This window comes from Streptomyces sp. CA-106110 (assembly GCF_050936285.1).
GTDB lineage: Bacteria > Actinomycetota > Actinomycetes > Streptomycetales > Streptomycetaceae > Streptomyces.
Genome location: NZ_JBNJNB010000001.1, coordinates 10,159,235 through 10,215,313, shown reverse-complemented (window position 1 = coordinate 10,215,313; position 56,079 = coordinate 10,159,235). Strand labels below are relative to the sequence as shown.

The following is a 56,079-nucleotide window of genomic DNA, read 5'->3' as shown; positions in this document are numbered from 1 at the left end:
CCCAACTGCGCCTACAAATGGATGAACTGGATCATCTCGCCGAAGGTCAACGCCGAAGTCGCCGAGTACTACGGCGAGGCGCCCGCCAACATCAAGTCCTGCGACGTGACCAGCGACCCCGCGTTCTGCGACACCTTCCACGCCACCGACGAGAACTACTGGAAGGACATCGCGTTCTGGACGACGCCCATCGAGCAGTGCCTCGACGGCCGTAAGGACGTCAAGTGCGTGCCCTATGCCAAGTGGGTGCAGGCCTGGACCGAGATCAAGGGCTGACCGCGGCGTCCCGCGCCCTCACCCGGTCGGGGCGTCCGCGGTGGCGCGCTGATGGCGGGCGAGGGCGTGGGCGATGTCGCGGGTCGCCGGGTACAGCCTCAGATACAGGTCGTACAGGTCGTCGTAGCGGGGCTGCCTGCCGGTGTCGGGCGTGACGCGCTCGCGCACCGGGTTCCAGCTGTCGATGTCCGTGTCGCCGAGGGCGCTCGCGGCCAGGAACGCGGCGCCGTAGCTCGCGCCGAGGGTCACGGTTCTGATCTCCTGTTCCAGCCCGCTGACATCGGAGACGATACGAATCCACAGCCCGCCCCGTGTGCCTCCGCCGACGGCGACGACCCGGCGGATGTCGGCGCCGGCCGCGCGCATCGCGTCGACGTTGTGTCGTACGCCGTAGGCGGTGGTCTCCAGGGCCGCGCGGTAGAGGTCGCCGCGGGTGTGCTCCACGGTCAGTCCGGCGATCACTCCGCGGGCGTCGGGGTCCGCCACCGGAGTCCGCTCTCCCGCGAAGTAGGGCAGCATCAGCAGACCCTTCGCACCGGGGCCGGACGCCTCGGCCTCCGCGAGGAGCGCGTCGTGGCCGGGGGCACCGAGCAGGTCCCGCAGCCAGTCGGTGATCACCCCGGAGGTCGCCATGCCGCCCGCGAGACTGCGCGTCCCCGGCAACGCGCCGACCGTGCTCCACAGTTGGGGCACCAGAAGGCGTTCCGCCACCGTATTGATCAGGAACATGGTGCTGCCGTACATGAGCATCAGGTCGCCGGTGCGCTGGGCGCCCACGCTGAGTGCCTCCGCCCAGGCGTCGATGGTGCCCGTGACGACCGGGACGCCGGCGGGCAGCCCGGTGCGGGCGGCCGCCTCGGCGGTGACGTGGCCGGCGACCTCCCCGGGCCAGCGCAGCGGCGGCAGTTCGATGTCCGGTGCGATCCGCCGGGCCCAGGGGCGGTACCACTCCAGGGCGAGGGAGTCGTACAGCGGCACGGACTGGCTGGCCGAGTGGTGGTCGAGCACGTACACGCCGGTGAGCCGCCGCACCAGATAGGAGCTCGGCATATAGAGCCGCCGGGCGCGGGCGACGACGTCGGGGCGGTGCTCGGCCAGCCAGAGGATCTTGGGTCCGACCGCCTGGGTGGACAGGAGTGAGCCGCACCGCCCGAGGACGGCGTCGCGGCCCAGCTCCGCGTCGAGCCGGGCGATCTGGGCGGTGGCACGGGTGTCCACGCCGTAGAGGACGGCCGGATGCAGCGGTGTGTCGGCCTCGTCGGCCAGGGCGACGCACGGGCCCATACCGCTGACGCCGACCGCGTCGACGGTGGTGCCGGGGGTGATCAGCTCTCGGGCCAGCGAGACGAATTCGTCCCACCAGACCCGCGCGTCCATCTCGACATGGCCGGGCCTCGGGCGGCCGACCGCGTGCGGGCGCACCGCGGTGCCGAGCACCGCCCCGTCCGCATCGACCAGCACTCCCTTGCTGCTGGAGGTACCGATGTCGACACCGAGCACCGTCATGCGTTCCCGTCCTCCGCCTAGAGACTCCCGGGACATCGTTCCCCTCTTCGGGGTGGAACACCGGTCCGGACACCACCCGGAGTCCCAGAGCCTCCTCCGGCGCCGCCGTGGCGGCCGGCCGCCGGGTGAGGAAGGGCCGGCATCGGGCGCGGAGGTCGCCGTGGGCGGCGGCGAGGTGTCGGACGGCGCCCGGGCCGGGTCGAGTTGTTGCTGTACCGGGACATCGGTGATCTTGGCGGAGGGAGATCCTCCGGGCCAGGATGCGCCCATGAAGGGTGATCTCTTTTCCAGTGACCACATGGTGCAGCCGGCCGTCACGCCCGGCATGTCCGTGCAGAACGCCAAGGCCATCCGGTACGTCGTGAGCGGCGAGATGCTCGCCCGGCAGGGGGCGATGGTCGCCTACCGCGGGAGCCTGCAGTTCGAACGCAAGGGCCAGGGCGTGGGCGGCATGCTGAAGCGGGCGGTCACCGGCGAGGGACTGCCGCTGATGTCGGTGCGCGGCGAGGGCGAGGCATGGTTCGCGCACGAGGCGCAGAACTGCTTCATCGTGGACATCGAGGCGGGCGACGAGTTCACCGTCAACGGACGCAATGTGCTGTGCTTCGACGCGACCCTGTCGTACCGCATCCAGACGGTGAAGGGCGCGGGCATCACCGGCGGCGGTCTGTTCAACAGTGTGTTCACCGGACACGGCAGGCTGGGACTGATCTGCGACGGCAATCCGCTCGTCATACCCGTCACGCCGCAGCAGCCGGTGTACGTCGACACCGACGCGGTCGTGGGCTGGACGGCGCGGCTGCACACGTCGCTGCACCGGTCGCAGTCCATCGGGTCGATGCTGCGCGGCGGTTCGGGCGAGGCGGTCCAGCTGAAGCTGGAGGGCGAGGGTTTCGTGGTCGTCCGGCCCAGCGAGGTGACCCCGCAGAAGGACCACTGACGGCCGGGGCCCCGCCGGGTTCGACGGGGCCCCTGCGCCGGCGGGCCGTCAGCGGCCGGAGGCCGGGGTGTCGGCGGGCGTCACATTGACGGCCGCCCACGCCTTGTCGACCGTCCGGTACTCGACGCTGCCCGTGCCGTACATGTCGGCGGCGGCCTTCAGCGTCGCGTCCCGCGCGTCGTGGAAGTCCGTCGTGGACACCATGTACCGGGTGAGCGCCCGGTAGAAGACGGCCAGGGCCTTGGCCCGTCCGATACCGGTCACCTGTGAGCCGTCGTAGGTAGGCGAGTCGTATGTGACGCCGCCGATCGTCTTCCTGCCGCTGCCCTCGGCCAGCAGGTAGAAGGCGTGCGAGGAGACACCGGAGCCGGCGTGCACCTCGGTGTCGTACGCCTCGGACGACCAGTAGTCGATCGTGCCCTCGAGCTTGTCCAGGGACGGGTGGTCGAGGCGGCGCAGGAACTTCTGGCGCAGTCCGAGCTTCTCGCCCATCAGGTAGTTCGGCGGGTTCTTCGGGTTGGCGGCGGCGAACTCCACGCCCGATCCGAAGATGTCCGCGAGCGACTCGTTGAGGGCGCCCGGTTCGCCGTACTGGTAGCCGTGGTCGTCCACTCGGGTGGGTTCGAGGTCGGCGGTGGCGTCCACGACGCCGTGGGTCAGTTCATGGCCGGTGACGTCCAGGACGACGAGGGGCTTCTTGAACAGCTTGCCGTCACCGTCGCCGTACAGCATGCAGCCGCAGACCGAGTCCCAGAAGGCGTTGCCGACCTTCTTGCCGAAGTGGACCATCGCGCGGGCGCCCGTGCTGTTGTTCTTGATCCCCTTGCGGCCGAACGCCTTCTTGTAGAAGTCCAGCGTCTTGGTGATGCTGTACTGGGCGTCGGCCGCGACGGTGGCCCGGTTCGCGACGGCGCCGTTGCCCCATGTGTCGTTGGTGCTGGTGAACTTCGTTCCGTGCCCGAACGATTCCAGCTCCCGGCCCTTGGCGTCACGGGTCTCGGTGTCCCAGCGGGTGGGGTCCCTGAGGAGATAACTCGTGCGCGCGGTCCGGGTGGTGGTCAGCGCCACCTTGCCCACGTAGAGGGACACGCCCGTGCCGTGCGCGGTCGACGGGTAGCGGGCGGCCGCGGAACCCGCCGCGGCCGTGAGGCCGGAGAAGTCCGCCGCACCGTCCGCCCGCGGATCGGCTGACTCGCCCCGCCTGCGCAGGGCCTCCTTGAGTGCGGGCGAGACGAACTCGTCGCTGTCGGGCGTGTTGCTGCGGATCCGGCCGGTCAGGGCGTCGACGACGACCGTGCGGGAGCCACCGGCCTCGGTGGTGCGGCTGTCGGTGACGCGTACCTGATACGCCAGTGCGGCGCGGCCGTCGCGGGCGTCCACGACGAGTTCGGCGGTACCCGCGTCTCCCTGCGCTGCGACGGCCGCCTTCTGCTCGGCCTGGCCAGCCGTCAGCTCGGCCTCGGTCGTGGCCGGCTGGACGGCGTGGTCCGCTGCGCGGGTCACGCCCAGGTAGCCGCCCCGCTTGTCCAGGTGGACGACCAGATCGCCGCCGAGGACGGGCAGGCCCTGGTGGCTGCGGACGAAGCGGACGTGCTGCTTGCCGTCCGGGTCGGTCAGCACGTCCTTCGTCGTCAGGGTGTCCCCCCGCGTGACACCGGTGGCGGAGGAGTGGGCGAAGGCGGCGGCCCTGGCCGCGGCGGCCGGAGAGAAGCCGGCTGCCGCCGTGCCGGCGGGTGTGCCGGCGAGCGCCGGCACGGCCGGCAGTGTGGCCGCCGTCGTCACGGTGACGGCGACGGCCAGGCTGCGTATGTGGGGTCTACGCACGGATTTCCTTCGAACAGGGCCGGCCGGTGGTCCAACCGCCCGCAGGGGCGGCGCCGTTGGGCGCCGCGGGGCTGGTCGGGCCCCGGTCCGCAACCTTTACCTATCTGTTATGCTCATGTAAAGCGAAATGATCCGTTTCACGGCTTTTCAGGTGATCTCTTTACGCGCGTTCCCGTCCGGGTGACGACGCGGTGCCCCACCGCCCGTCGGCTGAAGAGATGGGCGGGGCGAGGGGGCGGTTGCTCACGCCTCCGCCCCGGGCCCGGATGTGACCGAACTCGCAGCCCTTCCGGCGAGTGTGCCTGCCAGCCGGAGGTGAGAGAGCATCAGAGAGTGCGCCCGGTCAGGGCCGAGAGCAGGGCCGGCAGCTCGGCCCTGGGCCGCGTGGGGCGACGGGACGGACTGCAGGAGGGCGTCGGCGGCGGGATGGCGGCGGGCCTCGCGCAGGGTTGCTTCGCAGCAAAGCCACCGAGCCGAGGGCGGTACCCGGCGCCGCCTCTCGATGACCGTGCCCATGGCCCTGGCATGTGCAGCTTCTCCGGGCACGTCCGTAACGGTCTCATCCTCAAACTGCTCGACCAGGTCGCTTTCACCTGTGCCGGCCGCTGTGCCCAAGCCTACGTCGTCACCGTGTCCGCACCTGCAGTAGCCGGGTCGGCGCGATCACCCGCGGCGGGACCATCTCACCGCCGGCTTGCGCCAGTTCTTTGAAGCCGGGGATTGCGTGTATCGCGGGCGTATCGAAAATCGCATACGCCACCGCAACGGCGCTTCGCCTGCGATGGGGGCATGAACCACAACGCATCCCTGTCAGCGCCGCCCCGCCGCTCGCGCAGGATCGTGCTCCTCAGCCTGGCGATCCTCGCTATGGCGGGCGCCGTGTTTGTCGTGCGGCGGCCGCTCATGATGTCCGCTCCGAGGTGCATGGCCGGGCGGTGGCACGGCTGCTTCGACACGTTCAACGGTGTGGTGCTCATGACGTTGGTCGCGCTGCCGTTGGCCGCGCTGGTGGTGTGGGCTCTGGCGCGCGTTCGACGTGCCGCCGGCGTCACATCGGTGTGGGCGTGGCGCAAGTCGCTGGCCGAGGTCGGCATGGTCCACGGGACGGTGCCGTTCGTGTGGTTGACCATGATGCCGGGCGGCGGGGCCGGCGTCGTCCCCGAGCGGGTGAGCCTGGTACCGCTGAGGGACCTGGTCACGATGGGGCCGCTCGGGATCGTCGGCAACCTGCTGGTCTTCGCGTCGCTCGGGTTCTTCGCCCCGATGCGGTTCGCGGCGGTGGCGTCCCTGCCGCGGATCCTGGCGCTCGGAGCGGGCTGCTCGGTCCTGGTCGAAACCGCACAGTACGTCCTGCGGCTGGACCGGGTGTCCTCCGTGGACGATGTACTGGTGAACGCCACCGGCGCCGTGCTGGCCGCGCTGGCGGCGCGCCGCTGGTGGCGCACTGCGGCGGAAGCGCCGTCGGACCAGCCTCGGCCCGCGCCCGCACCGGCAGGCTGAGTCGCGTGTCCGGGTGTGCACACGTCCTTGCATACGTCGGCGATATGTTGCGCTGCTTAGGCTTCGGATATGCGCGTACTGATCGTGGAGGACGAGCCCTACCTGGCCGAAGCCGTCCGCGACGGTCTGCGTCTGGAGGCGATCGCCGCCGACATCGCCGGCGACGGCGACTCCGCCCTGGAACTGCTCAGCGTCAACTCCTACGACCTCGTGGTCCTCGACCGCGACATCCCCGGCCCCTCCGGTGACGAGGTCGCCCGGCGCATCGTCGCCTCCGGCAGCGGCATCCCGATCCTCATGCTCACCGCCGCCGACCGGATCGACGACAAGGCTTCCGGGTTCGCGCTCGGCGCCGACGACTACCTCACCAAACCGTTCGAGCTGCGGGAACTCGTCCTGCGGCTGAGGGCGCTCGACCGCAGACGCGCGTACGCCCGGCCCCCGGTCCGCGAGATCGCGGGCCTGCGGCTCGACCCCTTCGGCCGGGAGGTCTTCCGCGACGGACGCCACGTCGCGCTCACCCGCAAACAGTTCGCCGTGCTCGAAGTCCTCGTCGCCGCCGAAGGCGGGGTCATCAGCGCCGAAGAGCTGCTGAGGCGAGCCTGGGACGAGAACGCCGACCCCTTCACCAACGCCGTCCGCATCACCGTCTCTGCGCTGCGCAAACGACTCGGCGAACCATGGATCATCGCCACGGTGCCGGGAGTCGGCTACCGCATCGACACCGGCCCCGACACCACCCGCCCGGGCCGTACGCATGCATAGACGCCCAGGGCTCAGCGCCCGACTGAAACTCACCCTCAGCTACGCCGGGTTCCTCGCCGTCGCCGGCGCCCTCCTGCTGGCCGTGGTGTGGATGTTCCTGCTGCGCTACGTACCCGACAACAGCCGGGGCCTGCTCGGGATCTCACCCAACCGCTACCTCCTTGTGCACACCTTCGCCCCCGCCGCGGCCGTGGCGATGCTCTTCCTGCTCGTGTTCGGCCTCGTCGGCGGATGGATCCTCGCCGGCCGGATGCTCGCACCGCTCACACACATCACTGCCGCGGCACGGATGGCCGGGAACGGATCGCTGTCCCACCGGATCCACATGAAGGGCCGCCAGGACGAATTCCGCGAACTCTCCGACGCGTTCGACTCGATGCTCGAACAACTCGAGTCCCACGTCGCCGAGCAGCAGAGGTTCGCCGCGAACGCCTCCCACGAACTGCGCACCCCGCTGGCCATCTCGCATGCGCTCCTCGATGTCGCCCGCAAGGACCCTACGCGGGACCGGGGCGAACTCATCGAACGCCTGCGGGCTGTCAATACGCGCGCGATCGACCTCACCGAGGCACTCCTGCTGCTGAGCCGCAGCGACCGCGGGAACTTCGTGCGCGAGAGCGTCGACCTCTCCCTCTTCGCCGAAGAGGCTGCCGAAACCCTGTTCCGCCTCGCCGAACAGCGCGGGATCACGCTCGACGTCACCGGCGGGGCGACACGGACCAGCGGCTCCGCGGAGCTCCTGCTGCGGATGGTGACGAACCTCGTCCAGAACGCCGTCGTCCACAACCTTCCCGGCGGCGGCACCGTGACGGTCCACACCGAGGCGTACGGCGACACGAGCCTGCTGCGGGTCGAGAACACGGGGCGTCGGCTCCCACCGGAACTGGTACCGACTCTCATCGAACCCTTCCAGCGCGGAACGGAACGCGTACGCACCGACGAACACGCAGGCGTCGGCCTCGGTCTGTCCATCGTGCACAGCATCGTCCGCGCCCACGACGGAACCCTCGACCTCGTCCCCCGCCCCGCCGGCGGTCTCCTCGTCACGGTCCGGCTTCCCGGCACGACCTAGGCACCGTCCCCGAGCGGGGCCCACTGGATCGATGACTGGAAGTCCGGTGCGGGCGAAGGTGACCCGTGGCAGCGATCGGTGGGCGTCAGATCCGAATGAGGTACTGATCGAGGGTGGCCAGGATGTCGTCGACGGAGCCGAAGCTGATCACGGCGGTTGTTCCACCCGCGACCTCGCCGCGCACGGGGAAGAGGGCGTCGTGCGCTTGTGTGGCGAGTGATTCGTCGCGGAGCTGGATCGCTGTATGTGCGGTGAAACCGAACACGCCGGCCAACGTGCGCCGCTTCCTCAACGAACCAGTTATTGGTGCAGCTGGCGGTCCGGGAGAAGACCGGCCTGGCCCGCGACCCGCTCCGGTCTCTCCTGCTTTCTCCCGACACCTTCAGGGACGATGCACTCCCCGACGTTCGTACCGCGTACTTCGCTGTTCTTTGAAGCTTAGAGCGGCTCTACGCGGGGCGGCGCGCCATCGAGGATGGCGGCACAGCCGGGGGTTGGGGTGCCCGACGGCTTTCAGTTGCCGACCGCCGCCACTGCACCCGTCGTGGAGCGACGGGAACCGGTGGCCTTCCACGCCGATGCTGTACTCGTAGGCGAAAAAGACCAGGTCAAGCTCCCGGAGTACTGTGGGATACGCGGCGTTCTCCGCCGGCTGCAAGGAGCGAGGCATGATCCATTCAGCCGATATCCGTGAGTGGCGCAGCCGCGACGTGATCGATCCCCAGACCCACAAGATCGGCGCCGTTGAAGCGGTCTACCTGTAGGAAGGAAGTGGCTATCCATGTTGGCGCTCTTCCTGTTGCTGATTCTCGCGGCGGTCGCCCTGGGATTCATCGGCGTGCTGATGAAGGGACTGTTCTACCTCCTGATCATCGGCGTGGTGGTGTTCGTGGCCAACCTCCTGCTGATGGGCACGCACTGGTCCCGGCGATGGCACCACCACCACATCCGGTGATCGCCACGGCGGGGCCGTCGGTCTGCGTCGACCAGGTTGCCGGCCAGTGACCGCTTCAAGTGATCTTCTCGCCAACCAGCGTGAGCATCCGCCAACCAGCGTCCAGCGGTCACATCTACAACGCCCGGATCTCAGGGCGGCCCCTCACTGCAAACAGAACAGATTTTCGAATCAGGGAGTACGCTGCCGTCTATGGCCACGCATCTCCAGGGCTCCCTGTTCGACCAGACCGATGACATCCGGCTCGGGCCGCTGGACGGGGTGCGGCGGACCACGCTCGGAGCCGGCGCGTGGATCGATCTGCTTCCGGGCTGGCTCGGCGGTGCGGACGCGCTGTTCGAGGAACTGGTCTCCACCGTGCCCTGGCACGCCGAGCGGCGGCAGATGTACGAGCAGATGGTGGACGTGCCGCGGCTGCTCTCGTACTACCGCGCGGGTGAGCCACTGCCCCATCCCGTCCTCGAGGAGGCGCGCACCGCACTGTCCGCGCACTACGCGGCCGAGCTCGGGGAATCCTTCGTCACGGCCGGGCTCTGCTACTACCGCGACGGACGCGACAGCGTGGCCTGGCACGGTGACCGGATCGGGCGCGGCGCGCGCGAGGACACCATGGTCGCCATCCTGTCCGTGGGCGCGCCCCGCGATCTGGCGCTGAGGCCGCGCGGCGGCGGCGAGACGATCAGGCGACCGCTCGGGCACGGCGATCTGATCGTGATGGGTGGCTCCTGCCAGCGGACATGGGAGCATGCGATCCCGAAGAGCACCCGGGCCACGGGCCCCCGGATCAGCATCCAGTTCCGCCCGCAGGGCGTGAGCTGAACCGGGTCAGGGGGTCAGCTGCACCTGTACGGCCGGCGCCCAGCGCTCGACGATGTCGTCGACGTCGGTGGCGCGCAGGTGGGTGCCGCGCGCGATGCCGAACATCACGCCGAGGCCCAGCAGTGCGCCCAGCGCCAGTTCCGCGCGCAGACCCGCGTCGGGGCCGTCCAGACGCGCGGCGAGGCGATCTCCGACCTGTGTGCGGAAGTTGCCGCGCAGGATGTCACCCTGCTCGCCGTGCAGCGGGGCGAACACGATACGCAGGAGCGGGTCGGCACCCTGCTCGGTCTGGCTCATCAGGACCTGGCGGACCATGTGCCGGCCGAGGTCCGCGAGCGGTGCGTCGAGCAGCGCCGGGGCGTCCGTCTCGAACGACATGACCTGCGAGAAGAGCGTGTCCTTGTTGCCGAAGTACTTCAGGATCAGGGGCGCGCTGACACCGGCGCGGTCGGCGACCGCCTTGAGCGTGATGTCCGCATGAGCGTGCCGGGCGAGCAGGTACCGGGCGGCGCGGAGGATGGCGGCCCTCGTCGCCTCGGCATCACGGCGAGCCGGAGACCTGGGCGCCTCGGCCTCCCTGGGTGCGGCAGGCACGGCCCCCGCCTCCGGACCTTCGCGGACCGACGCCGCCTCCCGGGCCGGCCCCGTGGGACGGCCCGACCGAGTGGTGGCGCGTGCGGGGCTCACGGCGCTCACGCTCCTTCAAGTGCCTCGTCATGGGCCGGCGCGGCCTGCCGCCGGGGCCGGCGGATACCGCGGGCGGAACTCCCGCCGGGAATGGTGAGGGCGGCGGCGCAGGCCACCAGGGCGACCGTACCCGCCATCGCGAACGCCAGCAGATAGCCGTGCAGCGTGGGCACCGGGGTCCCCGCGACGGGTTCTGTGTGGTGGACCAGTACCGCGGCCACGGCGGCACTGCAGGTGGCCTGGCCGATGGTGCGCATCAGGACGTTGACCCCGTTGGCGGAGGCCGTCTGATCCGCGGGCACGGCGCGCAGGATCAGCGTGGGCAGCGCCGAATAGGCGAGCGTCGTGCCGGTCGCCACGATCGACGCGCCCACGATGATCATCCACAGGTCCCGGCTGTCCGCGATCCGTACGGCATAGCCGCACGCGAGCACGGCCGCGCCCAGGGCGAGCGTGATCCGCGGACCACGGGCCGTGGAGATCCGGGCCGAGAGCGGCGAGAGGAGCAGCATGATCACACCGCCGGGGAGCAGACACAGGCCGCTGCCGACGATGGACAGCCCGAGGCCGTAGCCGGTGGCCTTCGGGGCCTGCACGAGTTGTGCCGTCACCAGGGAGTTGGCGTAGAAGCCGAACCCGACCAGAAGAGCCGTGAGGTGGGGCAGCGCGACCCGCGGGCGGGACGCCAGCCGCAGATCGACAAGAGGCCGCTCGGCGCGCAACTGCTGCAGGGACCATGTCGCCAGGATCAGGACGCTGGCCGCGAACAGAGCCACGATCCGGGGACTGTCCCAGCCCCACTGGCCGCCCTCCGACACCGCCAGCAGCAGACAGCAGAGCCCGGCGGCGAGACCCAGTGCGCCGACCACGTCGAACCGCCCGGGGGCGCGCACCGGTGACTCGGGCACCGCCCACCAGGCGAGGACGAGGCCGACAGCCCCCAGACCGCTGGTCACCCAGAACATCGCGTGCCAGTTCACGTACTGGATGACGAGCGCGGCCAGCGGCAGTCCGAGCGCCGCGCCGATACCGACCGTGGAACTCATGAGCGCCACCGCGGATCCGGTACGGGCGGGCGGCAGTTCGTCGCGCAGGATGCTGATGGAGAGCGGGACGACCGCGGCCGCCGCGCCCTGCAGCGCTCGCGCCGTGATGAGCACCCCGATGTCGGAGGAGAGCGCGCACAGCACGGAGCCCACCGTCATCAGCCCGAGGGCGGTCACCAGTACGCGCCGCTTGCCGTACATGTCGCCCGCGCGCCCGAGGACCGGGGTGAGCACGGCACCGGACAGCAGGGTGGCGGTCACCATCCAGGAGACGGTGCCCGCCGATGCGCCGGTGAGCCGGGGCAGGTCGGGCAGCAGGGGGACGACGACCGTCTGCATGACGGCCATGAGAATGCCGCCGAAGGCCAGCACCGGAACGGTCAACCGACCGCGCACTCCCGTCGCTCCGCCCGGTTCGCGGAGGGCGGGAGATCGGTCGGAGGGGGCGGGTATCGGGGGCATGGCTCTCCGCGCTGTGCTGGAAAATCGAGGTGAATGGCTATTCACCTTATCCGGTGAATAGCCATTCACCCAGCGGCTCCCACCGGGCCCCGACCCGGACCGCACCGGCCGCCGTCGACTTCGCCTGGCTCGCACCGCCCCCGCCCTGTCCCCCCGGCCACCAACCGTCACCCCGCACCCGGACCACCCGGTCGCCGCCGTCCTACTCCGGGGCCCCATGCGGCAGTTCACGTCACGTCGCGGACGTGAGCGCCGTCACCCGTGCGCCGCTCGCTGCGAAAGAACCGCCTCGGCACCCCCGTGACAGAGGTGGAATTTCCCCTTCCGAGCGATCCGCGGCGCGCCTCAACGGCAAGATCATCTTGGTTCAACCTTGCACAGCATGTGGGCAATTGTCCTGATCGCAGCCAACCGGTTTCTCGCGATTTCCCGGCCCGTCCGGTCGGCGGATAGGCAGGACACATCGTCAACCCCCCGCTCCTCAGGAGGACTTCGTATGCCCGAACTGACGCGCCGCCGCGCCCTCACCGCCGGTGCCGCCGTCGCCGCGACCGGCGGCCTCACGGCTCAGGCCGCCTCGGCCTCCGCCCCCGCGCACCCGTTCCCCGCAGCCGTCGCCGGCCACGACCACGGCGGTCCCGAGGCCTTCGACGAGGTGTACCTGGGGCGCCGGATACAGGGCCGCCCGGCGATGGGCAGCCACCACCACGGCTCCGGGTACGGCGTGTTCATCGACGGGGTCGAGCTGCATGTGATGCGCAACGCGGACGGAAGCTGGATCAGCGTCGTCAGCCATTACGCCCCCGTGCCAAGCCCCCGCGCTGCCGCTCGCGCCGCCGTCGTTGAGCTGCAGGGCGCCCCGCTCGTTCCGTTCAACTGACCGTCCACGCACAGGATTTCCGGAGTCTCCCGCACATGACCGTACGCAAGAATCAGGCGAACCTCACGGCCGACGAGAAGCGGCGGCTGGTCGCCGCGTTCGTGGAGCTCAAGCGCACCGGCCGCTATGACGCCTTCGTCACGACCCACAACGCCTTCATCATGGGCGACACCGACAGCGGTGAGCGGACGGGGCACCGCTCGCCCTCGTTCCTTCCGTGGCATCGCAGATTCCTGCTCGAGTTCGAGCAGGCACTGCAGTCGGTGGACGCTTCGGTCGCGCTGCCCTACTGGGACTGGACGAGCGACAGATCGCCGCGTTCCTCGCTGTGGGCACCGGACTTCCTCGGCGGCACCGGACGCAGCCTCGACGGCCGGGTGATGGACGGACCCTTCGCCGCGGGTACCGGCAGCTGGCCGGTCAATGTGCGCGTGGACGGCCGCACCTATCTCCGGCGCGCGCTCGGCAGCGGTACCCGCGACCTGCCGACCCGGGCCGAGGTCGACTCGGTGCTCGCCATGGCCACCTACGACATGGCCCCCTGGAACAGCGCCTCGGACGGCTTCCGCAACCATCTGGAGGGGTGGCGCGGCGTCAACCTGCACAACCGCGTCCATGTGTGGGTGGGCGGGCAGATGGCCACCGGGGTCTCCCCCAACGACCCGGTCTTCTGGCTGCACCACGCCTTCGTCGACAAACTGTGGGCCGAGTGGCAGCGCCGCCACCCCGGCTCCGGGTATCTGCCGCTGAGCGGAACCCCGGACGTGGTCGACCTCAGGGAGACCATGAAGCCGTGGAACGACGTACGCCCGGTGGACCTGCTGGACCACACGGCGCACTACACGTTCGACACGGACTGACTCTGTGGTGCGGGCCGGCACTCAGTGCGGGGCCGGTGCCCAGGGTCCGACGCCGCCGATGCGCTCGACGGAGTAGCGCACGATGTAGCCGGGGCCCTTCGGCGCCGGGAACTCCGAGTCCGGGGAGACATACACCTTGGCCAAGCGGTCGAGCAGGTCCCAGGTGGCGTCGCTCGGCTCCACGGCGGCCCGTGCCCGCAGCACGGCGTAGTCGTTCAGGAAGGCGCCGGGCACCCGCGGCCCGTCGAAGGACAGCACCACCCGCGGGTCCCGCTCGATGTTGCGCAGCTTCACGTGCCGCGCCATATGACCGCTGACGACGTCGTCGCCGTCCAGCCCGATCCAGATCACGGTCACCTGCGGGCTTCCGTCCGGGTTGATGGTGCTCAGATGGGCCATGGGGCCCGACTCGATGAGCTCTCGCAGTTCCCGGGGCAGCCGGCTGTTCTGGTTCGTCATGCTCGTTCAACGGCGGCGCGGCCGGGCGGACACGCGTGCGGACGGCCGGCCGAGGCGACGTCCCCCGAAAAGCAGACACCTGGTGCGGCGACGAGGTCGCACGCGTGCCCTGACGGAGCGGCGGCGGGTGGGCGGCGACGGCCGTGACCGAACCCCGTCGGGCGGCTCCGGTCGTCAGTCCTCGCCTGCCGCGCGGCACTCCGGGTGGCCCCAGCCCTGTGCGTTCTTGGCGATGGGCTCGCCCGCCGCGTAGGGGCGGCCGCAGAGGCAGCGGCCGGGGAACTTCGCCTTGATGGTGCGGCTGGAGGAGCGCTTCTTCGCGGGTGCGGAGCGTCGGGCCGGCCCGGCGCTCGCGCCCGGTTCCGATGACGGCGGGGGCTCCACGGAGCCGTACTCGCTGCCCGCCGGTTCCTGGACACTGGCCGCCTGGCTGGCGGCGCGGTCCGCGAAGTCGTTGAGGGGGTCCCCGCCCACCTGGTGCGCGGGGACGTAGCGGAACTCGACCTCACGGCCGTCGAGCAGCGCGTCGATGCGCATGACCAGGTCCTGGTTGGCCACGGGCTTACCGGCGGCGGTCTTCCAGCCGTTGCGCTTCCAGCCCGGCAGCCAGGTCGTGACGGCCTTCATCGCGTACTGGGAGTCCATGCGGATCTCCAGCGCGACCTGCGGGTCGACCGCCGTCAACAGCCGCTCAAGCGCGGTGAGTTCCGCGACGTTGTTGGTCGCCCTGCCCAGCGGGCCGGCCTCCCAGCGGCTCGGGATCTCGTCCTTCTCGGCGACGACCCAGGCCCATCCGGCAGGTCCGGGGTTCCCTTTCGAAGCCCCGTCGCAGGCGGCCACAACACGTTCAGGCATGTCCCCGATCATGCCACGCTCCGAGGACCGCTCCGGTCCGGGGCCGAAAGCCGCCCGGCCGAGGAGGAGCGGTCCTCAGGAGATCTCGCTCATGTCCGGCATCCTGCCCTGCGTCGTGGTGACGTCGATGACCGAGAAGTTGGCGCCCTGGGGGTCGGTCAGCGCGGCGAAGCGGCCGAAGGGGCTGTCCATCGGGCCGAACCGCAGGACCGCTCCGTTCTTCGTGGCCCGCTCGACGGCCGCATCGCAGTTCTCGACAGTGAAGTACACATTGACGTACGACGGAACCTCCGGCGGGAAGTCCTCCGTCATCTTCATCCGGCCGAGCACCGGACTGCCGTCGAGTTCGAAGACGATGAAGTCGATCGCCTCGTCCTCGATCCGCTTGGCGCGATAGGGAAAGACGGCCGGGAAGAACGCGTCCGACTTCTCCGGCTCGCGGGTGAACACCTCGGCCCAGCAGTAGGCACCGGGCACGGCGGTCGCCTCGAAGCCCTCGTGGGTGCCGGCCTGCCAGACACCGAAGACGGCACCGCTCGGGTCGCGGGCCAGGGCCATGGTGCCGAAGTCCCCGACCTGCATCGGCTCCATCAGCACCTCGCCACCGTTGTCGCGGATGTTCCGTGCGGTCGCGGCGGCGTCGGGCGAGGCGAGGTACAGGCACCAGGCGAACTGGCCCTCCTGCCCGGGCATGGGCGGCACCACGGCGGCGACCGCCTTGCCGTCGGCGTAGGCCTGCGTGTAATTGCCGTACTCGGACGTGGCCTCGCCGAACGTCCAGCCGAGGACGTCACCGTAGAAGTTCTTGGCTCCTTGGAAATCGCTGAACATGGCGTCGGCCCAGCAGGGCGTGCCCTCGGGTTGTACCGCCATGACGCTGGCCTTCCCGCTCGACGGCTGGTTTCCGCTCCTCACGCTAGCCACGCCCGGGCCGTGCCGCGCGCCGGACGGCGGTCCCGCCCGACACTGGAACGAGGACGGTCTTGGACGGGATGGGGCACAAGCGATGCGCGCATGGGTGGTGGACCGGCCGGGTCCCGTCGAACGGGAGCCGCTGCGGTTCGTGGAGCGGCCGGTTCCGGTGCCGGCCGCCGACGAGCTGCTCGTGCACGTGCGTGCCTGCGGCGTGTGCCGTACGGATCTGCACGTGACCGAGGGCGACCTGCCGGTACGGCGACCCGGGGTGACTCCCGGGCACGAGGTGGTGGGCGAGGTGGCCGCGGTCGGGGCGGAGGCCGGCGGCTGGGCCGTCGGCGACCGGGTGGGGGCGGCGTGGCTCCGCCGTACAGACGGCACCTGCAAGTACTGCCGAAGGGGGTCGGAGAACCTGTGCCCGGACTCCGAGCACACCGGCTGGACCGCCGACGGCGGATACGCCGAGTACACGACCGTGCCGGCCGCCTTCGCCTACCGGTTGCCCGCGGGCGTGGACGACGTCGCCCTCGCTCCGCTCCTGTGCGCGGGCATCATCGGTTACCGGGCGCTGCTGCGGACGTCGCTGCCGGAGGGCGGGCGCCTCGGACTGTACGGGTTCGGCGGCAGCGCGCACCTGTGCGCCCAGGTCGCCCTGGCGCAGGGTGCGACCGTGCACGTCCTGACCCGGGACGAGGCCTCCCGGCGGCTCGCCCTCGGCCTCGGGTGCGCGTCGGCGGCCGGTGCCCAGGACGCGCCCCCGGAGCCGCTCGACGGGGCGATCCTGTTTGCGCCGGTCGGTGATCTCGTACCGGTGGCGCTGCGGGCGCTCGACCGCGGCGGAGTGCTGGCGGTCGCGGGCATCCATCTGACCGACGTCCCGGTGCTGCACTACGAGAGCGAGCTGTTCTACGAGAAGGAGCTGCGCAGCGTCACATCGAACACCCGCCAGGACGGCCGGGAGTTCCTGGAACTCGCGGCCCGGTACGGTGTGCGGGCGACGACGCACCCGTATCCGCTGTCCGAGGCCCAGCGCGCCCTGCAGGACCTGAAGGCAGGGCGATTCGACGGGGCGGCCGTGCTGGTGAATGATCTCTGAGCGGCCGGTGCCGCGCAGGGTGCGGGCCGGTCCGCCACGTGCGTGGATGGACTCGGAGAGGTGTTGTCGCGGAGGTGCGCTGTGGGCGGTGAGCACACTGCAGACCCCCCGTACGGCGTCGACGACGCCCTCGAGTCGATCGGCACGACGCTCGACGAACGGGTCACCTGCGAGGAGCTCGCCGGCTATGTGTGCGGCCGGGTGTGCGACGCGGCCGCGGTGGACCTGCTGCCCGAGAACGCCCCCTGCTCGCCGCCCCCCGACGACCCGGGTCTGGAGCGGATGGCGACGGCCGGCCGGACCGAGCTGCTGGAGGCGTGGGGCGTAGAAGGCGCTCGCCCGCTGTCGATGAGGGCGCTGGACGAAAGGCGTCCGGTCACCGACTCGATGGACCTCTCGGGATGTGGGGCACGCCCGGCCGTGGCTGTTCCACTGGTGGGGCAGGGGCAGCAGTACGGGGCGCTGCTGGCCGTGCGCAACGGCCCGCCGTTCTCGGACCGGGACATCGCCGTCGCAGGCTTCGCGGCCCGGCTGGCGGCCGTGCACCTGGGGCACGCGCGCCGGTACACGTCCATGCGCGGCACGGTGTTCCGGCTGCAGCGGGCTCTGCTGTCCGAGCCCGGGCGGCCCCATCCCAACCTGGATCTGGCCACGCGGTATCTGCCCGCAGGCGGCGGCACGCTGGTGGGCGGGGACTGGTTCGAGACGGTACGGCTGCACTTCGGGCGGACCCTGCTGGTGCTGGGCGACGTCATGGGGCACGGGCTGGACGCGGCGGTGGACATGAACGCCTACCGGTCGATGCTGCGCTACATCGCCTCCACCGACCTGCCCCCGCATCGCGTACTGCGGCGACTGGACGCTGCGGTCGCCGAGGACGGCAGCCGCCGTCCGGCCACCTGTCTGCTCGTCCAGGTGGACCCGGCGCGCGGGACGGCGTCACTGACCAGTGCCGGGCATCTGCCGCCGGCCCTCTTCAGCGCGGACGGCACCGGGGAACTGCTGGACGTACCCGTCGGGCCACCGCTCGGAACGGGGATCGGCGGGTACGAGCTCACCACCCGGACGCTCGCGCCCGGGGACATGCTGCTGCTGTTCACCGACGGTCTCGTCGAGCGGCGTGAGGAGGACATCGACGTCTCCTTGGCCCGGCTCGCCGGGCTGCGGCTGCGGCCGGGCGCGAGCGTGGAGGAGTCCCTCGCCGACGTCCTGGAGCACCTCGACGCCGGCCACGCGGAGGACGACGTGGCCGTCCTGGCCGCCCGCATCCGCCGCCGCCCGGAGGTATGAGGCGCCGCGGGCCGGCCTGACTCAGCTCGTGGGCAGGTGCAGCAGACGGGCGATGGTGCGCAGGACACCGAGCTCGGTGTTGGACGGCGCCACGTAGCGGGCCCGCCGCAGTACGTCCGGGTGGGCGTTGGTCATGGCGAAGGACCAGTCGGCCGCGTCGAGCATCTCGAGGTCGTTCAGATAGTCCCCGAACACCACTGTCTGGGCGGGTGTGATGCCCAGTTCCCGCTGGAGCATGCGCAGGGCGGCACCCTTGTTCGCGGTGGGGTTCATGACGTCGACCCAGTGCTCGCCCGAGACGACGACCTGGTGGGTCGACGTGAACGGCGCCAGCGCGGGAGCGGTGGTCCTCTCCACGGGCCCGAAGTCGTAGAGGGCCACCTTGAGGAACTGGTCGTCCACGGTGGTGAGGTCCTCCACCGTGCGCAGCAGGGTGTAGTACTTCCTCGCCTCGGCCACGAAGGCCTCGTCGCTCCGCTCGACGTAGGCGGACTTCTTGCCGCACAGGACCGCCCCGACGTCCACTCCGTCGGCCGCGAGCCGCCTCGTGGTCCCGACGATGCGGGCGGCCACGGCGGCGTCCAGGGGATCGGAGCTGAGTTCCACGCCGTCGCGCACCACATAGGTGCCGTTCTCGGCGACGAAGACCATGCCGTCGGCCGCCTCGGCGAACTGCCGGGCCAGCGTGGCGTACTGGCGGCCGCTGGCGGGGCTGAACAGCACTCCGCGGCGACGCAGTTCCGTAAGGAGCGGCCAGAGTCCCCCGGGTATCCCTCCGGTGCTGTCGAGCAGGGTGCCGTCCATGTCGGTGACGACGAGCCGGATGTCCACCGGTCCGCTCGGGAGCTCGGGGGCGGTCGGGAGGCACGAGGGCGTGGCGGACATGTCCTGCTTTCTGTTCTCGGGCAGCGGTGAGGGAGTCTCTGCGGCGGGTCGGCGCGGTCCGGGTCCGGTCAGTCGTCCTGGGCGCGGGTGCGCGGATCGCCGTGGGCGCGGCGCAGTTCACGGACCGCGGCCAGGCTCGGCAGGGCGGTGCCGGCGAACGCTCGGCGGATGTCCATCTCACCTCTTGCCATCGGGTCTCCCGGAGTCGGCGCCGAGGCCTCGTCGCCGGCCCCATCGTAAGGGCCCCTCCCCTGCCCGACCTGTGGCCGGGTACTCGCTGACCTCGGCCGAGGCCCGGTCTCCGGCAGGGACGTACACGGCGGCGCCCGGACATGACAGTGCCCCGGCTCTTCGGCCGGGGCGACGGATCCGCCGTATACGACTCGGGTTGCCGCGCGGTGGGGCGCGGGTCCGGATACCTCATTCGGGAGCCGGCCGGACGGCCCCACTCCGTCCGGCCGGTCCCGCTGCGAGATCGTGTGGTTCACCGCGTCAGGGCTTGCACTCCCCAGTCACAAGCTCTGTTCAGACGCTCGCGGCAACCCCGCGATCCGCGTCCTCAGAACGCGAAGAGGGCAGTCCCGTAGGACCTCTTCACGCACTCGTTGGCGAAGGTGCGTTCGTAGTCGACGCGCTTGCCCTGCCAGACGCCCTGCACGGTGACCACCACTGGGTCGTACTGCTTGGTACACAAGGCGCCGTCCCTGATCGACAACGCATCGAAGTCCCCGCCGGCCGCGCTGAGTTCGGCGCAGGCGTCGACGCTGTCCGGGTGGCTGCCGGAGGGGCTCGGGGCACAACTCAGCGTGACGGCACGCTGGGGTGTGGCGAGAGTGGCGCTCTCGCCGTGACCCGTGGTCAGGACGAGCGCCGAGGGGGCGTACAGGGAGGCGGGGGCGTTCGGGGCGGCGACGGCGGACCCGGTGAGGGGGGCGCAGACGGCGGTGGCCGTCAGGGTGAGGGTCGCTGCCCAGCGCGCGGTGTTCGGCATTGTGTGCATCCTTCCGCTCGTGTGGAGTCACGGCACACTCCGGTCGCACGGGGCTCCGGAGCCGGCCGGGACGGGTGCCGGTTCGGCGTGCCGGAGTCTGCCGAGTCCTCACGGGAATCTCACATCGACCCCCCTCGTTTCAGTAACTTTTAGTGTTGAAGCAGTGGCGTGAAGTCACGGAATTCGAACGAACGGGCCCCGCAACCATGGGGCCGCGGGCCATCGGCGGCAGCCCGCTGGCCGGATTGCCACGGCTCTGCAATCGGCCTGAAACATTCCGCTTCCCCGCCGCAGCAAGCGCTGTCTTCAGCTCCTGGCAAACGCACCCCGCCCGCTCTTGCTTTTGTGCGAGACCGGAGTAATCGTCATTACATGATTACGACGGAGCAACGAGAACAACTGCGCGGCTGGTTCGCCGGCCGTCTGCCCGACGACCTGTTCGAGAAGCTGGTCGAGGTCACCGTCGACCGCGAGGAGATCACCGTCGTCGGCCGCATCCCGGAGCCGCGGCTCGCTGACCAGGGATCCCCCGCCGAGCGGGACGCGGCCCTCCGGGCCCGGATCCAGGAGTTCCGCGAGCGCACCCGCGAGGACCGCGTCGAGGTGGCGCGCGAGGCGGAGCACCGGTTCCGCAAGAAGGTCTCCTGGGGTGTGGAGTGCGGCGGCGAGCGGGCGCTGTTCACCCATGTCGCGGCGCCCGTGATGACGCGGCTGCGCCAGCCCGAGCGTCAGGTTCTGGACACGCTCATCGCCGGCGGCGTGGCGCGCAGCCGCAGCGACGCCCTCGCGTGGTGTGTACGCCTCGTGCAGAAGCACACCGACGACTGGCTCACGGAGCTGCGGGAGTCGCTGGAGCATGTGCAGCGGGTCCGGGCCCAGGGACCGGACAGCGGGGAGGGCCGGGGAACGGACATCGGCGAGAACCGGCAACCCGACGGCACCGAGGCCGAGGACAGCACGGCCGAGGGGCAGTGAGCCCGTCACGGCCCCGACGACTGCTGCCGGTCACCGTGAGGCGTGACCGCCCCGGCCTCCCGCCATCTCATGCGCGGTCCCGGCCGTGCGGGACGGGGGCGGGCCGGTGACGGCCACGCGGGCGGCGCGCAGCAGCCGGCCGCCCACCCGGTAGCCGGAGGCCAGGATCTCGGTGCAGGTGAGGCCTTCGGCTTCCGGGGAGACGACATGCGTCACGGCCTCGTGCCACTCGGGATCGAAGGCCTCGCCCTCCTCCCCGAACGCCTCCAGCCCCAGAGAGCCCAACTGGGCCTGAAGGACGTCGGCGACGGCCTTCAGACCCGGCGTCAGGGCTTCCTGCCGCCGGGCGCCCTCGACGGCGTCCAGCACGGGCAGCAGCGCCCGCAACACGTTCTCCGTGGCGATCTCACGCACCGCCATGCGGTCGCGTCGCACCTGCTTGCGGTAGTTGTCGTACTCGGCCTTCACCCGTTGCAGGTCGGCAGTGCGCTCGTCCAGCAGACGCCGCAACTCCGCGCTCTGCGGCCCGCTCGGGTTCATGGTCAGCCCGCCTGCGAGGTGTTGTCGTCGTCCACGATCTCGGCGTCCACGACATCGTCGTCGGCCCGGCCGCCGCCCGCCGTGCCCTGTTCGGCCGCTGTGCCGCCCTCGGGTCGCGCCTGCTCGTACAGGGCGCTGCCGATCTTCTGTGCAGCGGCGGCGGCCTTGTCCATGGTCCGCCGGATCTCCGCGGCGTCCTCGCCCTTGAGGGCCTCCTTCAGTTCGGCGATGGCGCTTTCCGTCTCGCTCCGAGCGTCGGCGGGAATCCTGTCCCCGTTCTCCCTGATGAGCTTCTCGGTCTGGTACACGAGTTGTTCGGCCTGGTTGCGGCTCTCGGCGGCCTCGCGCCGCTTGCGGTCCTCCTCCGCGTGCTGCTCGGCCTCCCGCACCATGCGGTCGATGTCGTTCTTCGGCAGCGCGGAACCGCCGGTGACCGTCATCTTCTGCTCCTTGCCGGTGCCGAGGTCCTTCGCCGCGACGTGCATGATGCCGTTGGCGTCGATGTCGAAGGACACCTCGATCTGCGGGATGCCACGGGGCGCCGGGGGCAGGCCGGTCAGCTCGAACATGCCGAGCTTCTTGTTGTACGCCGCGATCTCACGCTCGCCCTGGAAGACCTGGATCTGCACGGACGGCTGGTTGTCCTCGGCCGTGGTGAAGATCTCGGACCGCTTGGTCGGGATCGTGGTGTTGCGCTCGATGAGCTTGGTCATGATGCCGCCCTTGGTCTCGATACCGAGGGACAGCGGGGTCACGTCGAGCAGCAGGACGTCCTTGACCTCGCCCTTGAGGACACCGGCCTGGAGCGAGGCGCCGACGGCCACCACCTCGTCCGGGTTGACGCCCTTGTGGGGCTCCTTGCCGGTCAGCTCCCGGACCAGGTCCGTCACCGCAGGCATCCGGGTCGAACCACCGACGAGGATGACGTGGTCGATGCTGGACACCTTGATGCCGGCGTCCTTGATCGCCTGGTGGAACGGCTCCTTCGTACGCTCGAGCAGGTCGGCCGTCAGCTGCTGGAACTGGGCGCGGGTGAGCTTCTCGTCCAGGTGCAGCGGGCCCTCGGACGAGGCCGTGATGTAGGGCAGGTTGATGGTCGTCTCGGACGAGCTCGACAGCTCGATCTTGGCCCGCTCCGAGGCCTCGCGCAGTCGTTGCACGGCCATCTTGTCCTTCGACAGGTCGACGCCGTACGCGTTCTTGAACTGCTGGACCAGGTGGTCGACGACCCGCTGGTCCCAGTCGTCGCCGCCCAGATGCGTGTCGCCGTTGGTGGCCTTGACCTCGATGACACCCTCGCCCATCTCCAGCAGCGACACGTCGAAGGTGCCGCCACCGAGGTCGAAGACCAGGACCGTCTGGTCGTTCTCCTTGTCCAGGCCGTACGCGAGGGCGGCGGCGGTCGGCTCGTTGATGATCCGCAGGACGTTGAGGCCCGCGATCTCACCGGCCTCCTTGGTGGCCTGCCGCTGGGAGTCGTCGAAGTAGGCGGGCACGGTGATCACCGCGTCGGTGACGTCCTCGCCGAGGTACGCCTCCGCGTCCCGCTTCAGCTTCTGCAGTACGCGCGCGGAGATCTCCTGCGCGGTGTACTTCTTGCCGTCGATCGTGCCGCTGTCCGGGAAGCGCCAGGACTGGTCGCCCATGTGGCGCTTGACCGAGCGCGCTGTGCGCTCGACGTTGGTCACCGCCTGCCGCTTGGCGACCTCGCCGACGAGCACCTCGCCGTTCTTGGCGAAGGCCACGACCGACGGTGTGGTCCGGGCTCCTTCGGTGTTGGTGATGACCGTGGGCTCGCCACCCTCGAGGACCGAGACCACTGAGTTCGTGGTGCCGAGGTCGATTCCGACCGGACGTGCCATGGGGACTCTCCCTCCACTTCGTGCTCGTCGTCGTTCTCGTCGCGGAGCGTCTCGTACAAGCGAGTACCCGCCTGGCCGCCTTCCGGGCCTGATCACGGGGACGGCCTTTCACTCCGACCCGCGAGCTGCCTCCAATGCCTGAATAAAACTTGAGCGGCCCAATGTCAAGTTTCCCATCGAGCGCGTATGCCACCAGCTGAAAGGCCGCCGCGGCCGACCCTCGCGCCGTCCACGTCACAGTGGAGGAATCGTCCATCACGCGCACGAAAAATGGACGGAGCGTCCTCTGGTGTGTCCCGGACGTGCGGACATAGCGTCGGCAGACCCCGTACGAACGGCCTCACCTCGCACCGCCCACCCCGCGGTCGCCCGGCGCCGTCCGTCCTCTCGCGCCAAGAACGCGCTCCGCCGCACTTTCCCCGCAGGAGCCCCGTTGTCCCAGAACCCCACCTCCCCCGCCGCCGCGCCGCCCTCCCTCACCGAGGTCGAGACCCACGGCGTCGAGCGCATCCCCGACGCGGACCGCACCGCGACCCCGCTGGACCTGTTCCGGGTCGCCTTCGGCGGCGCCAACACCTTCTCCACCTGTGTTCTGGGCGCCTTCCCCATCCTGTTCGGCCTGTCCTTCTGGCAGGGGCTCGCGGCAACACTCCTCGGCGTGGTCGCGGGCGCGCTGATCCTCTGTCCGATGGCGGTGTTCGGCCCGGTCAACGGCACGAACAACGCGGTCTCCTCCTCCGCCCACCTCGGTGTGCACGGCCGTGTGGTCGGCTCGTTCCTCTCCCTGCTCACGGCCGTGGCGTTCTTCTCCATCTCGGTATGGAGCTCGGGCGACGCCCTGGTCGGCGGCGCACACCGGCTGTTCGGCCTCGAGCGCGGCAATCTGTCGTACGTCATCGCCTACGCACTGTTCGCGGGTCTGGTCCTCGCGGTGTGCGTGTACGGCTTCCGGTTCATGCTGTTCGTCAACAAGATCGCGGTGACCTCGGCGACCGTACTGTTCCTGCTCGGGGCGATCGCCTTCGCCGGCGACTTCGACCCGTCGTACGCCGGTACGTTTACCGCCTCGGCCAATCCCGCGACGAAGGCGCTGTTCTGGCCGTCGTTCATCGGCGCCGCGCTGATCGTGCTGTCCAACCCGGTGTCATTCGGCGCCTTCCTCGGCGACTGGTCGCGCTACATCCCCGCCGGCACCCCGCGCCGCAAGGTGATCGGTGCCGCGTTCCTGTCGCAGATCGCGACGCTGCTGCCGTTCGTGTTCGGTCTCGCGATCGCGAGCATCATCGCCCAGCGGGCACCCAAGTACGTCGACCCGTCGGCCCCCGACTTCGTCGGCGGACTGCTCGCCATCTCGCCGACGTGGTTCTTCCTGCCGGTGTGCCTGCTCGCGCTGATCGGAGGCATGTCGACGGGCACCACATCGCTGTACGGGACCGGGCTGGACTTCTCGTCGGTGTTCCCGCGGCTCTCGAGGGTGCAGGCGACGCTGGTGGTCGGCGTGCTGTCGATCGCGTTCATTTTCATCGGCCGTTTCGGGCTGAACCTGGTGCAGTCGATCTCCACTTTTGCCACGATGATCATCACCTGTACCACTCCGTGGATGGTCGTGATGATGCTCGGCTTCTATACCCGGCGCGGCTGGTACGACCCGGACGCGCTTCAGGTCTTCAACCGCCGCCAGCGCGGCGGCCGCTACTGGTTCTCGCACGGCTGGAACTGGCGCGGTATGACCGCCTGGTGGGTCTCCGCGGTGATCGGCGTGCTGTTCACCAACATCCCGGGCCAGTTCGTCGGGCCGCTCGGCGACCTGGCGAACGGCGTCGACATCAGCCTGCCGCTGTCCCTGGCCGTAGCGGCGATCCTCTTCCTGGCGCTGTTGCGGCTCTTCCCCGAACCCCGTGCGGTGTACGGGCCGCAGGGCGCGCGGCTGGCCCGTACCGTCGAGGCACCGGTGCCGGCGATCACCGGGCCGGGCACACCGGAACAGACGGCTCCGGCGCTCGTCGTCGAGGGCGGCTGATGGACTCCTGGCTCGACCTGTCGGTGCCCGTGGTCACCGGGATGCCCGTGTATCCCGGTGACCCGCAGGTCGAGGTGAAGCGGGCGTTGCGGGTGGCCACGGACGGCGTCAACGTCCTGAGCCTGCACATGGGTTCGCAGTCCGGCACACATGTGGACGCGCCGTACCACGTGAACTCGGCGTGGCCGGCCCTGGACGCGCTGCCGCTGGACCGGTTCGCCGGCCCGGCGGTGGTGGCGGACATACGGGGCCTGTCGGCCAGGGCACCGATCACGCCGGAGCTCCTCGCGCCCGCGCTCAGTCTGCTGCGGCTCCAGCCGGGCGCGATCCTGCTGCTGGCAACCGGCTGGTCCGCCTCCTGGGGAACCGACGCCTATGCGGACCACCCCTGGCTGACACCCGAGTCGGCGCAGGCGATCGTCAACGCGAGCGTCCGCACGGTCGGGGTGGACGCGCTGAGCGTGGATCCGTCCGGCGATCCGGACCTGCCCGCACATCGCGTGCTGTGCGGCGCGGGCGGCGTGATCGCCGAGAACCTCACCGGCCTCGACCGCGTCCTCGCCGCCCAACTGGCCGGCCGCCAGGTGGAGGTGTACCTGTTCCCGCTGCACCTGCCCGGCTCGGACGGGGCCCCGGTCCGGGCAGTGGCCCGTGTCGGCGATCCCGTGCGGTACCCATAGGTGGTCGTGCCCGGCCGGTCGCCCCGGTCACCGGTCGAGCACATGACCACGACGGGACCACACCACTCCTGCCCGATATCGGGCAGAATTCTGGATTTCGCGAGCCTGACTCCCCTACGCTCGCCCGGTGATCGACCTCTCCCCCCTGTGGGGCTTCGCCCTGATCGTCGGCTTGCTCACCCTGACTCCGGGACTGGACACCGCGCTGGTACTGCGTACCGCGGCGCTGGGCCACCGCCGCCGCGCCTGGGGGGTGGTCCTCGGCATCCAGACCGGGACCCTGGCCTGGGGCGTCCTCACATCCCTGGGAGTGACCGCCCTGTTGACGGCCTCTCACCTGGCTTACGCCGTGCTGCGCTGGGTCGGCGCCGCCTACCTGCTGTGGATGGGCGGCCGACTGCTCTGGTCGACGCGGCACCGCGCCGACGAGACGGCGGACGACGAGGCGGACCGGCCACGATCCGGCGCCCCGGACACGGTGTTCGGCGGCTGGCGTCAGGGCTCGGTGACCAACCTGCTCAACCCCAAGGTGGGGGCCTTCTACGTCGCCGTTCTGCCGCAGTTCATCCCGGCCGGCGCCTCGCATCTCGCCATGGGCGTACTGCTGGCGGGCACCCATGTCCTGCTGGGAGCGCTCTGGTCCTCCGTACTGATCGGCTGCGCACACATGCTGCGCGACCGGCTGCGGCGCACCTCGACCCGGCGGCTGCTGGACGCGATCACCGGCACGGTCATCGGTGCGTTCGGCCTCCGGCTGGCGCTGGGCGACTGAGTTCGGCGTACCGACGGAGGCCGTGACGCCGGGTCACGATCCGACCGTGCGGGCGATGTCCAGGGTGAGTCGCTGCCAGGGATCGCGCGGATCCCGTGACGTCAGTACGTGGACACGGCGCAGTCGGTAGCGCAGCGACTGCGGATGCAGATGGAGCGCGCGGGCCGCGGCGGTCGCCGATCCCGCGTCGATGTAGGCGGTCAGAGCCTCGAGAAGATGGCGCTGTTCGGGGTCGGTCAGCGGGCCGAGGACGAGACGGGCGATGTGCTCCGGGGCGGCCGCGGGATGCCCGGCGAGCAGCGCCAGTACGTGCGCGTCGGCGTCGGTGAGGAGGCGGCCGGGACGGTGGGCGTGGGCCGGCGCCGTGTCGAGTGCGTCGGCCGCGAGCCGGTGCGCGACCGCGACCCGGTCGAGACCCTCCCCCGTGATCGCGCAGCCGCGCCAGCCCCGCTCGTCGAGGACGGCCGGCACCCGCCCCACCGCCGCGGCGGGGAACAGCAGGACGGCGCGGGAGCCCCGTACCGTCGACAGTGCCACACCGCAGTCGCCGAGGGCGCCCAGCAGTCCGGCGGCCGCCTCGTACGACATGTCCGGAGCGCCGCCGGCCGCCGGCTCGGCGACCAGCAGGCAGTAGGGCTCGGGGAGATGAACGCCGAGACGGGCCGACCGGTCCGACAGCGCGCCCTCCGAGGCGTGCCGGCCGGCGATCAGGTCGTCGAGCAGCAGCCTCAGTGCTCGGTCCCGGTCCCCCGCGAGGTCCTCGGTGGTCGCCGCGTAGGCCGTGGCCATCTCCTCCGACAGTGTGTCCAGGGCTGTGAGCAGCACCCGGGCGAGCGCCAGGCCGTCCGCCGTGGTGAGGCCGGTGGCGCGGGCGGCGACCTCGTCGGTGAGGACGGTCGCGGCCACCCGGTAGGCGCGCAGCACCGCCTGCACCGGCCGCCCGTCCGCCGCGCGGGCCGCCGCGATGCCGCGGAACCGGCGCAGATCGGCTGGTTCGAGCGCACCGCCGGTGGCCCAGAGATGCAGCAGCCGGTCCACGCCCCAGGCGGCGATGGCCCGTACCTCTGGCAGCCTGCTGTCGTCGAGTGCGGCGTACACCGGCACCTGTCCGTGGACCGCGGCGACGACCGCGTCCACGACCCTCGGATCCGCGGCGATCTCGTCCCGGACGCGGATCCGGGGTGTGCCGGGATGGTTTGTCACAAGGTGATGATCCCAGCCGTGCATGGTGCGCACCACGCTGGACGGGTGTTGTCACAGTCGCAAGGATCGTCGCCGTACAGCGCGGTCTCAAGGACGAGAGGCGGAACGTACGGATGACCAGGCACTGGGCGGACTTCCAGTACGAGATCTATCTGAACGGCATGACGGGCGCCGTACCGCGGCTGCCCACCGATCTGACCCGGCTGGAGGAGCTCACCGAGCAGCGGCTCGGGCCCGGCCCGGTCGGCTATGTGGCGGGCAGCGCGGGCACCGGCAGCACCGCCCGGGCCAACCGGGCGGCGCTCGAGCGGCGCAGGATCGTGCCGCGCATGCTGCGGGACGTGCACGAGCGCGATCTGTCGGTCGAGGTGCTGGGCAGCAGACTGCCCGCTCCGCTGGCGCTGGCGCCGATCGGCGTCCTGTCGATCATGCATCCGGACGCGGAGCCGGCGGCGGCGCGGGCCGCGGCGGCCCAGGGTGTGCCGTTCATCCTCTCCTCCGCCTCCAGCACGCCCATGGAGCAGGTGGCCGAGGCGTCCGGCGACGGTGAGCGCTGGTTCCAGCTCTACTGGGCCAAGGACCGGGAGGTCACCCGCAGTTTCCTCGCCCGGGCGAAGGCCTCCGGGTTCACGGCTCTGTTCGTCACGCTCGACACACCACTGCTGGCCTGGCGGCCCCGGGACCTCGACCAGGCGTATCTGCCGTTCCTGCACGGGGTGGGCACCGCCAACTACTTCACCGACCCGGCGTTCCAGGCCGGTCTGGCCAAGCCGGTGCACGAGGACCCCAACGCCGCCGTGATGCACTTCGTCGGCATGTTCGCGGACCCCGGCAAGACCTGGCCGGACCTGGCGTTCCTGCGGGAGAACTGGGACGGGCCGATCGTCCTGAAGGGCATCCTGCATCCGGACGATGCCCGCCGGGCCGTGGACGCGGGGATGGACGGTGTGGTGGTCTCCAACCACGGCGGTCGGCAGGTGGCTGGTTCCGTGGCGGCCGCGGACGCGCTGCCCCGGGTGGTGGAGGCGGCCGGTGATCGTCTCACCGTGCTGTTCGACAGCGGGATCCGTACGGGCGACGACGTCTTCAAGGCGCTGGCCCTGGGCGCGCGGGCGGTGCTCCTGGGACGTCCGTACGCGTACGGGCTCGGGCTCGACGGGCAGGCCGGCGTCGAGCATGTCGTCCGCTGTCTGCTCGCCGAACTCGACCTCACTCTCGCCTTGTCCGGGCACGCCGGTCCGGCCACGCTCGGCCCCGCCGACCTGATGGAGGAATCCGCATGACCGACGTCAAGAAGGTCCTGGCCGTCGTCTCGCCGCACGTCGGCGGGCGCGCGGCGGGCTCCGCGCTGGCCACCGCCTTTCCCGGGGAGGCCGAGGTCACCGTGGTGGAGCGGACCGACGAGGATCCGGCGGCGCTGCGCGCGGCGCATGTCATCGTGACGGGGCTCGGCCCGGTCACCGCCCAGCACATCGCCGTCGCACCGGAGTTGGAGCTCATCCAGTGCGCGAGCCACGGCTTCGACTACGTGGACCTGGACGCCGCCAGGGCCAGGAACGTGCCGGTCTGCAACATAGGCTCCAGCGGGGCCGAGAAGCAGAACGTGGCCGAGCAGACCTTCGCGCTCATGCTCGCCCTGGCCAAGCAGCTCGTGCCGGCGCACACCGCGCTCGTCGACGCCGACTGGGCGCTGCCGCGGCTGCAGCGGTCCATCACCGAACTCTCCGGCAAGACCCTCGGAATCGTCGGACTCGGCCATATCGGCGAGGAGGTCGCACGCCGCGCGCTCGCCTTCGACATGTCGATCCTGTACGCGGGCCCCGAGCCCGTGGCGGCGGAGACCGAGGCACGTCTCGGCGCCCGCCATGTCGAACTCGACGAGCTGCTGCGCACGTCCGACTACGTCACGCTGCACGCGCCGCTCACCGAGGCGACCCGGCATCTGCTCGACGCCGACCGCCTGGCGATGATGAAGCCCACCGCGTTCGTGATCAACACGGCGCGGGGCGCCCTCATCGACCAGGACGCGCTCGCGGACGCACTGGAGAACGGTGTGCTCGCCGGGGCGGGGATCGACGTCTTCGACCCGGAACCGCCCACCGCGGCCCTGCGGCTGCTGAAGGCTCCGAACGTCGTGCTGTCCCCGCACGTCGCGGGGGTCACCCGGGAGACCCTCGTCCGGATCGCGGTGGCGGCGGTGCAGAACGCGGCCGACTTCCTGGCCGGGCGGGCACCGCGGGACATCGTTTCCTGACGGACGCCGCGCCGGGTCGGGCGGCTCGGACCGGGTCGGTCCGGTCCGAGCCGCCGCCGCCTCACTCGGCCGGCTCGGGTTCCTGGACGAAGGCCGCGTGGAACCGCCGGGTGTGGTCCACGTACCGCTCCGGACCGGTCAGGGTGACGGTCGCCGTCAGTCGCGGATCGGTGCTGGAGGCGGCCAGGCGCAGCTCCAGGTCCCCCGGTTCGACCACGCGCCGCCCGTCACGGCCGGTGAAGGAGGCGAGGTCGGCCGGAACCGTGATCCGCACCCGCCGTGCCCGGCCCGGGGCCAGCGGTACCCGGGTGTAGCCGACCAGGCGCTGCACCGGCTGGACGACCGAGGCGACGTGGTCGTGCAGATACACCTGTACGACTTCGGCGCCGTGCCGCTCCCCGGTGTTCCGCACCGTGAAGGACAGGGAGAACTCCCCGTCGGTGCCCGCCTCCTTCACGTCCACCGCGAGGTCGCTCCAGGCGAAGGACGTGTACGACAGTCCGTGCCCGAATCCGAAGGCCGGGGTCGGATCGATGCTGGACACGTCGCTCACCTGGGCGAGTCGCGCCCCGAGATAGGTGGTGGGCTGGGCACCGAGCCCTCGCGGAACGCTGACGGGCAGCCGCCCGCTGGGGTTGGTGCGGCCACTGAGCACTCCCGCAAGGGCGGTGGTCCCCTCGGCGCCCGGGAAGAAGGACTGCACGATCGCGGCCGCCTCGTCCACGGCGCGGCCGAGCGCGTACGGCCGCCCTGCCAGCAGCACGGTCACCATCGGGGTGCCCGAGTCCAGGAGCGCGTCGAGCAGCTGCTGCTGCGCTCCGGGCAGCGCCAGCGAGTCAGCGTCGCAGCCCTCGCCGCTGGTACCACGGCCGAAGAGTCCCGCACGGTCGCCCAGCGCCGCGATCACGACGTCCGCCCCCTGCGCCGCCTGTACGGCCTCGGCGAACGCGGAGGTGTCGCCGTCGTCGACACCGGTACCGCGCAGCACGGTGACGTCCGCTTCGGGGAACTCGTGTGCCACTGCCTCCCGGAGGGTGGGCAGGCTCATCCCCGCCGGGGTCTGCGGGTGGTGGACGCCGACGTGCAGCGGGAAGGAGTAGCAGCCCAGCACGGCGGTCGGTTCATCGGCGTTGGGGCCGACCAGCAGGATGCGGCGCGGCCGGGCCAGCGGCAGCGTGCCGTCGTTGGCGAGCAGCACCACGGCCTGCTCGGCGACCTCCCGGGCCAGTTCCCGGTTCTCCGCCGTGTCGAGGTCGACCGTGCCGCGCAGCGCGTCCGGGCGGTCGAGTTCGGCGCCGGCCAGCACGGGCGGCACCGGGCTCCAGTCCGCGTCGAGCAGACCGAGCCGGGCCTTCTCGGCGAGCACCCGGCGCAGGGCGCGGTCGATGAGGGACTCGGGCACCCGTCCGGCGGTCACGGCCTCGGCGAGCGGTGCGCCGAACGTCTTGACGGTGGGCAGTTCGATGTCGACACCGGCACCGAGCGCGGCGCCGGCGGCCTCCGCCCAGTCACCCGCGATCCCGTGCAGGGTCCGCAGGAAGGCGATGCCGAAGTAGTCGGCCACGACCGTGCCGTCGAAGCCCCAGGTCTCGCGCAGCAGTCCGGTCAGCAGCTCCTCGTCGGCCGCCGAGGGCATACCGTCGGTGTCGGTGTAGGCGTGCATGACGGACCGGGCCCCGCCTTCGCGCACGGCCATCTCGAAGGGCGGCAGCAGCACATCGGCGCGCTCTCGCGGGCCCATGCCGACGGGGGCGAGGTTGCGCCCCGCGCGGGAGGCGGAATAGCCGGCGAAGTGCTTGAGCGTAGCGATGACACCCGCGGACTGCAGTCCCTGCACATAGGCGGTGCCCACGGTGCCGACGAGATACGGGTCCTCCCCGATGGTCTCCTCCACGCGGCCCCAGCGGGCGTCGCGGACCACGTCCAGCACGGGTGCGAGGCCCTGGTGAACGCCGACGGACCGCATGTCCCGGCCGATCGCGGCGGCCATGCGGCGGATCAGGTCGGGGTCGAAGGTGGCACCCCAGGACAGCGGGACGGGGTAGGCGGTGGCTTTCCAGGTCGCGAAGCCGGCCAGGCACTCCTCGTGGGCGACGGCCGGGATGCCGAAACGGTTCGCCGAGACAATGCGCGCCTGTGTGCGCAGCAGGGACAGCGCGCCGAGCGCCGGGTCGACGGGGGCGGTGCCGAAGGGACGGGTCAGCTGGCCCAGGCCGGTCGGCAGGAGGGCCTCGAGGTCGACGGCCTCCTCCATCTCGTGCTGGTGCGGGGCCACTTCGCCGCCCTCGTCGGACGCGCCGACCCAGACACCGTAGAGCTGGGCGATCTTCTCCTCGAGGGTCATCGCGGCGATCAGTGCGGACACCCGGGTGTCGACGTCGTGAGCAGGGTCGTTCCAGACGGGTGTTTCGGGGGTGGTCTCAACTGCCACGTTGGCGATCACTTTCCTCCGACGCCCATGAGGCCCTGGACCAGGGCGCGACGGGCGAACAGGTAGACGAGCAGGACGGGCACCATGGACAGCACCACGGCTGCCAGCAGTCCCGGGATGTTGATGCCGTGTTCGGTTTGGAAGTTGTAGAGACCCAGGGTGATCAGCTTGGTGGAATCGGACTGGGTCAGAACAAGGGGGAACAGGAAGCCGTTCCACGCCTGGAGAGCGGAGAACACCACGATCGTGGACAGCCCGCCCCCAGAGAGCGGGAGCACCAGCTGGAAGAACATCCTCCGGGGCGTGGCGCCATCCATGGCCATGGCCTCGAACAGCTCGGGGGAGATGTCGCGCATGGCGCCGCTGAGGATGAGCGCCGACATCGGCAGGCAGAAGGCGGCGGTCGGCAGAATGACGCCGAGCAGGTTGTCGTACAGACCGGCCTGGCTGATCAGGTAGAACATCGGGACGATCACGGCCTGCGCCGGAATGGCGAGGCCCAGCAGGAACAGCCGGAAGACCTGCGAGGTGATCCTGCTGCGGCTGCGCACGATCGCGAAGGCGAGCGGCGGAACGAGCAGCAGCACCAGGCCGATCACACAGGCGGTGACGATCAGGGTGTTCAGGAAGTACTGACCGAAGCCCGAGTCGAAGGCTCCCGTGTAGTTGTCGAAGGTGAAGCTGTGGGGGAAGGACAGCGGACCGTTCTGGGAGTACTCGGACTGGGGCTGCACCGTCGCCGCGAGCATCACATAGAGCGGCAGGCCGACCAGGAAGAGCCAGACGAGTGAACCCACGCCGGCCAGGTAGTTGGGGCGGCGCCTCATGACACACCCTCCATGGAGCTGCGCATCTTGTCGTAGCCGGACACGCGGACGACGATCAGCGAGATGACCGTCGCGGCGACGACCAGGACGAGGGCGATGGCGGCACCGGCGCCGAAGTCGAAGCTCTTGAAGGCCTTTTGGTACATGTAGTAGGCGCTGATCGTGGTGTCCGACCCCGGTCCGCCCTGGGTCAGGATGAGGACCGTCTCGAACGTGGTCAGCCCGCCGACGATCATCAGGATCATCGAGGTGACGACCGAGTTGCGCAGTTGCGGCAGCGTGATGTGGAAGAACTTCCGGTAGCGCCCCGCCCCGTCGATCTCCGCCGCCTGGTACAGCACTTGGGGGATCGCGCGGGCGGCGCCCTGGTAGATCAGCGTGTGGAACGGGGTGAACTGCCAGGTGCTCACGAACGCGAGGACACCGATCGCGCTGGCCTGCTTGCCGAACAGGTTGCCGTCACCGAACAGCCAGGTGGCCTGGGCCGGGATGCCGAAGTTCGGGTCGAGCAGGGCCCGCCACAGCACCGACACCGCGGTGGAGGACAGCAGCAGCGGAATGAAGTAAATCACCGACAGCACCGCACGGTTGCGCTGCTGTCCCGCGGCCCAGACGCCGAGCAGGATGCTCAGCGGCGTCTGGATGACCACCCCGAGCACGGTGATCAGGAGGGTCAGCCAGATGCTCTTGATCATGACCGGGTCGTCCAGGACCCGGGACCAGTTGTCCATTCCGACGAACCGAGGCGAGCCGAGGCCGTTCCAGCTCATGAAGGACAGCACCGCCACCATGATCAGCGGGGCGATGGCGAAGACCGCGAAGAACGCGGTGGCGGGGAGCGCCCAGCCGAAGCCCGGGCGCCCCACGTGGGCGACGTAGGAGCCCTCCGTCCGCCGCCGGGCCGCCTTGCGGGTCCCGACGGCGGAAGGAGCGCTCGTCATATCCGTGGTCATGAGCGTTTCACTCGGTGGGGAGGGCCTGCATGGCCTTGATGAAGCCGTCGGCGTCGATCTGACCGTTGAAGAACTGCTGCACGGCCTGGTGCATGGGCGTGTTGGCGGACGGCGGGTAGGCCTGGTCCCAGGAAAGCTGGAACGAGGGGGCCTTCTTCACCAGGTCGTACTGGAAGTGCGAGTAGGCGGGGCTGGCCGAGGTGTCGAGGAACTTCTCGGTGTTGGTGGTGGTGGGCAGGTTGCCGATGCCCATCTGCGCCTTGACGAACTCGTCGGAGTACATGAGCTTCAGGAACTTCGCGGCTGCCTCCGGGTGCTTCGTCTTCTTCAGCACCGAGTAGAAGTTGTTGGTGTTGCCGACGACATCCGCCGGGTCGCCCTTGCCGCCGGTGATGGTCGGGAAGGTGGTGTATCCGAGGCCCTTGGCCGCGAAGTCCTTCGCGTCCTGCTGCTGCTGGGCGTAGTACCACGAGCCCATCAGCTCGAAGGCGGCCTTGCCCCTGGCCACCAGCGCGGGCGACGCGCCGTTCGTGTACTTCACGGAGTCGAAGTTGGTGCCGAAGGCGCCGGCGTCGACGAGCTGCTTGAGCATGCTCAGCGCCTTCTTGCTGTCCGCGCTCTCCCAGGCGCTCTTGTCACCGCCGAGGGCCTTCTGGAAGAGCTCCGGACCGGCGACGCGGTCGTAGACGTACTCGAACCACATCAGTGTCGGCCACTGGTCGCCGCCGCCCAGAGCGATCGGGGTGACCCCCTTGGCCTTGAGCTTCTTGACGGTGCTGAGCAGCTCGTCCCACGTCTGGGGCGGCTGCACTCCGGCGTCGGCCAGCACCTTGCTGTTGTTGAACAGCAGGACGGGCTGAGTGCCGCGCATCGGGATGCCGTAGGCCTTGTCGTCCACGACGGCGCTGTTGAACACCGACGGCAGGAAGTCGGACTTCAGCGCCGGGTCGTCCTTGATGAAGTCGTCCAGCGGCAGGAGCAGATCGGCCTTGACGAACGGCTGGATGCTGCCGCCGCCCCAGTTGAAGAAGATGTCCGGCGCCTGCGGCGTGTTGATGATCGTCTGCAGCTTCTGCTGGTAGTCGGCACCCGGAATGGTGTCGAGCACGGCCTTGACGTCCGACGTCTTGTTGAAGGTTGCGACGATCTGCTTCTCGACCTTGTTGCTGGCGTCTCCATAGACGAGGACGTGGATCTTCCCGTCGTCCGACGACCCTCCGCCGGTCCCGCTCCCGCAAGCCGAGAGGCTCAGCGCCAGGGCGAGCGTCACGCCGCCGGCGAGCAGACGGGGCAACCGCACTCGTATCTTCATCGTCTACCTCTCGAAAGTTTCGAGCCTATTATCGAAAGTCGCTGCTGCCCGGACAGTAGGTGCGTCACCCCGCGTGGTCAACGGGAGTGCATGCGTGCGACCAAACCGTTACCGGCGGTCAGTGGCCTATCCTTCCGACATGCGTGATGACGACGAGGTGGTGGACGGCCGGGTGACGCTGGCCTCAGTGGCCGAGCAGGCGGGCGTATCGCTGTCGACGGTTTCGAAAGTTCTCAACGGTCGCTCCGATGTCGCCGAGGCCACCCGCACCAGGGTCGAGCGGCTACTCGACCTCCACGGCTACCGCCGCCGGGCTCAGGGCGCGCCCCAGGCACCGCTCATCGAGCTCGTCTTCCACGAGCTGGAGAGCGTCTGGGCCATGGAGCTCATCCGCGGGGTGGAGAACGTCGCCAAGGAGAACAAGGCGAGCGTCGTGCTCACCGAGAGCGGCACGCGGCACGCCCCCGCGCCGGACTGGATCGAAGGGGTCCTCAGGCGCCGGCCGCTGGGCGTGGTCCTGGTCTTCTCCGCCCTCCCGGACAAGGTGAAGAAGCAGCTGCGGTCGCGGGCCATCCCGTTCGTCATCGTGGACCCGGCCGGTGATCCCGACCCCGACGTGCCGTCCGTCGGTTCGGCCAACTGGGCCGGGGGCCTCGCCGCCACCCGTCACCTCACCGACCAGGGGCACGAGCGGGTCGCCATCATCACCGGCCCGGAGGACATGATGTGCTCCCTCGCGCGGCTCGACGGCTACCGGTCCGCCATGACGATGGCGGGCCTCGAGGTCGACCCGAGCCTTGTGCGCTTCGGCGACTTCCATGTGCAGGGCGGCTTCGAACACGCCATGGAGCTGCTCGACCGCCCGGACCGGCCGACCGCCGTCTTCGCCGGCAGCGACCTGCAGGCGCTCGGTGTCCTGGAGGCGGCGCGTCTGAAGGGCCTCAGTGTGCCCGGGGACCTGTCGGTCGTCGGGTACGACGACGTCCCGCTCGCCCAGTGGTCCAGCCCGGCGCTGACCACCGTCCATCAGCCGCTGCGGCAGATGGCCGAGGAAGCGGCCCGGATGCTGCTGCGCCCCCACGACCCCGTGAAGTCCGCCCTGCGGATCGAGCTCGCGACCCACTTGGTGGTGCGGCAGAGCACCGCACCACCGAAGACCGCCTGAGCCCGCAAGCACGTGCGGGGCGGCAGCGCACGTCCTCCTCGGCCCCCCGGTCTCGTCCCCGTCCGGTGGCTCCTCAGAGGTTCAGGTCCGCCAGGCGGGGCGACTGCGGTGCCCGCGTGGTCAGTGACCGGCCCGTCCCGGCGATCGACAGGGACTTCGGCTCGGCCGATTGCTCGTCGGTCGTCCAGCGCTGGAGGTCGGAGCCGTCACGTGTCTTCACCACGATGTCGCCGCCCGGGTCGCCGTGCGCTGGGGCGACAGCGAGAGCCTCGCTCCAGCGCGGCAGCAACTCGCCCTGCACGGTGAGGTCGTAGCGGACGTCGCCGGAGCGCGTCCGGCCCCCTTCGCACGCGGCGAGCGTGACGCCTCCGTCGGTGGCGTGGGAATCGAGACAGAGCCCAGGGTCGGCGACGCTGCGCAGCAGTCCGTCGCTCTCGTACGACCACTGCTGGGTCCATGCCGTCGAGCAGGGAGCCAGCCGCGTGCCCGCGCCGGCCTTCACCGCGCCGTGGATGTCGAGGCAGAGGCCGGCGGCGACATTGCGCAGCCTGGTCTGCTGAGGGGCGGTGGTCACCCCGGCCGTGCCGGGCGGTGCGGACAGCGCGGGTGGCGCGAGGGTGCCGGAGCCGGGTGAGAGCGTCGTACGGCCGCCGCTCGCGCTGGTGGAGACCACCGGGTCGGCGCCGTCGTCGCCCTGCCACATGCCGGTGACGAGAAGCGTGGCGAGCACGGCCGTCGCGGCGATGCCGACGCCGGTCAGCAGCGCCCTGGGCCCCGGCTCCCAGGTCGCGATACGGCGCCCCGGGGAGGGGATCCCGGACAGCATGCGGTGGCGCCCGCCGCCGCCCGGGCGTCTGTGGCCCGTCCCCGGCCCGCCGCCGGAGCGGGGGGTGTACGAGGCACGGCCCGGCCGGGAGTCGAGATAGCGCCGCGCGCCCCAGCCCAGCACCGCTTCGGCCAGCAGCCCGCCCAACCCACCTTCGAAGTGGCTCAGTTGCTCGGCGGCGGAACGGCAGTAGCGGCACTCCAGAAGGTGCTGCTGCACGTCCGGGAGCAAGGCGCCACCGCGGCGAATGGGGACGTCCAGGAGCCGGTTGTGGAAGCGGCATTCGTCGGTCGGCGCGAGTTCCCGGTGGGAGCGCACACAGGCTGCCCGGAATTGTTCGCGCGCCTGTTCCAGCGCGGCCGCCGCACTGTCGGAGTCCATGCCCAGCAGAACGGCCGGAACGGATATGTGCTCGGCCTCCACCTCGGTGTGCCACAGCAGACATCGGGCGAGTCCGGGCAGAGTGTGGAAAGAACGTTCGGTGAGACCGCGGTTTTCGCGTGTCATGGACTTCGCGGTACGCATACCGCGAGCCCCCGCGGGTTTCCCGAGTTCCGGCAGGGCACCGGATATCCGGTCCTCGGCCGCCCACTCCCGCACCGTGTCCCGCACCGCCACGAGTATCTGGGGCCGCAGCGCCGCCGCGGAGCCGGAGCGCTGGAGCTGTCCCAGTATCCGGTGGAAGGCGGTGGCCGTGACGATCGAGGCGACGTCGGCCGTGGAGGAGAGGCAGATGGCCGCGTAGTCGTGCGCGGCCCGCCAGTGCCGTGCCATCAGCAGCGCGACGGGCTGGGTGACTTCGCCGACCGGACGGCCTCTGAGCCGCACGGCGAGGCTCTCGTCGGACTCCCCTGGAGCCATGCCGGGACGGGGAGGGTAGGGCGGACGCGGGGGGTGGGGGGTGTGCACTGAGCGGTTTCCTTCCAAGGCGCAAGGTTGCACACGGAGTTCTGGTCGCCGAAAGGAGCCGGATTGGTGCGGACCTTCTGGGCGGGTGCGTGGGAAAAGGCCGCAGCCGGGCTGCACGCCGGCCGTCGGAGGATGAGCCTTTTGAGCTCGTCCGGCGACCCGGAATATCGAGCAGCGATGGGGACCCGGCCATTACCCATGCGTAGGAAGGTCACCTTGGCACACGTCGTTGACGGCCAACAAGGCACATGAACAACATCGGTACCAAGGTGAAACGGACGATGCCCGGCATCAACTGCCGCCACTCGTACCGACTTTCGAAATTCCAAGCGACCCGGTGCGAAGAGCACACACATTTCCGGCCCCGGTCGGCGGCCCGAGGGCGAGCCGGCGCCCGCCGCGGTGCTGGGGGCGCGTCATATCTGCCAGGACCTAAGCGGATGACCTGAAGTTCTGCGCGGAATCTGGAGCGGCAGCGGCGGCCTGGCGCGATGGCCTCGATGACGAGAAGACCTCGCCGGGTGTTGTATCGAGGTTGACCAAACTACGACAAAACCGGCGAGGTCAAGGCCAGTATGCGTCCGGCATCCGTGTTCGCCAACCGCCCCGGTCCGGCGTACCAGCACCTGTATCACCTGCTGCATCACCGGTGGCGAGAGGCCTCCCGCGCGGTGATCGTGCTGCTGTCCGCGGCCGGCATGACCGCAGGAGAGATCGGCGAGCTGCTCGGCTACCACCCGGCCACGGTGCGCCGCTGGATCCATCGCTACAACACCGCCGGCCTGGCGGGCCTGGCCGATCGCCCCCGCGCGGGGCGGCCCCGGCTCGGCGGGCCGAGGCTGGGCGAGCGCATCCGCCGCCTGCTGACCCGCCCCGGGCCGTGGACCATCCGCCGGATCTGGCGCCGCCTGGGCCGGCCGAAGATGAGCCTGCGCACCGTGTACCGGCACACTCGCGAACAGGCGGCCTGGCGGCGGCCCCGCCTGGTGGCCAGGGGTGACCCCGAGCGCAGGCGCACCCTCGCCGCCCTGCGCCGCCAACTCGCCGCCCTGCCCCACGGGTCGGCGGTCTGGGCCGAGGACGAGACCCACCTGCACCTACTGCCGCACGTGCGGGCGAGCTGGATCCTGCGCGGGACGCGGCAGCAGGTGGCCACCCCAGGCAAGAACCGGCAGGCCACCGTCTTCGGGGCCCTGGAAGTGGCCACCGGCGCCTGGGTCTACACCCTGGGCCGCCGCAATGCCGCCGCCTTCGTCGCCTTCCTCCAGCTACTGCTGGCCGCCTACCCCGCCGCCCCGGTCGTCGCGGTGGTCTGCGACAACGACAGCATTCATCACGCGAAGGCGGTGACCGCCTACCTGGCCGACCAGCCCCGCCTGCGCCTGCTGTTCGGCGCCCGCTACAGCCCGCACGACAACCCGGTCGAGCGCATCTGGGCCGCGCTGAAGGCCCACATTGCCAACACCGCCGTCACCTGGCCGGGCCGCCTGCGCCAGGTCCACGCCTTCTTCCGGCAGCGCTCACCCACCCAGATGCTGACCACCGCCGCACCCTGGGCCTCGCCCTGGCTGCCGAAGAGTTACGCGCAGAACTTCAGGCAAGCCGCTTAGAGGCTGTCGGGTGGCCGGTTGTGAGCGGGGCGTGACCGGCCACTCCGGTCGTCGGGCATGACGAAGGCCCCGGAATGATCACGCGGTGTGTGTACGTGCGACAACTCCGGGGCCGTCAGCGGCTCATGCTATCCATCCAGTCTCACCGATGCGATGTGGGACATCGTCAAGCCCCTACTTCCCGTTCCTGACCTGCGAAAAGGCGGTGGGATCCGCAAGTACGGGAACCGGCTGGTGCTGGACTCGATCTTCTACGTGCTGCGATCGGGCTGCCAGTGGCGCATGCTTCCGCACGACCTGATGCCCTGGGATGCCGCGCACCGCTGGTTCACCAAGTGGCGCAAGGACGGTACCTGGGACCGCGTCCACGACGAACTCCGCCGACAAGTCCGCGTCGAAGCCGGACGGGATCCCGAGCCGTCGGCCGCCGTAATCGACGCCCAGTCGATCAAGAGCAGCGAGGGCGGCGAAGCACGCGGATTCGACGCCGGCAAGCGGACGACAGGACGCAAGAGACACGTGATCGTGGACACGATGGGCCTGCTGCTGGTCGTCGCGGTCACCTCCGCGTCCGTACAGGACCGGGCCGGAGGCCGCACAGTCCTGGCCCGCCTCGCGAAGGGGTTCCGCACCATCAGCCTGGTCTGGGCCGATGGCGGATACGCCAACTCGGTTGATTCCACGCTGCTTTCCTGGGCCCGGGATGCGCTGAACATCGTCGTGGAGATCGTGAAACGCACCGACGACATCAAGGGCTTCAAGGTCCTGCCCCGCCGCTGGGTGGTGGAGCGGACATTCGGCTGGCTGGTCCGCAACCGCCGCCTGGCCCGCGACTACGAACGACTCACCGCGACATCGGAAGCGATGATCAAGGCCGCGATGATCCGGCTGATGCTGGTCCGGCTCGCCGGACAGTCACCGCGCTGGAGCCATGAACCCCACCGCAAGACCGCCCACACGGCAACCGTCGAGGAGCTCATCGCAGCGTAGTCAACCAGCCACCCGACAGCCTCTTAGCCGGTCGACGGCGCCGCAGACGTCGGCCTTGCCGGAGATCGGCTCCCGGGTGAGGTCCACCAGGGCGCCGTGCGGCGGCCTTCGGTGACGTCGTGAACGATGAGATGTACGTCACATTTCACCGTCCCCTGTCACATTCGGACCCTCTCCCGGGCTCGCAGTAGTGAGCCCACCTCAGGGAGGCACAGTCATGCCCGAAAGGACCGACAACGCGATCGGGGACCAGAACGGACTCCCGGTCAGCGACAGCACCGGCACCGCGACCCAGGTTTCCGTCGATCACCGCGCACTGCTCGACGCGATCGCCTACGACATGTTCGGCGCCGAGGGCGCCCCGGACCTCCGCCCCACGGCCGTACGGCAGTTGGCGCACCGCACCTCTGCGTCGCGCGACTTCCTCGTGCGCGACCCCGACACGCTCGCGCACACACCGCGGGATCACGGGGCGGGACGGGAGGTGTCGGCATGACGACGACCGGCCGACCGCCCGAGAAGGCCTCCTCCGGGCAGCGGGTCGCCGACTGGTTCGACGGACGGCTCGGCATCCACTCCCTGGGCCGGCAGTACCTCCGCAAGGTCTTCCCCGACCACTGGTCGTTCCTGCTAGGCGAGGTGTGTCTGTACAGCTTCGTCGTACTGGTGCTGACCGGTATCTATCTGACGCTCTTCTTCCACCCGTCGATGAACGAGGTGACATACCACGGGAGTTACGTCCCGCTGAACGGCATCCGCATGTCCGACGCGTACGCCTCGACGCTGCACCTCAGCTTCGATGTGCGCGGCGGTCTGCTGGTCCGGCAGATCCACCACTGGGCCGCCCTGATCTTCGTCGCCGCGATGCTGACGCACATGATGCGGCACTTCTTCACCGGCTCGTTCCGCAAACCGCGTGAGCTGAACTGGCTGTTCGGCTGGCTTCTGCTCCTCCTCGGCATCTTCGAGGGGCTGTTCGGCTACTCGCTGCCGGACGACCTGCTGTCGGGAACCGGGCTGCGGTTCGTCAACGGCGCGCTGCTGTCCGTGCCGATCGTGGGCACGTATCTGTCGATGTTCCTCTTCGGCGGGGAGTTCCCGGGCCACGACCTCGTGCCCCGTTTCTACTCCTTCCATGTGCTGCTGGTCCCCGGGATCATGGCGGCGCTCGTCGTCACCCATGTGCTGCTGGTCGTCTACCACAAGCACACACAGTTCGCGGGCCAGGGAAAGACGGAACGCAATGTCGTGGGCGCTCCGTTCTTCCCGGTGTATCTGGCGAAGGCGGGCGGTTTCTTCTTCCTGGTCTTCGGGGTGATCACGCTCGTGGCCGCAATGGCGACGGTCAATCCCATCTGGGTGTACGGCCCCTTCCGCGCCGACCAGGTGTCGACGGGTGCCCAGCCCGACTGGTATCTGGGCTTCGCGGAGGGACTGGTCCGCATCATGCCGGGCTGGGAGATCGATCTGTGGGGTCACACGCTGGTCCTCGGCGTACTCATCCCGGTGGTCGTCTTCCCGCTTCTCCTGGTCCTGATCGGCGTCTACCCGTTCATCGAGGCGTGGGTCACCAAGGACCGTCGTGAGCACCATCTGCTGGACCGTCCGCGCAACCGCCCGATCCGCACGGCCCTCGGCGCGGCATGGCTGAGTCTGTATCTGCTCCTGCTCGCGGGCGGCGGCAACGACATCCTGGCCACGCATCTGCATCTGTCGGTCAACGTGCTGACATGGACCTTCAGGATCGCCGTGCCGGTGGTCCCGGTCGCGGCCTTCGTCGTGACCCGGCGCATCTGTCTGGGACTGCAGGAGAAGGACCGTGAGCTGGTGGAGCACGGCCGCGAGACGGGGATCGTCAAGCGGCTGCCGCACGGCGAGTACGTCGAGGTGCGGCAGCCGCTCTCCCCGGCCCGGCGGTACACCCTGACCGCCCACCAGCGGGAGCTGCCGTCAGCCGGCCGGGACCTCCAGTCTGCTGACGCGCACAGCGCCGTCGGCGGCACCCGGGTGGGCGCTGGTGAAGAGGAGACGGAGACGTGAGCCGCGGACCGCGTCGAAGGTGATCACGGTGGGCGCGTCGGAGGCCGTGGCCCAGTCCACGGCGGCTCCGGTCACGGACCGGTACCGCCGGCCGTCCCAGACGGAGACCTCGACCGAGGCGGGCGCGGTGTGGGTCGCATCGACGGTGAAGGACACCTCGACGCGGTCGAAGGACCGTGCCCGCCCCCAGTCGACCGAGACCCAGTCACTCACCCGGGCACCGCTGAAGGCGGGCAGCAGTGCGGTGGCCGACTTGACGAAGGCGTTGGACCAGCCGGTGGCCGGGTCGCCGTCGAGCATGGCGGCGGGGAGGGTGTCGGGGCGGCCGGAGTAGCCGGCGTCCGCCACGGGGTAGCCGGGGGCCGCCGGGTGGTCGGGCTTGAAGACGGGCGCCGGGGTGGTCGCCCGCGACGGCGCGCCGGTGCTGCGTACGGTCGCGGTGGCCGTGCGGAGACCGTCAGCGCGTGCCGTCACCTTGAGGCTCCCCGCCCTGGTGCCGGACCGCACGATGGCGAGTGCCTTGCCGTGGAAGGCGGTCCGCGTGCTGGCCTGATAGCGTTCCGCGCTCTCCTCCCGGCCGTTGTCGAGCCCCGCGAGTGAGCCGCCCGCCACGTCGAACGTGATCAGGTGCTCGGCGTCGGGCACCACGACGCCATGTGCGTCGACGACTTCGGCGGTCACGAAGACGAGCGAGCGGCCGTCGGCGGCGAGGGACGAGCGGTCGGTCGTGAGGCGAAGGGCGTGCGCGTCGTTCGCCGTCCGCAGCACATCGCCGGCGACGACCTCGCCGTCCCGTCGCGCCACGGCCTTCAGCTCGCCAGGCTCGTACGGCACCTTCCAGGTGAGATGCAGCTTGCCGGCACTGCCGTTGGGGCTGGTGTAGCTGCCCGGATAGGGGCCGCCGGCGAACGTCTTGTCGTCACCGGTCGCCTCGGTGGTCTCGAGGTAGGTCCGTCCGTCCGTGGTCGTCTTCGTGTCGAACTTCCGTATGCCGAGGGACTTTCCGTTGAGGAACAGCTCCACGGTGTCGACGTTCGCGTACGCCCACACCTCGACCGTGTCGCCCGCCTCGTGGTTCCAGCTCATCGGCACCAGATGGACCATCGGCTCGGTCGTCCACTGGCTGCGGAAGAGGTGGTACATGTCCTTGGGGAATCCGGCGGTGTCGACCGCGCCGAAGAAGGAGGCCTTCACCGGGAACACGTTGTACGGCGTGGGCTCCCCGATGTAGTCGATGCCCGACCACAGGAACTGACCGGCGAACCACGCGCGGTCCCGGTCCTTCTTGTGCCCGTACTCACCGCTCATCGTCCAGCTGGCGAGGTTGTTGTCGTAGGAGGAGGTCGCACGGCGTCCTGGCGTGTAGTTCTCACCGGTGTTGAGGTGCTCGGGTTCCTGGTAGGTGCCGCGGGTCGAGGTCTCGGACGACGACTCGGACTCGAAGAGGAAGAGGTGCGGATAGGCGGCGTGCAGGGCGTCGACCGACTGGGCGGTGTTGTAGTTGAGGCCGAGCCCGTCGAGTTTGGCGAGCATGAGGTCGGCCGCCGAGCCCTTGGCCGGCACGCGGCGGTATTTGTCGGAGCCGATGACGAGGGGGCGCGTGTCGTCCGCGGCCTTGATGGCGGCGATGATCCGGTCGGCCATGGCGAGCCCGGCGGTGGAGGTGGAGTCGGGGATCTCGTTGCCGATGGACCACAGCACGACGGCCGGGGAGTTGCGGGCCGCGAGCACCATCTCGGTGGCGTCCTTCTCGCACCAGTCGTCGAAGAACCGGTGGTAGTCGTAGGTGGTCTTGCCGGTGTGCCAGCAGTCGAACGCCTCCACCATCATCACGATGCCCAGTTCCTCGCAGACCTGGATCATCTGCGGTGAGGGCGGGTTGTGGGAGGTGCGGAAGGCGTTGACACCCATCGACTTCACGATGGTCATCTGCCGGCGTACGGCGTCGATGCTGATCGCCGCGCCGAGGGCGCCCTGGTCGTGGTGGAGGTCGACACCCTTGATCTTGGTGTGGGTGCCGTTGAGGTGGAAGCCCTCGTCCGGGTCGAAGCGGTAGGACCTGACACCGAAGGTGGTGCGGAAGGTGTCGGTGCTCACGCCGCCCACGCGCAGCTCGGTCTCCAGGGTGTAGCGGTGCGGAGTCGCGAAATCCCACAACCGGGGCTTCGGAACCGCCAGTTCGTGGGTTTCGTCCTGCACGTCGCCGACGGCGATCGTGGAGGACGCACGGGCGACCGTACGGCCGTCGGCGTCCTTGACGCTCGATCGGACCTCGACGTCCACCGCGGCGCCCGACTCGTTGACGACGGAGGTCCGCGCGCGGACGACGGCGCGCGACTCGGTGATGTCCGGCGTCGTGACATACGTGCCCCAGCGGGCGACGTGCACGGGCTCGGTGATCACGAGGCGGGCCTCGCGGTAGATACCGCTGCCCGAGTACCAGCGGCTGCTGGGGAGTTGGTTCTGGACCTTGACCGCGAGGACGTTCTCGGTGCTGCCGTCGGTGTGCAGCAGATCGGTGAGGTCGACGGCGAAGCCCGTGTAGCCGTAAGGGTGCCGTCCCGCCTCCGAGCCGTTGCAGTAGACGTACGAGTCCATGTAGACCCCGTCGAACTCCACCGAGATGCGCTTGCCGGCGAGCGCGGGCGGCAGCGTGAAGGCGAGGCGGTACCAGCCGAGGCCACCGGGGAAGAAGCCGGTGCCGCTGGTGGTGCCGTGCTTCGTGGTGGGGGTCTGCTCGATGCTCCAGTCGTGCGGCACGGCGACCTCGCGCCACCCGGAGTCGTCGTGGCCGGGTGCGGCGGCGTCGGCGTACGCGCCGATCGGATCGGTGATGCCGCCCGGGTTGACCAGCGCGAATCGCCAGCCGTCGCGCAGGGCGACGGTTCGTCTGCCCGGCGTGTGCGTCGCCGCTGCGGCCTCGGCTGCGCCGGCGCCGAGCAGGGCGCCGGCCGCCGGGGCTGCCGTACCGGCGATCAAGATCGTTCTGCGAGTGACCGTCATGGTGGCTCTCCCTCATCAGGGCCCAGAAGTACTCACAACTCGTCACGAACAAACAGATTCTGACGGGGAGACATGTGTATGCGTCAAGGGTTCGTCGCCGCACTTCTGGCGCGGGCGTCACGGGGCCGGGCACCTGGAATCGGCTCCGCCGGGACGGCGCCCGCCCCTGTGACACAGGACGGATCGCCCCTCCGCGCCGACCGGGAACGAAATCCGGCCACGCACTAGGCTGGAACACGAGTGATGCGCTTGGTCACTGCGGGTGCGCGCAAGGGAGTGGCGTCGATGAGCCCGGTTCATCCCTCCGGCGAGGCCGCCTCAGCCCGGGCAGTCGTCGACGAGAACGGCGTTCTGGTCCGATGGAACGAGAACGCCCGCCGATTGCTCGGCTACGCGCCGGGAGAGGCCGAGGGACGCCCCGTCACCGACCTGCTCGCCCCGGACAGCTCGCTGCCGACGCCCGAACCTGACGGCACCCGCTGGAGCGGGACGGTTCAGCTGCGCCACCACGACGGCCACACCCTGCTGATCTGGCTGCTCGCCCACCACCGGCCACATGACAATGGCGGCGACTGGCTGGTGGTGAGTCCGCTGAGATCCGGGCCGCGACGCGAGTACGACGCACTGATGAAGACGGCCCTGCACTGCTCCCCCTGCGCCCTCGCCGTCTTCGACGAGAATCTGCGGCTGTGCGGGGTCAACGAGGCCATGGCCAGGGTGATCGGGTTGCCGCTCGAGCACATGCGGGGCCTGCGGCTCTCGGAGATCGGCGGGAAGCCCGAGTCCGAGGAACTGGAGCGCGAGGCGCGGGAGGTCCTGGAGAGCCAGCAGATGCGGGAGGTCACGACCCGCCTGCGCGCCGGCGGAGCGAACCCCTCGCATACCTGGCTGGCCCGGCTCGCCCCGCTCACGGACAGTGACGAGCGGCTGCGGGGGGTGTGTGTCACCCTGCACGACTTCACCGAGCAGTTTCGGGCACGCGAGCGGTTGCAGCTGGTCAACGAGGCGAGTGTCAGCATCGGCACCACCCTCGACGTGACGCGCACGGCGCAGGAACTGGCGGACGTGTGCGTGCCCGCCCTCGCCGACTTCGTCACCGTCGACCTACTGGATCCGCCGTCCGACGCGGAGGACCCCTACCCGACCTCGCTCACCGCGCCGATCGCCCTTCGCCGGGTCGCCCACCGGTCGATGGACCCCGAGGCCCCGGAGGTGCTGATCCAGCTGGGGCAGACCGGCCTCTACCCCGACGGTGCTCCCCAGGCCGACTCCCTTGTCGCCCGCCGGACGATCGTCGCGGCCGACGCCGCCACCACGCTCACCAAGTGGCTCGACCGGGACGCTTCCCGTCGCAGGTGGGTGACCGATCTCGGGGTGCACTCGACGATGTCGGTGCCGATCACGGCCCGCGGCGGAACGCTGGGCGTGGCGGTGCTGACCCGCTACCGGCGGCCGGAACCCTTCACTCCCGACGATGTGCTGCTGGCCGAGGAGATCACGGCCCGGGCCGCCGTCTGCATCGACAATGCCCGCCGCTACTCCCGTGAGCGCAGGACGGCCCTGGCCCTGCAGCGCAGCCTGCTGCCGCGCAGTCTGGCGCGGACGCAAGCGGTGGAGGCCGCCTCCCGGTACCTGCCCGCGGCCCGCGCCGGTGTGGGCGGCGACTGGTTCGATGTGATCCCGCTGTCCGGGATGCGGGTCGCCATGGTCGTCGGCGACGTGGTCGGCCACGGCATCCAGGCCTCCGCGACGATGGGCCGCCTGCGCACCGCCGTGCGCACGCTGGCCGACATCGATCTGGCACCGGACGAGCTGCTCACCCACCTCGACGACCTCGTCGTCCGTCTCTCCCAGGAGGCGGGGCACGAGGACATCACCGGCGAGGTGGGGGCCACCTGCCTGTACGCGGTGTACGACCCGGTCTCACGCCGGTGCACCCTCGCACGGGCGGGCCATCCGGCCCCGGTGATGATGCAGCCCGGCGAGCTTCCCCGGGAGATCAAGCTGCCGGGCGGGCCGCCACTGGGGCTCGGTGGGCTGCCCTTCGAAGCGGCCGAGATCGACCTGCCGGTGGGCACGGTGCTGGGCCTGTACACCGACGGGCTGATCGAGAGCCGCGAACGTGACGTGGACGCCGGCCACCAGCTGCTGTGCTCGGCCCTCGCCGGGCCCCCGGGGTCCGCACCGCCCGGAGATTCGCTGGACACGGCATGCGACCGGATACTGCAGGCGCTGCTTCCTCTGGGCGGAACAGCCGACGATGTGGCGCTGCTGCTCGCCCGCACCAACGGGCTGCCCCCCTCCCGGGTCGCCACCTGGAGCATCCCCGCCAATCCGGCGCTGGTCGCGGCGATCCGCAAGCAGGTCGTCGCCCAGCTGGAGGCCTGGCACCTGGACAGCGCCGTGTTCACGGCCGAGCTGGTGGTCAGCGAACTGGTCACCAACGCCATTCGGTACGCCGACCCGCCGATCCGGCTCCGGCTGATCCATGACGAGGTCATACTGATCTGCGAGGTCTCCGACAGCAGTCACACCGCCCCGCATCTGCGCCGGGCGCGCTCCTACGACGAGGGCGGCCGCGGTCTTCTCCTGGTGGCCCAGCTCACCCAACGCTGGGGCAGCCGCCACACCAGCGAGGGCAAGACCATCTGGGCGGAGCTGAGCCTGCTGGAGGAGTGACGCGCGGTCGGACTGGATCAGTGCCGGCCGCCGCCATGACCGCCGCCCCAGCCCCAGCCTCCGCTTCCGCCCCAGCCGTCCGGGGCGCAAAACGGGGAGGAGCAGTCACCCCACCCCCGGGACGTGGACAGGTCTGTCGGCCGGGTGGGTGCCGGGCTGGACGTCGGCTTCGGGGCAGCGCCGGTCGCCCGGGTCGGCGTGCGGGAGGGTTCGGCGCGGCGCGTGGCCGTGGCCGTCGTCGGCGCGGCCGTGCCCCAGTCGACCGACTGCATCTGCAGCGAGTTCGAGGTGTCCGTGAGCCAGCGCTGGGTGTCGTCCTCCGTACGCGGCTTGAGCACGAGCCCCGCGCCGGGCGCGGACGAGGCGGGAGTGAGGGCGAGGTCCTGGTTCCAGCGCGGCACGATGGCGCCCTGGCGGGTGAAGTCGTACCGGACGTTCTTCGCCGCGGGCTGCGACTCGCGTGCGCAGGCGGCGAGTTGGACCGAATAGCCGAGGTGGGAGTCGAGGCACAGACCGGGTGCGGCCACACTGCGCAGCAGTCCGCCGCTCTCGTACGCCCACTGCTGGGTCACGGACGCGGAGCAGGCGAACAGTACGGCCTCCGCTCCGGCGACGGCCGCCTTCTGGTCGAGGCCGATGCACAGACCGCTGTCCTGGTTGCGCAGCCGGCCCTCGAAGGCCCCCGTGGGCACGCTGGCGGCGGCGCCGATCCATGAGGGCGCCCCGGACCCGCTCGCCGTACCGGGGCCGGGCCTGCCGGAGGTCGCGCCCGCGGCTGTCGTACCCGGGTCGCCGGACCACACGGCAAGGGGTATGAGGACGAGTGCGCCGACCGCGCCCACGGCCAGGGCGAGCCGGCGGCGCGGCGGTGAGGGACGAGCGGCGGCCTTGTGCGCGGCGGCCGTCCGAGGGACGCCGACGGCCGACGTGGCGCGGGTGCCCCGGCGAAGTCTCCCGTCGGGTGCGTCCGGCGGCGCGGGGTCCTCTGAATCGTCGTTCGGTTCCGGCGCGGGCCGGTCGGCCGCGAACAGACTGTGCACGCCCGCCGGGTCGATCAGGGGCTCCCCGCCGATGGGCCGGGGGGCAGGCGCCGCCGGCGGCTCGGCCGACTCGCCCCGCACGCGCTTGGTGTCGAGGTACGCCTGCGCTCCCCAGCCGAGTACCCCCTCGGCGAGCAGGAGCGGAAGCCGGCCGCCGAAGCCGTCCAGTTGCTCGGCGGCGTTGCGGCAGTGCGCGCAGCCGTCCATGTGGAAGCGCAGATCCGGATCGAGTGCGCCGTCGTCGCGGCGCAGGGAGACGTCCAGCAGACGGGCGTACCGGCGGCACTCCTCGTCGGGCGCGGATTCACGATGGACGTCCAGACAGACCTCACGCAGCCGTTCACGCGCCTGCACCAGCCTGGTCGCCGCCTCGGCCGGATCCATCCCCAACAGGGCGGCGGGCACGGTTACTTCCTCGCGTTCGACCTCGGCGTGCCAGAGCAGACAGCGGGCCGGCTCGGGAAGCCGCTGGAACGCCCGCGAGATCAGCCGCCGGTTCTCGGGCGGCAGCAGCCGCGCCGCGGCGCGCGCGGCGCTGCCGGCCCCGGACCGCAGCGCGGGACGCAGAAGCGCACGCCGGTGGTCGGTGTCCCATTCCCCCGCCAGCCGCCTGATGGTGACGAGCAAGGGGGGACGCCATGCGGCCGTCGGTCCGCCCTGCCGGGCGGATTCCTCGAACAGCCGGGTGAACGCCGCCGTGGTGAGCATTCCGGCGGGGTGCGCACCGTCCGCGCACAACCGGGCATAGGAGTAGGCGGCCTCCCAGTGCCGGCCCAGCAGTTCGCCGACCGGATGGTGCACGGGCCTCTTCCCGGCGGCCTTCATCAGTTCGGCGGCGAGCTGTTCATCCGTCACACCGTAGGACGGAACAGGGTCGGGGGAATTCCGCTGGACCCCATCGTTCACAGCCACCGTCCTCCAAGCCCACACACACGTTTTAGTACATACCAATGGAGCGCCGCCCGAACGACGACTTTCAGGGAGTGTCCTCGGGGTAAGCGGTATTTCGAACGGCCGCTCGATTCAGTTCACTTGAAGTGGACGGCGAACGATGTCACCGGTATGCGCAGCGGCTGAAATAAAGGCCCGCTCGCCGACGACGACACCTTTGCACAGTTCGACGATCCCGAACAAGAGACTCCCTCACTTTCCCAATTCCTTTCAGACGGAAGCGAGTTGACAAAAAGTCAGTAATCCGCGTCCGGCTCCGAGAATTCCTGGGCCGTCCGGCCCGCTTCCGCGGGGAATTCACCTCCGGCCGGCAAAGCCGCCCGGCACCGCCGGCCGGCCGCCGGCGCGCACTCTCCTCAGGCGGCGAAGCCGAGGACGGCGTCCGCGACCGCCCTGGGGTTCTCCAGCAACATGGCGTGCGTGGCGTCGATTCCGACGACCGTCACATGAGGGCACTCCTCGGCCAGTGCGGCGAGGTCGCGGGCCAGCCCCTTGGCATAGGCGGCCATCATCGGCTCGAACCAGTCCAGGTCGGGGACGGAGGGCACGGTCCGCTCGGCGCGGCCCAGCAGCAGCGGCGTGGTCATTCTTTTGAAGAGGGCGAAGAGATCGAGGGACTCCATGGCCGCGATCATCTGCAGCGCCTCCTCTCGCCCCGGCTTCACCTCAAGGACCCCGTCCTCCCGCTCGCTCACGGAGCGCAGGACGCCGGCCTCGAGCAGGTCGTACGGGAGGCCCAGTCGGTCGGACAGGGCGCGCTGCTCGGCAAGGAGGTCCTTGAGTCCGTCCGTGGACAGTTCCCTGCCCCGGCCCTCGGCACTCGACTCCCGCACCTTCGCCAGATGCCGGACGACGTAGTCCCGCTCGAGGCCCACGTACTGGTCCGGGCGCCCCCAGCCGAACCCGTCGAGATTCACGGCACCGGGGGTGACGTCCGGATGCTCGAGGGCGTACAGCACGGCGAGCATGCCACCGAACGAGTGCCCGACGGGCAGCGCCTCCGGGACCCGGTACGCCGCCAGCACCCGCTCGAGATCGTCGAGCACCGCGGGCACCTGCCACGATCCGCGCGGCGAGCGGCCGTGGCCGGGCAGATCCACGACCAGCACACGATGGCGCGCCAGAAGCAGGGGCGCGACGGCGGCCCAGTCGGCGAGCGTGCGTCCGATGCCGTGAAGGAGCACCAGAGGGGGCCCTTCGCCCCCGAGGTCGTGAGCGGCCAGCGCCGTGCGGTCTCCTGTCATGAAACGACACTAAAGCGTCAGATCACGATGGACCGGACAATCGGGGCAGGTGGTTCTGCCTGACGAGCACTTACGGGCGGTCACGCCGCCGAGGAAAGGAGGTCCAGGGCCCGCTCCCAGCGGAACTGCGGACGCCCGCCGTCCGCGTCCGTCCCTCCGGCGTACGGGTCCCCGAACCGGACGCCCATGCCGTTCAGCCGTTCGAGGCTGGCGCGGTAGGCAGGATGGGCCGCCAGCGCCTCGCCCACACAGGGCAGGACGGCGATCGGCACGCCGAGCCCGTAGGCCTCGCACAGCGTGCCGAGCGCGAGGGTGTCCGATATGCCGGCGGCCCACTTGTTGACGGTGTTGAAGGTGGCCGGTGCCACGACGACCGCGTCCGGGTCCGGGAACGGCCGCGGGTCGCCCGGGGACCGCCAGGCGGACCGGATCCGGCGGCCCGTCCGCGCCTCCACCGCGGCCGTGTCGAAGAAGCGGAGCGCGAGTGGTGTGGCGATGACACCGATCTCCCAGCCCCGCTCCTGGGCGGCGATGATCAGTTCACCCACGTCCTGGGCGATACCCGCTGCGCAGACGACGACGTACAGGAAGGGTTTCGAGGCGTCTTCGGTCACGCGTGCACTCTAGGGCCGGGGGCGACATGCCGCGTCGCACGGCTGCTAACGTCGAGAACGCCGGTTCTCCCGCCCGGAACACTCAGGAGGGCCCCGTACATGGACAGCGAACTCGCCCGCGAGCAGGCGCTGCAAGCCGCGGAGAAGCTGTTCTACGGCCGTGGCGTACAGACCGTCGGGATGGACGACATCCGCAACACGTCGGGGGTCTCGCTCAAGCGGCTGTACCAGCTCTTCCCCGCCAAGGAACAGCTCGTCGAAGCCTGCCTGGAGCACCGTGACGTGCGCTGGCGGCAGCGGATGGCCGAGCACGTGGACCGGTACACGGACCCCGTGGAGCGGATAGGAGCGGTCTTCGGCTGGCTGGGCGAGTGGTTCCGCGAGCCCGGATTCCGCGGCTGCGCCTGGATCAACTCCTACGGCGAGCTGGGCGCCACGTCACCGCGGGTGCTGGCCCAGGTGCGCGCCCACAAGCACGCTTTCAAGGCCTATCTGACCGGTCTCGTCACCGACGCGGGACTGTCCGCGTCCCTTGCCGGGCAGCTGTATCTGCTGGCCGAGGGCGCCATGGTCACCGCGGGCATAGAGGCCTCCGCGGAACCCGCCGAAGAGGCGGCCCACGCGGCCCGGCTCCTGCTGGAGGCCTACCGGTAGAGCCGGGCCGGCGGACACGCGGCCGACGGCTCTACCGGGGCCGGTGCGAGAAGGTGTCTGCTCGCGCCCGACGGCCACGAGGGGTGCTTCGCCGGCCTCGATACGCGTGCCGCCGTGTCATCGTGCCGTGGACGTGCTCAACCGCCTTCCTCGGAGACGGTGATGGCACCCACCGGACAGGCGCGTACGGCCTCCCGCACCAGCGGGTCGCCGCCGCCGTCCGCCTTGCCGGGCAGCAGTTCGCTGTAGCCGTCGTCGTCCTGGGTGAAGACGCCGGGCGCGGTGAGGGCGCACTGGCCCGCCCCGATGCAGACGTCCCTGTCGATGGAGATGGAGATGTCGCCGGTCATGGTCGCAGCCTCCTACCAGGTCACCGGGAGTTCCAGCATCCCCTGGATCGTGTCGCCCGGTTTGAACGGGATCTCCTCCGGCGGCGCGGCGAGCCGCAGACCGGGCAGCCGCTCGAAGAGGGCGCTGAGGGCGATCTCCAGCTCGGCCCGGGCCAGGTTCTGGCCGAGGCACTGGTGGATGCCGAACCCGAAGGCGACGTGGTGACGGGCCGGGCGGTGCCAGTCCAGGGTGTCGGGTTCGGAGAAGGCGGTGGAGTCGCGGTTGATGACGGATGTGGAGAACAGGACGCCCTCCTCGGCCCTGATGGTCGTCCCGGCGATCTCGATGTCCTCGGTGGCCACCCGCAGCAGCCCGTCCGCGATGGACAGGAAGCGCAGCAGTTCCTCCACGGCGGCGGAGATCAGTTCCGGGTCGGCGCGCAGCTGCGACAGCTGTTCCGGGTGACGCAGCAGGGTGAACGTACCGAGGGAGATCATGTTGGCCGTCGTCTCATGCCCCGCGACCAGCAGGATCGTGGCCAGGGAGACCAGATCGGCCCGGTCCAGCGCGCCCTCGCGCAGCTGCTCCTGGATCAGCTCGTCGAGCAGCCCGTCCCCCGGCTCCTCGCGCTTGTGGTCGATCAGCTCCCCGAGATAGGCGTCCAGCCGGTCGCGAGCGTCCTGGGTGTCCTCAGCGGACGGTCCGCGCAGCAGCCGGCGGGACTGCTCCTCGAAGAAGTCGTGGTCGGCGTAGGGGACGCCGAGCAACGAGCAGATCACCATGGACGGCAGGGGCAGCGCGAAGGCTCTGACCAGTTCGGCCGGCGGGCCCGCGGCCTCCATGGCCGACAGCAGCCGGCCGACCGTTTCCTCGATGCGCGGGCGCAAGGCGGTGGCCCGTTTCAGGGTGAAGCTGGAGACCAGCATGCGGCGCTGGACACGGTGTTCGGGGTCGTCCTTGCCGAGCAGCGCCACCCGGCGGTCCCGGGCCGCGGCGAACCGCGCGTTGGTCACCGGGAAGGCGGCGCGGGTCCGGTCGGAGGACAGGCGCGGGTCGGCCAGCAGGTCACGGGCGGTGGAGTGCCCGGTGACCACCCAGACGTCACGGCCGTCGTAGAGCGTGACCCGGGTCAGCGGGCGCTTCTCGCGCAACCGGTCGTAGGCGGTCGGCGGGTGGTAGGGGCAGGTACGGTCCTGGGGGAACGCGACGGGTTCCGGCACGGTTGTAGCGGGTTTCGTCATGAATGACCTCGCACGCGAAGATTCGCTGTTGCCGATCTTCATTAGATGCCCGAGGCATCTACACGGCCACCTGAAGTTCGGCCAGATGCGCCGGATGCCGTATATGGCCGAAGGATGTCGTCGACCGCGCGGCGTCCCGCCTGCGGCGACAGCCCGGACGCGTCGCGCGTGCCGGCACCAGCCATCGTAATTCGTTTGCCCAGGCATCCGCCTTCCCGCAGGATCTGCGCATGCCTACGCTCGAAGCCCTGCTGCCGCTGATGTCCGCCACCGCCCGTCCGGTGCCGGGCCGACAGCAGCCCTGCCGTCCGGGGAGGCTCGGGCTTCGCCGGTCGTGACCGGCGCGCTCGTCGCGGGGCTCGTCGCCGGCTACGGCATCGCCGTACCCGTCGGAGCCGTCGCAGCCTATCTGGTCTCCCTCACGGCCCGTACATCCCTGCGCACCGGCGCGTGCGCCGCACTCGGCGTCGCCATGGCGGACGGCCTCTACGCCCTAGTGGCGACCGTCGGCGGAACCGCACTGGCCGCCCTGCTCCAGCCCGTCATGGTCCCGCTGCGCTGGGCGTCGGCCCTGGTCCTGGCCGCCCTCGCGGTGCGCGGTGCCGTCGCAGCCCTGGATCAGTACCGCTCCGCGGGGACCGCCACCGCCGGCCAGGCGGTGCCGCCCACGCCGAGGCGGGCGTATCTCGGACTGCTCGGCATCACCCTGCTCAACCCGACCACCGTCGTCTACTTCGCCGCGCTGGTCCTCGGCAGCCGCGCCGAGGGCCCGGTCCGGCCCCTGGAGCAGGGCCTGTTCGTGCTCGCCGCGTTCGCCGCGTCCGCGAGCTGGCAGCTGACGCTGGCCGGAGGCGGCGCACTGCTGGGCCGC

50 protein-coding genes and 1 pseudogene (2 of these 51 only partly in view) are annotated in these 56,079 nt (G+C 70.5%); 26 read left to right on the top strand and 25 right to left on the bottom strand.

Features of this window, described 5'->3' with window-relative positions:
- Positions 1–276: the end of an ABC transporter substrate-binding protein gene (locus ACQEXA_RS47185; RefSeq protein WP_432924506.1), read on the top strand. 924 nt of this gene lie to the left of the window's left edge; the window shows 276 of its 1,200 coding nt (coding positions 925–1,200); its start codon lies beyond the left edge, outside the window; it ends in the stop codon at positions 274–276.
- An 18-nt stretch (positions 277–294) separates the two neighbouring features.
- Here ACQEXA_RS47185 and ACQEXA_RS47180 read toward each other — a convergent pair whose 3' ends face one another.
- Positions 295–1,782, bottom strand: a complete 1,488-nt coding sequence (locus tag ACQEXA_RS47180) for an FGGY-family carbohydrate kinase (protein ID WP_432924508.1) — start codon at positions 1,780–1,782, stop codon at positions 295–297.
- Between the two features lie 268 nt (positions 1,783–2,050).
- Between ACQEXA_RS47180 and ACQEXA_RS47175 the strand changes: the two genes are divergently transcribed.
- A complete protein-coding gene (locus tag ACQEXA_RS47175) occupies positions 2,051–2,722 on the top strand; it encodes an AIM24 family protein (RefSeq protein ID WP_432924512.1) in 672 nt (223 codons plus the stop codon).
- A gap of 48 nt (positions 2,723–2,770) precedes the next feature.
- Here ACQEXA_RS47175 and ACQEXA_RS47170 read toward each other — a convergent pair whose 3' ends face one another.
- On the bottom strand, positions 2,771–4,546 hold the full coding sequence (locus tag ACQEXA_RS47170) for a M4 family metallopeptidase (RefSeq protein WP_433132949.1): 1,776 nt from the start codon (positions 4,544–4,546) through the stop codon (positions 2,771–2,773).
- A 789-nt stretch (positions 4,547–5,335) separates the two neighbouring features.
- Between ACQEXA_RS47170 and ACQEXA_RS47165 the strand changes: the two genes are divergently transcribed.
- From ACQEXA_RS47165 to ACQEXA_RS47155, 3 genes are all read left to right on the top strand, one after another.
- Positions 5,336–6,046 carry a VanZ family protein gene (locus tag ACQEXA_RS47165; RefSeq protein ID WP_432924516.1) on the top strand — a complete coding sequence of 237 codons (711 nt, stop codon included), beginning with the start codon at positions 5,336–5,338 and terminating at the stop codon, positions 6,044–6,046.
- 69 nt (positions 6,047–6,115) lie between these two features.
- Positions 6,116–6,811, top strand: a complete 696-nt coding sequence (locus ACQEXA_RS47160) for a response regulator transcription factor (protein WP_432924518.1) — start codon at positions 6,116–6,118, stop codon at positions 6,809–6,811.
- Positions 6,804–7,883 carry a sensor histidine kinase gene (locus tag ACQEXA_RS47155; protein WP_433132947.1) on the top strand — a complete coding sequence of 360 codons (1,080 nt, stop codon included), beginning with the start codon at positions 6,804–6,806 and terminating at the stop codon, positions 7,881–7,883. The genes ACQEXA_RS47160 and ACQEXA_RS47155 overlap by 8 nt, the downstream gene beginning before the upstream one ends.
- A gap of 85 nt (positions 7,884–7,968) precedes the next feature.
- On the opposite strand, the gene ACQEXA_RS47150 is transcribed toward ACQEXA_RS47155, so the two are convergent.
- Positions 7,969–8,157 carry a hypothetical protein gene (locus tag ACQEXA_RS47150; RefSeq protein ID WP_432924522.1) on the bottom strand — a complete coding sequence of 63 codons (189 nt, stop codon included), beginning with the start codon at positions 8,155–8,157 and terminating at the stop codon, positions 7,969–7,971.
- Between the two features lie 394 nt (positions 8,158–8,551).
- On the opposite strand from ACQEXA_RS47150, the pseudogene ACQEXA_RS47145 reads away from it, so the two are divergent.
- From ACQEXA_RS47145 to ACQEXA_RS47135, 3 genes and pseudogenes are all read left to right on the top strand, one after another.
- Positions 8,552–8,644 (top strand): annotated as a pseudogene (locus ACQEXA_RS47145) (PRC-barrel domain containing protein); the annotation flags it as partial.
- Between the two features lie 20 nt (positions 8,645–8,664).
- On the top strand, positions 8,665–8,838 hold the full coding sequence (locus ACQEXA_RS47140; protein ID WP_359399664.1) for a hypothetical protein: 174 nt from the start codon (positions 8,665–8,667) through the stop codon (positions 8,836–8,838).
- A gap of 192 nt (positions 8,839–9,030) precedes the next feature.
- Positions 9,031–9,657, top strand: coding sequence for an alpha-ketoglutarate-dependent dioxygenase AlkB (locus ACQEXA_RS47135; RefSeq protein ID WP_432924524.1), 627 nt, complete (start codon positions 9,031–9,033; stop codon positions 9,655–9,657).
- A 6-nt stretch (positions 9,658–9,663) separates the two neighbouring features.
- On the opposite strand, the gene ACQEXA_RS47130 is transcribed toward ACQEXA_RS47135, so the two are convergent.
- Positions 9,664–10,251, bottom strand: coding sequence for a TetR family transcriptional regulator (locus ACQEXA_RS47130; RefSeq protein WP_432938934.1), 588 nt, complete (start codon positions 10,249–10,251; stop codon positions 9,664–9,666).
- A gap of 98 nt (positions 10,252–10,349) precedes the next feature.
- Complete coding sequence (locus tag ACQEXA_RS47125; RefSeq protein WP_432924526.1) at positions 10,350–11,852, bottom strand: MFS transporter; 1,503 nt, start codon at positions 11,850–11,852, stop codon at positions 10,350–10,352.
- 496 nt (positions 11,853–12,348) lie between these two features.
- Here ACQEXA_RS47125 and melC1 point away from each other — a divergent pair, with 496 nt between their 5' ends.
- Positions 12,349–12,732, top strand: a complete 384-nt coding sequence (gene melC1 / locus ACQEXA_RS47120) for an apotyrosinase chaperone MelC1 (protein ID WP_432924528.1) — start codon at positions 12,349–12,351, stop codon at positions 12,730–12,732.
- A gap of 35 nt (positions 12,733–12,767) precedes the next feature.
- Entirely contained in the window at positions 12,768–13,592 is an 825-nt protein-coding gene (melC2, locus tag ACQEXA_RS47115) for a tyrosinase MelC2 (protein ID WP_433132945.1), read from the top strand.
- Positions 13,593–13,613: 21 nt separating this feature from the next.
- On the opposite strand, the gene ACQEXA_RS47110 is transcribed toward melC2, so the two are convergent.
- The 3 genes from ACQEXA_RS47110 to ACQEXA_RS47100 all read right to left on the bottom strand — a co-directional run bounded on the left by ACQEXA_RS47110 (position 13,614) and on the right by ACQEXA_RS47100 (position 15,779).
- On the bottom strand, positions 13,614–14,051 hold the full coding sequence (locus ACQEXA_RS47110; RefSeq protein WP_432924531.1) for a PPOX class F420-dependent oxidoreductase: 438 nt from the start codon (positions 14,049–14,051) through the stop codon (positions 13,614–13,616).
- A gap of 174 nt (positions 14,052–14,225) precedes the next feature.
- A complete protein-coding gene (locus ACQEXA_RS47105; protein WP_432924533.1) occupies positions 14,226–14,918 on the bottom strand; it encodes a ribonuclease H family protein in 693 nt (230 codons plus the stop codon).
- A gap of 63 nt (positions 14,919–14,981) precedes the next feature.
- Positions 14,982–15,779, bottom strand: coding sequence for a VOC family protein (locus ACQEXA_RS47100; protein ID WP_432924535.1), 798 nt, complete (start codon positions 15,777–15,779; stop codon positions 14,982–14,984).
- A 133-nt stretch (positions 15,780–15,912) separates the two neighbouring features.
- Here ACQEXA_RS47100 and ACQEXA_RS47095 point away from each other — a divergent pair, with 133 nt between their 5' ends.
- Together ACQEXA_RS47095 and ACQEXA_RS47090 are read left to right on the top strand one after the other, a co-directional pair.
- Entirely contained in the window at positions 15,913–16,917 is a 1,005-nt protein-coding gene (locus ACQEXA_RS47095; RefSeq protein WP_432924537.1) for a zinc-binding alcohol dehydrogenase family protein, read from the top strand.
- Positions 16,918–16,998: 81 nt separating this feature from the next.
- The gene (locus tag ACQEXA_RS47090; RefSeq protein WP_432924539.1) at positions 16,999–18,207 is read left to right on the top strand and encodes a PP2C family protein-serine/threonine phosphatase; all 1,209 of its coding nucleotides are present in this window, start codon (positions 16,999–17,001) and stop codon (positions 18,205–18,207) included.
- A 21-nt stretch (positions 18,208–18,228) separates the two neighbouring features.
- Here ACQEXA_RS47090 and ACQEXA_RS47085 read toward each other — a convergent pair whose 3' ends face one another.
- The 3 genes from ACQEXA_RS47085 to ACQEXA_RS47075 form a co-directional block, all read right to left on the bottom strand.
- Complete coding sequence (locus tag ACQEXA_RS47085; protein ID WP_433132943.1) at positions 18,229–19,092, bottom strand: Cof-type HAD-IIB family hydrolase; 864 nt, start codon at positions 19,090–19,092, stop codon at positions 18,229–18,231.
- A gap of 68 nt (positions 19,093–19,160) precedes the next feature.
- Positions 19,161–19,283 (bottom strand): hypothetical protein, encoded by a 123-nt coding sequence (locus ACQEXA_RS47080; RefSeq protein WP_432924543.1) that lies wholly within the window; start codon positions 19,281–19,283, stop codon positions 19,161–19,163.
- 368 nt (positions 19,284–19,651) lie between these two features.
- Complete coding sequence (locus ACQEXA_RS47075) at positions 19,652–20,083, bottom strand: protease inhibitor (protein ID WP_359400850.1); 432 nt, start codon at positions 20,081–20,083, stop codon at positions 19,652–19,654.
- 372 nt (positions 20,084–20,455) lie between these two features.
- Between ACQEXA_RS47075 and ACQEXA_RS47070 the strand changes: the two genes are divergently transcribed.
- Positions 20,456–21,058 carry a hypothetical protein gene (locus tag ACQEXA_RS47070; protein WP_432924545.1) on the top strand — a complete coding sequence of 201 codons (603 nt, stop codon included), beginning with the start codon at positions 20,456–20,458 and terminating at the stop codon, positions 21,056–21,058.
- Between the two features lie 30 nt (positions 21,059–21,088).
- Here ACQEXA_RS47070 and grpE read toward each other — a convergent pair whose 3' ends face one another.
- Positions 21,089–21,598 carry a nucleotide exchange factor GrpE gene (gene grpE / locus ACQEXA_RS47065; RefSeq protein WP_359400855.1) on the bottom strand — a complete coding sequence of 170 codons (510 nt, stop codon included), beginning with the start codon at positions 21,596–21,598 and terminating at the stop codon, positions 21,089–21,091.
- Between the two features lie 2 nt (positions 21,599–21,600).
- Complete coding sequence (gene dnaK / locus ACQEXA_RS47060; protein ID WP_432924547.1) at positions 21,601–23,460, bottom strand: molecular chaperone DnaK; 1,860 nt, start codon at positions 23,458–23,460, stop codon at positions 21,601–21,603.
- Positions 23,461–23,893: 433 nt separating this feature from the next.
- On the opposite strand from dnaK, the gene ACQEXA_RS47055 reads away from it, so the two are divergent.
- The 3 genes from ACQEXA_RS47055 (at position 23,894) to ACQEXA_RS47045 (ending at position 26,932) form a co-directional block, all read left to right on the top strand.
- Positions 23,894–25,480 carry a purine-cytosine permease family protein gene (locus tag ACQEXA_RS47055; protein WP_433132941.1) on the top strand — a complete coding sequence of 529 codons (1,587 nt, stop codon included), beginning with the start codon at positions 23,894–23,896 and terminating at the stop codon, positions 25,478–25,480.
- Positions 25,480–26,160, top strand: coding sequence for a cyclase family protein (locus ACQEXA_RS47050; RefSeq protein ID WP_433132939.1), 681 nt, complete (start codon positions 25,480–25,482; stop codon positions 26,158–26,160). Before ACQEXA_RS47055 ends, ACQEXA_RS47050 begins: the two co-directional genes overlap by 1 nt.
- Positions 26,161–26,287: 127 nt before the next feature.
- On the top strand, positions 26,288–26,932 hold the full coding sequence (locus tag ACQEXA_RS47045) for a LysE family translocator (RefSeq protein WP_432924555.1): 645 nt from the start codon (positions 26,288–26,290) through the stop codon (positions 26,930–26,932).
- A 33-nt stretch (positions 26,933–26,965) separates the two neighbouring features.
- On the opposite strand, the gene ACQEXA_RS47040 is transcribed toward ACQEXA_RS47045, so the two are convergent.
- Positions 26,966–28,135 carry a PucR family transcriptional regulator gene (locus ACQEXA_RS47040; RefSeq protein ID WP_432924557.1) on the bottom strand — a complete coding sequence of 390 codons (1,170 nt, stop codon included), beginning with the start codon at positions 28,133–28,135 and terminating at the stop codon, positions 26,966–26,968.
- A 113-nt stretch (positions 28,136–28,248) separates the two neighbouring features.
- Here ACQEXA_RS47040 and ACQEXA_RS47035 point away from each other — a divergent pair, with 113 nt between their 5' ends.
- Both ACQEXA_RS47035 and ACQEXA_RS47030 read left to right on the top strand, forming a co-directional pair.
- Positions 28,249–29,418: a lactate 2-monooxygenase gene (locus ACQEXA_RS47035; protein ID WP_432924559.1), complete on the top strand. Its 1,170-nt coding sequence runs from the start codon at positions 28,249–28,251 to the stop codon at positions 29,416–29,418.
- Positions 29,415–30,389, top strand: coding sequence for a 2-hydroxyacid dehydrogenase (locus tag ACQEXA_RS47030; RefSeq protein ID WP_433132937.1), 975 nt, complete (start codon positions 29,415–29,417; stop codon positions 30,387–30,389). The genes ACQEXA_RS47035 and ACQEXA_RS47030 overlap by 4 nt, the downstream gene beginning before the upstream one ends.
- A gap of 61 nt (positions 30,390–30,450) precedes the next feature.
- On the opposite strand, the gene ACQEXA_RS47025 is transcribed toward ACQEXA_RS47030, so the two are convergent.
- The 4 genes from ACQEXA_RS47025 to ACQEXA_RS47010 are packed head-to-tail and all read right to left on the bottom strand — an operon-like array spanning position 30,451 to position 35,912.
- On the bottom strand, positions 30,451–32,832 hold the full coding sequence (locus tag ACQEXA_RS47025; RefSeq protein ID WP_432924562.1) for a glycoside hydrolase family 3 N-terminal domain-containing protein: 2,382 nt from the start codon (positions 32,830–32,832) through the stop codon (positions 30,451–30,453).
- Positions 32,829–33,647, bottom strand: a complete 819-nt coding sequence (locus ACQEXA_RS47020) for a carbohydrate ABC transporter permease (protein ID WP_360999316.1) — start codon at positions 33,645–33,647, stop codon at positions 32,829–32,831. The genes ACQEXA_RS47025 and ACQEXA_RS47020 overlap by 4 nt, the downstream gene beginning before the upstream one ends.
- Positions 33,644–34,600 (bottom strand): carbohydrate ABC transporter permease, encoded by a 957-nt coding sequence (locus ACQEXA_RS47015; RefSeq protein WP_432924564.1) that lies wholly within the window; start codon positions 34,598–34,600, stop codon positions 33,644–33,646. Before ACQEXA_RS47015 ends, ACQEXA_RS47020 begins: the two co-directional genes overlap by 4 nt.
- A gap of 7 nt (positions 34,601–34,607) precedes the next feature.
- Complete coding sequence (locus ACQEXA_RS47010) at positions 34,608–35,912, bottom strand: ABC transporter substrate-binding protein (RefSeq protein ID WP_432924566.1); 1,305 nt, start codon at positions 35,910–35,912, stop codon at positions 34,608–34,610.
- Between the two features lie 139 nt (positions 35,913–36,051).
- On the opposite strand from ACQEXA_RS47010, the gene ACQEXA_RS47005 reads away from it, so the two are divergent.
- On the top strand, positions 36,052–37,077 hold the full coding sequence (locus ACQEXA_RS47005; RefSeq protein ID WP_432924568.1) for a LacI family DNA-binding transcriptional regulator: 1,026 nt from the start codon (positions 36,052–36,054) through the stop codon (positions 37,075–37,077).
- Between the two features lie 73 nt (positions 37,078–37,150).
- On the opposite strand, the gene ACQEXA_RS47000 is transcribed toward ACQEXA_RS47005, so the two are convergent.
- Positions 37,151–38,764 (bottom strand): RICIN domain-containing protein, encoded by a 1,614-nt coding sequence (locus ACQEXA_RS47000; RefSeq protein WP_432924570.1) that lies wholly within the window; start codon positions 38,762–38,764, stop codon positions 37,151–37,153.
- 623 nt (positions 38,765–39,387) lie between these two features.
- On the opposite strand from ACQEXA_RS47000, the gene ACQEXA_RS46995 reads away from it, so the two are divergent.
- From ACQEXA_RS46995 to qcrB, 4 genes are all read left to right on the top strand, one after another.
- Positions 39,388–40,422 carry an IS630 family transposase gene (locus ACQEXA_RS46995; protein ID WP_433132935.1) on the top strand — a complete coding sequence of 345 codons (1,035 nt, stop codon included), beginning with the start codon at positions 39,388–39,390 and terminating at the stop codon, positions 40,420–40,422.
- 87 nt (positions 40,423–40,509) lie between these two features.
- A complete protein-coding gene (locus tag ACQEXA_RS46990; RefSeq protein ID WP_433132933.1) occupies positions 40,510–41,412 on the top strand; it encodes an IS5 family transposase in 903 nt (300 codons plus the stop codon).
- Between the two features lie 217 nt (positions 41,413–41,629).
- Entirely contained in the window at positions 41,630–41,908 is a 279-nt protein-coding gene (locus tag ACQEXA_RS46985) for a hypothetical protein (RefSeq protein ID WP_432924572.1), read from the top strand.
- Positions 41,905–43,452: a cytochrome bc1 complex cytochrome b subunit gene (gene qcrB / locus ACQEXA_RS46980; protein WP_432924574.1), complete on the top strand. Its 1,548-nt coding sequence runs from the start codon at positions 41,905–41,907 to the stop codon at positions 43,450–43,452. Before ACQEXA_RS46985 ends, qcrB begins: the two co-directional genes overlap by 4 nt.
- Here the strand turns inward: qcrB and ACQEXA_RS46975 are convergent.
- A complete protein-coding gene (locus ACQEXA_RS46975; protein WP_433132931.1) occupies positions 43,363–46,455 on the bottom strand; it encodes a glycoside hydrolase family 2 TIM barrel-domain containing protein in 3,093 nt (1,030 codons plus the stop codon). The two genes, qcrB and ACQEXA_RS46975, sit on opposite strands and share 90 nt — an antisense overlap.
- Before the next feature lie 285 nt (positions 46,456–46,740).
- On the opposite strand from ACQEXA_RS46975, the gene ACQEXA_RS46970 reads away from it, so the two are divergent.
- Positions 46,741–49,134, top strand: coding sequence for a SpoIIE family protein phosphatase (locus tag ACQEXA_RS46970; RefSeq protein ID WP_432924576.1), 2,394 nt, complete (start codon positions 46,741–46,743; stop codon positions 49,132–49,134).
- Between the two features lie 17 nt (positions 49,135–49,151).
- Here ACQEXA_RS46970 and ACQEXA_RS46965 read toward each other — a convergent pair whose 3' ends face one another.
- From ACQEXA_RS46965 to ACQEXA_RS46955, 3 genes are all read right to left on the bottom strand, one after another.
- On the bottom strand, positions 49,152–51,029 hold the full coding sequence (locus ACQEXA_RS46965) for a ricin-type beta-trefoil lectin domain protein (RefSeq protein WP_433132929.1): 1,878 nt from the start codon (positions 51,027–51,029) through the stop codon (positions 49,152–49,154).
- Positions 51,030–51,481: 452 nt separating this feature from the next.
- Positions 51,482–52,369, bottom strand: a complete 888-nt coding sequence (locus ACQEXA_RS46960; protein ID WP_432924580.1) for an alpha/beta fold hydrolase — start codon at positions 52,367–52,369, stop codon at positions 51,482–51,484.
- Between the two features lie 80 nt (positions 52,370–52,449).
- Positions 52,450–52,983: a flavoprotein gene (locus ACQEXA_RS46955; protein ID WP_432924582.1), complete on the bottom strand. Its 534-nt coding sequence runs from the start codon at positions 52,981–52,983 to the stop codon at positions 52,450–52,452.
- Positions 52,984–53,082: 99 nt separating this feature from the next.
- On the opposite strand from ACQEXA_RS46955, the gene ACQEXA_RS46950 reads away from it, so the two are divergent.
- On the top strand, positions 53,083–53,637 hold the full coding sequence (locus ACQEXA_RS46950; RefSeq protein WP_432924584.1) for a TetR/AcrR family transcriptional regulator: 555 nt from the start codon (positions 53,083–53,085) through the stop codon (positions 53,635–53,637).
- A 137-nt stretch (positions 53,638–53,774) separates the two neighbouring features.
- Here ACQEXA_RS46950 and ACQEXA_RS46945 read toward each other — a convergent pair whose 3' ends face one another.
- Positions 53,775–53,975 carry a ferredoxin gene (locus ACQEXA_RS46945; RefSeq protein ID WP_433134761.1) on the bottom strand — a complete coding sequence of 67 codons (201 nt, stop codon included), beginning with the start codon at positions 53,973–53,975 and terminating at the stop codon, positions 53,775–53,777.
- Between the two features lie 24 nt (positions 53,976–53,999).
- A complete protein-coding gene (locus ACQEXA_RS46940; protein ID WP_432924586.1) occupies positions 54,000–55,208 on the bottom strand; it encodes a cytochrome P450 in 1,209 nt (402 codons plus the stop codon).
- Positions 55,209–55,542: 334 nt separating this feature from the next.
- On the opposite strand from ACQEXA_RS46940, the gene ACQEXA_RS46935 reads away from it, so the two are divergent.
- Positions 55,543–56,079, top strand: partial view of a LysE/ArgO family amino acid transporter gene (locus ACQEXA_RS46935; RefSeq protein WP_433132927.1) — the 5' portion only. 87 nt of this gene lie beyond the right edge of the window; the window shows 537 of its 624 coding nt (coding positions 1–537); it begins with the start codon at positions 55,543–55,545; its stop codon lies off the right edge, out of view.

What these genes read in the sequence shown, in the direction of transcription:
- ACQEXA_RS47135 (WP_432924524.1), top strand. Translation starts at nt 9,031, where the DNA reads ATGGCCACGCATCTCCAGGGCTCCCTGTTCGACCAGACCGATGACATC.
- melC2 (WP_433132945.1), top strand. Translation starts at nt 12,768, where the DNA reads ATGACCGTACGCAAGAATCAGGCGAACCTCACGGCCGACGAGAAGCGG.
- ACQEXA_RS47070 (WP_432924545.1), top strand. Translation starts at nt 20,456, where the DNA reads ATGATTACGACGGAGCAACGAGAACAACTGCGCGGCTGGTTCGCCGGC.
- ACQEXA_RS46995 (WP_433132935.1), top strand. Translation starts at nt 39,388, where the DNA reads ATGCGTCCGGCATCCGTGTTCGCCAACCGCCCCGGTCCGGCGTACCAG.
- ACQEXA_RS47005 (WP_432924568.1), top strand. Translation starts at nt 36,052, where the DNA reads ATGCGTGATGACGACGAGGTGGTGGACGGCCGGGTGACGCTGGCCTCA.
- ACQEXA_RS47165 (WP_432924516.1), top strand. Translation starts at nt 5,336, where the DNA reads ATGAACCACAACGCATCCCTGTCAGCGCCGCCCCGCCGCTCGCGCAGG.
- ACQEXA_RS47050 (WP_433132939.1), top strand. Translation starts at nt 25,480, where the DNA reads ATGGACTCCTGGCTCGACCTGTCGGTGCCCGTGGTCACCGGGATGCCC.
- ACQEXA_RS47155 (WP_433132947.1), top strand. Translation starts at nt 6,804, where the DNA reads ATGCATAGACGCCCAGGGCTCAGCGCCCGACTGAAACTCACCCTCAGC.
- ACQEXA_RS46985 (WP_432924572.1), top strand. Translation starts at nt 41,630, where the DNA reads ATGCCCGAAAGGACCGACAACGCGATCGGGGACCAGAACGGACTCCCG.
- ACQEXA_RS47080 (WP_432924543.1), bottom strand. Translation starts at nt 19,283, where the DNA reads ATGGCAAGAGGTGAGATGGACATCCGCCGAGCGTTCGCCGGCACCGCC.
- ACQEXA_RS47075 (WP_359400850.1), bottom strand. Translation starts at nt 20,083, where the DNA reads ATGCCGAACACCGCGCGCTGGGCAGCGACCCTCACCCTGACGGCCACC.
- ACQEXA_RS46950 (WP_432924584.1), top strand. Translation starts at nt 53,083, where the DNA reads ATGGACAGCGAACTCGCCCGCGAGCAGGCGCTGCAAGCCGCGGAGAAG.
- ACQEXA_RS47125 (WP_432924526.1), bottom strand. Translation starts at nt 11,852, where the DNA reads ATGCCCCCGATACCCGCCCCCTCCGACCGATCTCCCGCCCTCCGCGAA.
- ACQEXA_RS47010 (WP_432924566.1), bottom strand. Translation starts at nt 35,912, where the DNA reads ATGAAGATACGAGTGCGGTTGCCCCGTCTGCTCGCCGGCGGCGTGACG.
- ACQEXA_RS47160 (WP_432924518.1), top strand. Translation starts at nt 6,116, where the DNA reads ATGCGCGTACTGATCGTGGAGGACGAGCCCTACCTGGCCGAAGCCGTC.
- qcrB (WP_432924574.1), top strand. Translation starts at nt 41,905, where the DNA reads ATGACGACGACCGGCCGACCGCCCGAGAAGGCCTCCTCCGGGCAGCGG.
- ACQEXA_RS47035 (WP_432924559.1), top strand. Translation starts at nt 28,249, where the DNA reads ATGACCAGGCACTGGGCGGACTTCCAGTACGAGATCTATCTGAACGGC.
- ACQEXA_RS47030 (WP_433132937.1), top strand. Translation starts at nt 29,415, where the DNA reads ATGACCGACGTCAAGAAGGTCCTGGCCGTCGTCTCGCCGCACGTCGGC.
- ACQEXA_RS47180 (WP_432924508.1), bottom strand. Translation starts at nt 1,782, where the DNA reads ATGACGGTGCTCGGTGTCGACATCGGTACCTCCAGCAGCAAGGGAGTG.
- melC1 (WP_432924528.1), top strand. Translation starts at nt 12,349, where the DNA reads ATGCCCGAACTGACGCGCCGCCGCGCCCTCACCGCCGGTGCCGCCGTC.
- ACQEXA_RS47085 (WP_433132943.1), bottom strand. Translation starts at nt 19,092, where the DNA reads ATGTCCGCCACGCCCTCGTGCCTCCCGACCGCCCCCGAGCTCCCGAGC.
- ACQEXA_RS46960 (WP_432924580.1), bottom strand. Translation starts at nt 52,369, where the DNA reads ATGACAGGAGACCGCACGGCGCTGGCCGCTCACGACCTCGGGGGCGAA.
- grpE (WP_359400855.1), bottom strand. Translation starts at nt 21,598, where the DNA reads ATGAACCCGAGCGGGCCGCAGAGCGCGGAGTTGCGGCGTCTGCTGGAC.
- ACQEXA_RS47175 (WP_432924512.1), top strand. Translation starts at nt 2,051, where the DNA reads ATGAAGGGTGATCTCTTTTCCAGTGACCACATGGTGCAGCCGGCCGTC.
- ACQEXA_RS47000 (WP_432924570.1), bottom strand. Translation starts at nt 38,764, where the DNA reads ATGGCTCCAGGGGAGTCCGACGAGAGCCTCGCCGTGCGGCTCAGAGGC.
- ACQEXA_RS47105 (WP_432924533.1), bottom strand. Translation starts at nt 14,918, where the DNA reads ATGATCGGGGACATGCCTGAACGTGTTGTGGCCGCCTGCGACGGGGCT.
- ACQEXA_RS47140 (WP_359399664.1), top strand. Translation starts at nt 8,665, where the DNA reads ATGTTGGCGCTCTTCCTGTTGCTGATTCTCGCGGCGGTCGCCCTGGGA.
- ACQEXA_RS47015 (WP_432924564.1), bottom strand. Translation starts at nt 34,600, where the DNA reads ATGACCACGGATATGACGAGCGCTCCTTCCGCCGTCGGGACCCGCAAG.
- ACQEXA_RS47020 (WP_360999316.1), bottom strand. Translation starts at nt 33,647, where the DNA reads ATGAGGCGCCGCCCCAACTACCTGGCCGGCGTGGGTTCACTCGTCTGG.
- dnaK (WP_432924547.1), bottom strand. Translation starts at nt 23,460, where the DNA reads ATGGCACGTCCGGTCGGAATCGACCTCGGCACCACGAACTCAGTGGTC.
- ACQEXA_RS46975 (WP_433132931.1), bottom strand. Translation starts at nt 46,455, where the DNA reads ATGACGGTCACTCGCAGAACGATCTTGATCGCCGGTACGGCAGCCCCG.
- ACQEXA_RS47110 (WP_432924531.1), bottom strand. Translation starts at nt 14,051, where the DNA reads ATGACGAACCAGAACAGCCGGCTGCCCCGGGAACTGCGAGAGCTCATC.
- ACQEXA_RS46970 (WP_432924576.1), top strand. Translation starts at nt 46,741, where the DNA reads ATGAGCCCGGTTCATCCCTCCGGCGAGGCCGCCTCAGCCCGGGCAGTC.
- ACQEXA_RS47095 (WP_432924537.1), top strand. Translation starts at nt 15,913, where the DNA reads ATGCGCGCATGGGTGGTGGACCGGCCGGGTCCCGTCGAACGGGAGCCG.
- ACQEXA_RS46940 (WP_432924586.1), bottom strand. Translation starts at nt 55,208, where the DNA reads ATGACGAAACCCGCTACAACCGTGCCGGAACCCGTCGCGTTCCCCCAG.
- ACQEXA_RS47100 (WP_432924535.1), bottom strand. Translation starts at nt 15,779, where the DNA reads ATGGCGGTACAACCCGAGGGCACGCCCTGCTGGGCCGACGCCATGTTC.